This window comes from Paraglaciecola arctica BSs20135 (assembly GCF_000314995.1).
Classification (GTDB): Bacteria; Pseudomonadota; Gammaproteobacteria; order Enterobacterales; family Alteromonadaceae; genus Paraglaciecola; species Paraglaciecola arctica.
In genome coordinates, this window is the sequence record NZ_BAEO01000021.1 from 57,672 (window position 1) to 98,214 (window position 40,543).

Sequence of the window (40,543 nt, forward strand, 5' to 3'; positions counted from 1 at the left end):
GAGGATGGAGGCGCAGGAAGTCGAAGTGTAAATATAAGTGTGCGTGGGGTAAGTAATGTTGGTTTAGGTGAGGTAGTTACTGCGAATTCTATTGGGTTTTACATCGATGAGTTAAATGTAGGGAGTGTGTCTACAGGAACCATTAACCCTCAATTGCAGGATATGCAACGTATTGAAGTTTTGAGGGGACCACAAGGGACATATTTTGGACGTAACTCATTGGGTGGGGCACTCAACATCAGTACCAAATTACCCGATGAAGAATTATACGGAGAGGTTTCTGTCAACGCAGCAAGTTTTGGTACTTTAGGTGGTGAAGGTATTTTTAACCTACCTATATCCGATAAATTAATGATGCGCGCTGTGTATTCGTATAATGAATCGGATGGTGAAGTTGAAAATATAAACCCTGACGGATCTGATCTTGGATATGAACACACAAGCGGCCGTATAGCGCTAAGAGCACTACCAACTGATGAATTGACCATTGACCTGTCGGTAACTTATACAAATGAAGATGAAGGTGGAGATATAACAGTACCCACGGGAGTTATTAATTTAGATAGTCAAAGTATTTTTGGTTCTGATTTTAAGGCAATTGATGAGTTACCCTCTTACCCTCAAAATGATAGTAAGGTAAACCGTAATTTAGTTGAATTAAATGATAATGAGTTTTCGATTGTAAATTTAAGAGTCGCCTATGATTTTGATGGTTTTGAATTCAAATCTATCACAGGCCTTATTGATAGTTCGACTAGTCGAGCATTTGATCTAGATAGTACTAGTGTCGACGCTCTACGACGCTTTAATGAATATGAAGCGACCTCCTTTAGTCAAGAGCTACGTTTGCAAAGCACCGCTGTTCAAGAGTTTGATTGGACGGTAGGCCTGTTTTATGCTGAAGACGATATCGAGCAATTTAACTCAATTCAAGCGGGAGCTGATACTTCTTATACAAATCCGAATACTGGAGAAGTCATTGGGCTATTACCTCCAATTCCAGCTGGATTTCGAATTAATGAAAACAATCGAGTGTTTAAGACCGAAAGTATCGCGTTATTTGGTGAAACCGTTTGGCATATGAATGAGCAATGGGATCTCACTTTGGGGGCTCGTTATACTCAAGATGACGTTAAAAACGAAGCCTTTGATCGTTTTGCTTTTGAATCTCCAGTACTCGATAGTAAAGGTGATGTATCGTTCAATGATTTTTCACCTAAGGTTGTGGTGAAATATACGGCTAGTGACGACTTAAATATCTATGCATCTGTTTCTCAAGGTTATAAGTCTGGTGGTATAGACTTTTCTAATGATGGTAGCGAAGCTAGCAATTTTAAACCAGAGGAGTTATCCAGTTACGAAATTGGCTTCAAATCAAGCTTGCTTGATAGCCGCGTAAACCTGTCAGCGGCGCTGTTTTATTTAGATTGGACTAATTTACAAGTGCAATCTAATTTTTTAAGGGTCCCTGGTGATATTAGTTCAGCAGTAGAAAAAACCCTTAACGCAGCTGAAGTTTCAGCTACTGGTGTTGAGTTTGAATTAACGGCGTTACTTTCCGAAGGTTTAATCGCTAGTTTTAGCGGTGGTTATTTAAATTCAGAATTTGATAGTTTTGATAATGCAATAATCAAAGGAACTACTACTCCAGTTAGTTTGAGTGGTGAGTCTTTACCCAATACTCCTGAGCTAACCTTAAGTGGCTCTTTAGATTATACATACCCTGTTGGTGATTCTGGTATGGAAGGGTTCGTACGTGCAGAGTGGAACTATCGCGATGAATCAGCAAGTAACTTAGAAGCCGTTGCTTCAAATGCCGGTTTGTTAGATTTACCTGCATTTCCTTATCAGATTGATTCATACAATGTAGTTAATCTTCGTGTCGGATTGAGAAATGATAACTTTCGGATCAATGCTTATGTCGAAAATCTTTTTGACGAACAATATTATACCGGTACTGGAGATGGTTTTGGTTTGTCAGGCATACGTGTGAAACCACATAGCACTGTGCTTGGTGTCAAATTCACCTATATGATGTAACAGTAAAGATAATTAGATGAATTAGTCTCGAATTAATTTGAGACTTTCTCTTCAAAAAAAGAGTTATCCGTTTTGATAAAGTGCCAAACCTTTAAATCAAAATAACGTGGTAACTCTTATGTTGCATTCTAATAATCCCGCTTTTAATTACAAAGCGGGATTATTCCATTTAAGGGACGGTCAAAAATTCTTATCTAAGCGTTGTCGTTTAGTAACGCTCCCATTCCCATGTTCAACCCTAAAGGGGTAGATGGGTAAAATGGAGCTCTTCATAGTTGTCAACGAGCGCTATTACTTCAGCTGCCTGATACTGGACATTTGCGTTAATCAAGAAACATAGAGGTTGAAAAAGTGAATCTACATTGCGGGACTACATTAAAGAAGGTTTTTGTATGAGAGAGATAAATATCAGCATAATTGTCGTATTTGTTGTTTCGTTATTTCTGGTGTCGTGTGAAAACGATAGTAGTGTGACATCCAAAATTACGAGTGCAGTACCTCCTAATATTGTCATTATATTGGCAGATGATATGGGATTTGGAGATCTAAGCATAAATGGCTCAGGCAAAATTAAAACGCCAGCCATTGATCAACTCGCAAGAACTGGTTTCAATTTTACGCAGTTTTATGCCAGTGCGAATATTTGTTCACCTTCACGTGCTGGATTAATGACGGGTAGATATCCGATCCGTACCAGCCTTGGTTACAATGTTATCACCGCAGGCGACACTCATGGACTTCCGAAAACCGAAGATACTCTTGCTGAATTAGCTCTACGCGCTGATTATCGCACCATGTTGATTGGTAAATGGCATCTGGGCCGCTTTCCAGAACATGCACCGATGAAACATGGATTTGAAACGTTTTATGGTGTTCCACACAGCAATGACATGGCTAATTTTGCTCTTTACTCGGGCGATAATATTGTGGAGCAACCGGTTGAACAGTCGACCTTGACCCTGCGTTATACAGAAAAGTCAGTATCTTTTATTGATGCAAATGCGAAACATCCTTTTCTTCTATTTGTGTCACACACCATGCCGCATATTCCATTATATGCGTCCGAAGATTTTGCCGGAAAATCGGATGCCGGGGTTTATGGCGACGTAGTTGAAGAATTAGATTATAGCACTGGCAAGATTGTTGCGGCTTTGAAACGAAACGGGATATTCGACAATAGCATCATAATCATAACCAGCGATAATGGTCCCTTTTTTGAAGGGGCAACGGCAGGCCTTAAAGGTGGTAAGGGATCTACATATGAAGGCGCTTATCGTGTACCGTTGATCATCTCCTGGCCTGCTGGCATTGCCAATCCGGCGGTGACAGATGCGATTGCGATGAATATTGATATTTTGCCGACTATTGCCGAGGCTATTGAAAGTAAACCAGCAGCCAGTATAATTGATGGACGCAGCCTGTTGCCATTGCTGCGTGGAGCTGAGAAAAGCCCCCATGAATATCTCTATTATTTCAATAATGAAGATGTGGTTGGTATTCGTAATCAGCAGTGGAAATATCTGACCCACACCTATTACCGGCGCTCCATCGGAGCACTTGAGAAATTTGATCAACTCGATGGATTTAAAACATCCTACGACCTTCTATTTGCAGCAAATAATAGTGGCGGAGAAGAATATAGCATGGCGGCCCGTCAGCCAGAAATTGTGGCCCTATTGAAAGCCGAAATAAGTAGGGCAAGAGCGGAGTTCGATGTACATCGAACGCGGCCTAAAGATAAGACTTTTCCAGAATAGGAAGCTAGTCACTCACCTTTACGTTGGTAATTTAGCCGCGTATTGTAAATCTCGGGGGCTTGCCCCCGTGTTATCTGTCCCTCTTACTTTAGTCATTTTAGGGAGTCAGGTAATAAGCCCCAGTTCTGCGTTTGGTGCTTTAACTCAATGAATTAGTCCTGACTTCATTTGCTATTTCTGTTTGATATAGGGCGGTACTTTAAGTTAAAACCTTAAAATTAAAGTAATAATCATTCTTTATTACTTAACCTAAACTCTGGTTAAGACGTGCCGCTGCCCTAAAAGTAACTGTAACGAAAACAATATCTTAGATGGTTAGAATTGATTTACTAGGCATTAAACATATCCAGTGCTGCTTATCCAGAACTCGGGTTACTTAATAACGCATAAGCCATTTTGTTGTAAGGTGCGTCTAACCCTAATTTTTCACACCTATTTATGACTACTTTCACGATACTATCTAATTCCATTTCTCTACCTTGTTCTTTGTCCATTAGCATAGAGGTTTTGATAGGGGTGAAGGTTTTAATTAATTCGAACATCTCTGTAAGATCTTGTTGTGTTAAATTCACGCCGTCTGCTGCAGCGGCATTTACTGTTTCTTGCATCATGCAATAAACAATGCCTCCAAGCTTATCTTGGTTAGTTAACGCGAATGTATCTAGTCCAGTAAGTGCAGAAAGGGGATTCACCCCGTTATTAATTATTAGTTTTCGCCATAACTCTTTTTGAATGTCAGTACTTATTACATGAGGGATTTGTGCATGTTTCAAGGCCGCTGTAAACTGCTTGAGGACGGTATTTCGCGAGTCAGGGTGATGGCTAATGTTCGGCCAAATTCCGGCAATAATTTCAGCTTTTCCCGTCGATTTAATGACACCTGGTTTGACAACATGACTACCAATTCTGACCGCCAGTCCACCTATGACTCGTTGTTCTCCAATTAAACTAGAAAGTATGTTTTCATTATCGACACCATTTTGCAGTGATAAAACAAAAGTTGGATGTTCTTTAAGCCAACTTCCCATCTCTTCAACAAAATGGGACGTTGAATGAGATTTTAGGGTAAGAATAATTAAATCAAAATCATCAGGTCTAAATTTTTCTCTTATTTGTTTATGAGAATGAACATCAATGTTAGTTCTATAAGTGGTATTTTCATGCTCTAAGGTCAGCCCGTTTTTTTTGATGGCTGCTAAATGCTTGCCCCGAGCAGTGAATACGATTTGGTTACCAGATTGCAGTAATTTATATCCGTAATAACCGCCAATTCCACCTGAGCCAATGAATAGTATTTTCAATTCTATATAACCTAAAACTCAGATAAATTTAGAAACAGTTTTTGTAATGTAGCGTTCAGAGCTTCGACTTGTTCGCTAGAAAAATCAGCATAGATACTTTCAAAAAGTCTTTGGGAGTTTCCGATAACTTTGCTAATAGCTTGCTCTCCGCTATCTGTCAATTTAACCATAGATACTCTGCCATCTTTCTCACTAGTAGATATTTTCACATGTCCATCAGTTTGAAGTTTATATGTTGCTCTGGTGATCGTAGGCGTTTTTGCTACAGCATGGGTTGCAATATCACTCACGCTCAAAGTGCCCATTTCCCTTAAAATCATCAAGATGCGCCAAGCTGTAATATTGATACCACCTTTTTTAAGTGATTTTTCCATTCTTAATGAATAAGCGCTGGCTACCCTCATTAACCAGTAAAAAGGATATTGCTGGAATTCAAAATCATCCGATGCAGGTTTAAATTTATCAAGTCCGTCTGTGTTTTTCTTCATTTTCAATTCAATTTTTTAAAATTAGACTTTATATTTTACGTGATAAATCACATTAAGCACACTGCTATTTTTCGTGAGTATGCATTTATTTTTAAGAGTAACTAGCGTTATTTATTGAGTTTTCACTTAAATAATTAACTGCATAAATTGCGTGACTATTGATATGTAGCCCACTGAAGTTAGAGTGATTGGAATTGACTAGGTATTTGGTACTGTGATGGGTTCATCTACTGGCGGCTTATTCATTGAGTTAGGCTTTAATGTTCAACTAAATGATCTCATATTTTCAGTGCCTTATTGGACGTTTTCGAACTCACAATGGATTTGAAAATCCTATCATTAACGGTGCATCTTCTTTTCATCGCCTACAAATTGCCTAGGATAATTAAGTCGCAAAATTCATTTAACCTAGTTCACCCATTTTAGTAATAAATCAATAACACAACATTCACTTAACATTTTACTTGAAATGTAATGTAATTAACCTTAAGCTAATTACATCAATTTTAGCTAAATAGGCAAAGCGCATATATGACTGTGTTCACGGAGCAATTCGATATTGGGGAAAATGCTGATTTAGTTGCGGGTGTTAAAGACAACATCGACGTTGCTGGATTTGTTACCCAAGCTGGAAGTGAGTCGCTTTGCCATACTCCCATTGCTTTAAGTCATGCTGACGTCGTTACTACTGTGCTGGGATCGGGTGTAAAGCTAATAGGTAAGTTAAATATGCATGAACTTGCTTTTGGCATGACCGGAGTTAACGAATATTTGGGCACCCCTACAAATTATCTTTTTCCTGATTACATTACTGGCGGATCGTCAAGTGGTTGTGCAACTGCTGTAGCACAGGGGAAAGTTGATTTTAGTATCGGAACGGATACCGGAGGTTCAATAAGAGTCCCGGCAGCATGTTGTGGTGTGTTTGGTCTAAAACCTACATTTGGACGCTTAAGTCGTAGAGGTGTTTTACCTGCAGAGTCAAGTTTGGACTGCATTGGACCGCTTGCATTTTCAGCGGACAGATTGATTGATGCTATGTGTAGTATGGATAAAACGTTTAGTCCGATAAAGCCATTGGCAAACATCAAACTAGCTAGGGTGTCGGTTAATGCTGAAAGTGTTATTCAAATGCAGGTCGATAATGCACTGAAAAAAGAATTTTTGAAAGTCAGCCAGACCGATTTGCCAAGCTTTACAGCCGCATATGATATGGCACTAAAACTGATGAACTTTGAAATGTGGCAAGCATATGGGCATTTGGTTGGAACCGGTAAGCTCGGGCCTGATGTGGAAAATAGATTGCTTGGCGCACGAAATATAGACCCAAGTGTTGTTACTGAAGCTGAAGTAGTACGTAAAAGATTTAGCCAAGAAGTTGATTCAGCACTCAGAGGCGTCGATGCGCTTGTTTTACCAACACTTGCGGCATTCCCTCTTAAAAGAATAGAAGCACTTGCAGGTCAAAATGATCTGCATATTAGTTCATTAACCCGGCCTTTTAATTTGTCAGGCCATCCCGCAATCACAATCCCTATTCGCAATAATCTTGGTAAGCCTGTCGGTATGCAGTTAGTAGGCGCAAAGGGACGTGATGAAGTCATTTGTTACATCGCGAAGAAAATTAGTGATAACAATAAAATTTACGCGTAAGTGTTGGAGATAACCTATGTACAAAAATGCAGTCGATAAAGAACAGTGGGGTGGTGAGGTTAAATTCAACAGCTTACTTAGTGATATTAGAGCGCGTCGAGCTGAATTCGAAGAGCAACGCTACATTTCGCAAGACATTATTGAGAAATTCAAAGATATCGGAATTTACCGAGCTTTTGTGCCTGAAACTTTTGCTGGTGGTGGTAAAACACCGAGCGAATTTTTGAAAGCGATAGAAGCTATTTCCGCGGCCGACGGCTCTGCAGGTTGGGTCGCTAGTTTTGGCATGAATCCAGCCTATCTTGCGGCACTCCCTAAAGAAACTCTAGATAAGGTGTGGGGAGATTCACCTGATATCGTTTTTGCTGGTGGTGTCTTTCCTCCACAACATGCAGAAAAAGTTGAAGGGGGCTACATTGTTAACGGTCGTTGGCAGTGGGGGAGCGGTTGCATGGGTGCTTCACTGATAGGTGTCGGAATTATGCCCGGTGAAGGCTCAAAAGTGCCAAAAATGGCGGTATTGCCAGCAGATAAAGTAACGATAGAGCATACCTGGGAAGTGCATGGAATGGTGGGGACTGGAAGTTTTGATCTAGTCGTCGAAAATGTCTTTGTAGCTGAAGAGTGGACCTTTATCCGAGGTGGAACACCAACAGTAGAATCGCCATTTTTTAAATATCCATCGTTATCTTTTGCTTCACAAGTATTAGCTGTAACTGCACTGGGAATAGCGCGAGAAGCAATAGATGTTGTGGTTAATTCAGCTAAAGGCAGGAAATCCGTAACAGGAGCTCCTAACTTGGGCGAGCGTCACTACGCGCAAATTGAAATAGCAAAAGCAGAAGCAAAACTTCGTTCATCTCGAGCTTTCTTTTATGAAGCGACTGATGAGGTTTGGGAGGTCATTGTTCGTGGCGAAGAACCTACACCACATCAAGTCAGTATGCTCAGGTTGGCTACCACTAATGTCGCTAGAGAATGTGCAGAGGCTACTCGAATTGCCTATCAATTGTCTGGAATGCAAGGGGCTTATTTAGAGCATCCATTGTCTCGCTGTTTCCGCGATGCTCATTTAGTGACCCAACACGCCTTTATGGGGGAAGTAACGTACCAAAATGCGGGGGCTATGATGTTTGAGCATCTACCTTTCCCGGGTTATTTATAAACACTTTTAAACTTAATTGAGGAAAAATTATGACTAAATTAACAACTCACCGTGTGCTGTTTTGTATCGGTATCAATCAAAACTTTATGGATTCAACTAAAGAAGTCATGGGGGACGTTTGGCAAGCTTTTAGTGCCATGATGAAGGGCATTTCTGATCTACCAGACGTAAAAGTATTAGGCATTATGGACGATGATCGAATCATGGTTGGTCCTTCTGCTACAGCACCATGGACAGCTTATATTATGGCCGATGTTCCTGACATCGAAACGGTAATTGCAAGTTGTGACTTTTTCCGTTCAACCCCAGTTGGTGATGGAACTTATAGTTTATGGAAATACGCCAAAGTTGAAGCGCGTATAGGCCGTGAACTGGTTGTACCTAGTTAATTTAAGGACACTTAATATGACTTCATTACTTAATCTGGATTCACTACAGCAACGCCTGACAACGCTGGAAAATGAGAAGCGTGTCAGTGCGTGTATGAATAATTATATGAGTCTTTGTGACGATTTAGGACCGGGTTTTGAACTTGAAACTCTTATGCATCTGTTCACTGAAGATGCTGTTTGGGAAGGCAAAGGTAAACGTTATGGGAAAACATTTGGTCGCCATGTTGGGATCAACGCTATTGAAATGATGTTTGCCAAATACATTAAAGAGCCAGGTCACTTTTTTCTCAATGTGCATCTATTGGGTAATGAAGTCATAACAGTTGACGGTAATGAAGCAAAAGGCAGTTGGATGTTAATGCAACCGTCAGATTTTATTGATGGTAAGTCACAGCTAAGTTGCGCTCGGATTACTGCCAAATTCCGGTTGTCGGGTAGATTTTGTCAAATTAGCCACTTTAAAACAGAAAATAAGTTTAGCCGACCAATGAGTGCATCTTGGGATAACAGTGCGGCATTGCCGGTACCAAAATAGGATCTAGAATGAAAACTCAAATTAAAGTAAAAAATATTAACAGCACTTCAGACTTGGTACTAGATGACCGCGTGCATAAGTCACTTTATTCGGATGAAAAAATATTCGAGGAAGAGTTAGATAAAATCTTCAACAACACCTGGGTTTGGCTGGCTCATGAAAGTGAGCTACCAGAAGCTGGGTCGTATAAAACTGCAACCATCGGCCGAAACCCTGTGATTGTTGTGCGTGATCGTAAAAAGAATATTCATGTGATGCTCAATCGATGTCGACACCGCGGCGCCACTGTGTGTGAAGGGAAAACAGGTAAAACAAAAGCTTTTACATGCCCTTATCACGGTTGGGGATATGGTCTCGACGGGAGTTTGCGTGCTTTACCTAAGCCTGAAGAATATGAAAATATTCTCGATAAAGCTGAATTTGGTTTGATTAAGGTGCGAACTGAGTCTTACCAAGGAATGATTTTTGCCACTCTTAAAGATGATCTTGAACCTTTAGAAGATTTCTTGGGCGGCGCCAAAAAATGGATCGACTTGTTTATGAAACAAGGCGGTGGCTATCCGATTAAAACGTTGGGTGACCATAGGTTTAGATTCCCTGGCAATTGGAAAATACAGTTAGAAAACACCACAGATGCCTATCACTTTCCAATAATACATAAGTCTTTTATTTCCTCATTAGATGAAGAAGCTTCCGAAATATTTGATTTCTTAGATGGCGACGGTTTTGTTGAAGACTTAGGTAACGGTCACAGTGTCATGGTGATGATCCCTGAGCTTGTAGATTTAGACGAAAACTTAGATGAACCTATTCCGGAACGTTATGGCGATTTGGCTAAACAACTAGCGGATGAAGGCCATTCAGATCTTGAAGTCAGACGCCTTGTTCGAGCGGTTGGTGGTGGCGGTTTTAACTTGAACTTATTTCCAAACGTTGCTTGTTCGATGGCGTTCTTTCGTAACTTAGTACCTATTAGTGTTAATGAAACTGAGATCCATCATATAGCGTTGGGCGGCGATGGTGCCCCTGAAGCATTCAATCAAAAACGCATTCGTTTACACGAGCATTTTCAGGGCCCTATGGGTTTTGGTACGCCGGATGATGGTGAAGCATGGGAGCGCGTGCAGGCAGGATCTATGGCGGGAACTGACGGTTGGATTATGCTCCACCGTGGTATGTCAAAGCTGTCTACTTCAGCTGATGGCAATGTCCAAGGCGCCGTATGTTCCGAGACAGGTATGCGTGCAGCGTACCAGCAATATAAAAAGTTAATGTCTCAATCAAGTGAACAATAAGGAATTAGACAAATGAAACTAGATACTCAATTGCTAGCAGACGTGACCGCCTTTTTGAATATCGAAGCAGATATGCTTGATAACAAAGAGTATCACCAGTGGCTAGATCTGTGGCTTGAATCAGGTTTGTACATAGTCCCGGTTGACCATAATGCCACTGACTATGCAAATACGTTAAATGTAGCCTACGACAACAACAAAATGCGTTTGGCCCGTATTGAGCGATTAACCAGTGGTAATGCAGTCTCAACCCAGTTAAGCGAAAAAACGGTACGAACTATGTCGAGATTTCGCATTCTTGATGATGTTGACGGCTTAGTGCGCGTACGTTGTGCTTATTGTTTGTATGAAGACAATAAAAATGGTGTGCGCTGCTACCCAGCAAATTTACAGTTTAAGTTAGCACGTGATGGCGGCAGTTTTAAAATTGCAGAGAAAGTCGTCAAGGTCATGAAGTCTAGTCAATACCTGACTACCGTTAGTTATTTATTTTAGGTGCCAAGATGAAAACTACTAAATCAAAAGTGGCACTGGTTACTGGTGCAGCGCAAGGATTGGGTTATGTGATCTGTGGATCATTACTCAAAGCCGGCTATTCAGTAGTCGTCAGTGATATCAACTTCGCTAATGCGCAGCAAGCAGCTCAAGAACTTGATAAAAGTGGTAAAAAAGCAGTCAGTATCAAGCTTGACGTAATGAGCAAAGAAGATTTTTCTGCTGCGCTGGCCTTTACGGTTGAAACCTTTGGTCACTGTGACCTATTGGTCAACAACGCAGCTATGACACCAACCACCCCGCTGATGGAAATTTCTCCTGAAGAATTTAGCCAAGTATTGGATATTAATCTGCGAGGTAACTTTTTAGGTTGCCAAGTATTCGGTCAATATTTCGCAGATAACAATTTTGGTCGGATTGTTAACCTTGCATCTTTAGCTGGGCAAATGGGGGGGACTGCTTCGGGAGCACATTACGCATCCTCAAAGGCGGGCATCATGACATTGACCAAGATATTTGCCAGACAGTTCGCCGATGTTGGTGTAACCGTGAACGCTATTGCCCCAGGCCCGGTTGACGTGCCGTCTGTGCGGGAAAAAGTGCCTGCAGATAAGCTCGAACACATCATTAATAACGTGATACCCGTAAAGGCACTGAGTGATCCAACGTTCATCGGCTCTATGGTCGTAATGTTGGCCGCGGATGAAGCAAATACAGTGACAGGTGCTACTTGGGACATTAACGGCGGAATATACATGCGCTAAGCATGACGAGGAAATATTTATGAACGGTGAATTAATTGATGTAGTCATTAAATCTCGGAAGGAGCAAGGGGCAGGGATTGCAGTCATTGAATTGGTAGCCAAAGACGGTAAGCCATTACCTGATTTTTCAGCGGGTGCGCATATAGATGTGCATGTCGGTGATGACCTCATTCGTCAATATTCACTGTGTAACGATCCGGTCTCAAGTGATGTGTATAGGATTGGGGTGTTAAATGATCCTAAATCAAGAGGTGGTTCAATTAAAATACACACTGATTTTATCGAGCAGCAAACGGTAACTATTAGTGCCCCTCGCAACCATTTCCCCTTAGATGAAAATGCCAAGAAAAGCATTTTAGCTGGTGGTGGGATTGGTATTACCCCAATGATGGCAATGGCTTACAGACTATTGCGTGATGGCAAAGAATTTGAACTACATTACTGTACACGTACAAAAGGGGCGGGGGCATTTGAACAGGAACTAGTTACTGCTTTTGGTGAACGTGTGGTGTTTCATTATGACGATCAATCAAAGTCACAGTTGTTTTCTCCTGAAGTGACTTTCAGTCCAGTTGAAGCGGGTACACACATATACGTTTGTGGCCCTACAGGCTTCATGGATTGGGTCATAGATAGTGCAAAAAAAATGGGCTATCCATCAAATCAGGTTCATTTTGAATACTTCAGTGCTGACGTGGATACCTCCGGTGAAAGTTTTGAAGTGTACTGCGAACAAAGTGATATTACGGTCACAGTAGGCACCGATGACACTATCGCTAGGGCGTTAAAAAAAGCTGGAATAAAAGTCAATATGTCCTGTGAGGAAGGAGTCTGTGGAACCTGTATTACCGATGTACTTGAAGGTGAGCCAGATCACCGCGATCACTTTCTAACTGATGAAGAAAAAGCGGACAACGATCAGATTGCGCTGTGTTGTTCACGAGCGAAATGCAGCCGTTTAGTCATCGACCTGTAGTCTTTTTAAAAGAAAACACTATGAGCTATCACATCACTATCGACGGAGAACATTTTAACTGCCCAAAAGGACAGACCGTCCTGATAGCGATGAGAACGCTTGGAGTCGATTGTTTACCTGTAGGTTGTTGTGCCGGTGGTTGCGGGGTTTGCAAAGTAATAGTGCTCGAAGGTGACTATGCAACAAAAGTCATGAGTCGGGCAAAAGTGTCAATCGAAGATGAGGCAAAGGGGATCGCGTTAGCGTGTCGTATTTTACCCGAAAGCGACCTGACAATATGCCGAGTAAAAGATTAACAAAAAGAGAATAAGTTACAACATCTGGTCGCCTAGAGTGTTTAGCCGACCCTATCAATAAAAAGTAATTGGGAGAGATCAAATGCGTAAAGGTGTGATAAGACCAGGGCATATCCAACTTAGAGTGATGGATATGGAAGAAGCATTAAAACATTACCGAGATCTGATCGGTTTAATTGAAGTTAATCGTGACGATAAAGGACGTGTCTACTTAAAAGGGTGGACTGAAGTTGATAAGTACTCATTAGTCTTAGTTGAGTCAGATACCCCTGGTTTAGATTTTATCGGTTTTAAAGTATTAAATGATGATGTGCTCAATGGACTCAAAAACGACCTAATAGAATATGGTTGTGAAGTATCTGAATTCCCTGCTGGAGAACTTGATTCATGCGGACGTCGTGTTAGTTTTGTTGCACCGAGTGGGCATACCTTCGAATTATTTGCTGACAAAGAACAAACCGGAAAATGGGGGTTAGCAGATATTAACCCTGATCCTTGGCCGTTAAATTTAACAGGCATGAAGGCAGAGCGCTTTGATCACTGTTTATTAATGGGTCCAAATGTGCCAGCGACACAAGCATTATTTGAGCAAGTTCTCGGGTTTGGTTTATCTGAGCAAGTGGTAGCACCAGACAATACGGTAGTTGCTGCTTTTATGAGCTGTAGTTTGAAAGCTCATGATATCGCTTTTGTTGATTGTCCAGATCCTGGCAAGCTTCACCACGTATCTTTCCTACTGGAAACATGGCAAGACCTGCTCAAAGCAGCAGATTTGCTAACTATGACTGAAACCACTAAGGATGTTGGCCCAACCCGCCACGGTTTAACCAGTGGGCAAACGATCTATTTCTTTGACCCGTCAGGAAACCGTAACGAAGTATTTTGTGGCGGTGATTATTACTATCCAGATCATCCCCCTGTCACTTGGAAGGCTGAAGATTTGGGCAAAGCCATTTTTTACCACGAACTTTATATTCACCCGACTTACCTAGAAGTTTTAACTTAATTAATGGAGTTTTAAAGTGACTGAATTCAAACACTTTATTAATGGAGCCTATTGTGGCTCTGAGAGTGGCAAGACCTTCGAAAATCGTAATCCTGTAGACAATAGTCTGCTTGGTTTAGTGCATGAGGGTGGTAAATCTGAAATTAACGCTGCCGTTGCTGCCGCTAAAGCTGCGTTGACTGGACCTTGGGGGAAATTGACTCAAGCCAATCGTTTGGCTTTATTACATAAAGTTGCTGATCGAATCAATGAACGTTTTGAAGAGTTTCTTGTGGCCGAATGTTTGGATACGGGTAAACCTAGATCTTTAGCGTCACATATTGATATTCCTCGAGGTGCAGCAAATTTTAAAACCTTATCTGACACCTTAATCAATGAAGCGACTGAGTCTTTCAATATGGATACACCAGACGGAACGGGAGCTTTAAATTTTGGCTTTCGTAAACCCAAAGGTGTCATAGCAGTTATTTCCCCATGGAACTTGCCTCTTTTATTGATGACTTGGAAAGTAGGTCCCGCACTAGCGTGTGGTAATACTGTGGTCGTTAAGCCTTCAGAAGAAACACCCGCTACAACCACTTTACTTGGTGAGGTGATGAACGAATGTGGAGTTCCTCCAGGCGTATTCAATGTAGTACATGGTCTTGGCCCTAATTCAGCAGGAGAATATTTAACCCAACACCCTGATGTGGATGGTATTACCTTTACCGGTGAAACCCGCACAGGTGAAGCGATTATGCGCGCAGCATCAGTTGGTTTACGTAATATCTCGCTAGAATGTGGCGGCAAAAACCCCGCTATTGTTTTTGCTGACTGTGATATGGATAAAGCGATTGAAGGGACTATGCGTTCCGCTTTTGCCAATTGTGGACAAGTTTGCTTAGGCACTGAGCGTGTGTATGTGGAACGCCCCATTTTTGACGAATTTGTTAGTCGGCTTACTGATGCGGCAAAAGAACTCAAACTCGGTGTGCCTGAAGAAGATGGCGTGAATATGGGGCCGTTAGTCAGTTTAGAGCATAAAGACAAAGTCCTTAGTTATTACAAATTGGCCGTGGAAGAAGGTGCGAAAGTCCATCTTGGAGGCGGAGTACCTAAGATGGGCGGTGAGCTAGATCAAGGGGCTTGGGTTGAGCCAACAATATGGACTGGGTTGAGCGAAAACTCTCGAACGGTGAAAGAGGAAATTTTTGGTCCATGTTGCCATATTCAACCCTTTGATACTGAGCAAGAAGCGATTGATATGGCAAACGCAACTGTTTACGGCCTAGCTGCCGCGGTTTGGACTGAAACTACGGCCAAAGCAATCCGTGTCTCTCAGGAATTAGATGTTGGTATTGCTTGGGTTAACTCATGGTTTTTACGTGATTTACGCACAGCGTTTGGCGGAGCAAAACAATCAGGTATTGGTCGTGAAGGTGGAAATCATTCTCTCGAGTTTTATACCGAACTAAAAAACATCTGTATCAAAATGTAGGGAACAAATTATGAATGAAAAAATTATCAAACAATGCGGTGAACAGTTATATCAAGCCTTACGTTCGCGCCAGTGTATCAAGCCACTGACAGAAACTTATCCTGAAATGACGATAGATGACGCCTACAAGGTGTCTTTACATCTGAACGAGTTACGTCTTGCCGATGGTGAAAGAGTTATTGGTAAAAAAATTGGTGTTACCTCAAAAGCTGTGATGAACATGCTTAAAGTAGGGCAACCTGATTTTGGCTTTTTAACGGATAAAATGGTTTTTAGTGAAGGCGAAGAAGTGCCCATTAGTGGCCAGCTAATTCAGCCAAAAGCAGAGGGTGAAATTGCCTTTATTTTGAAGCAGGATTTATTAGGGCCGGGTATCACTGCCGCTGATGTATTAGCAGCGACAGACTTTGTTATGGCTGCCATTGAAGTGGTCGATTCTCGTATCGAAGATTGGAAAATAAAAATTCAAGATACGGTTGCAGATAACGCATCTTGCGGTGTGTTTGTGCTAGGCGATCGTGCTGTTAATCCTCGTGATGTGGACTTGTCTACATGCGGCATGGTGGTAGAAAAAAATGGTGCCATTATATCGACAGGCGCAGGTGCAGCGGCATTAAATAGCCCAGTAAATTGTGTGGTTTGGTTGGCTAATACTCTTGGCAGCTATGGTATTCCACTAAAAGCCGGCGAAGTTATTATGTCTGGCTCATTAGTACCTTTAGAGCCGATAAAAGCAGGTGATTCGATGCGCGTTTCTGTGGGTGGAATTGGTAGCGTTTCGGCACGCTTTGTTTAGCCGTGCTTTTTTAACCGCTTATAGGTGAATGAAACTATGAACAAAAAATTAAAAGCCGTCATTATTGGGCCTGGAAATATTGGTACCGACTTATTGATGAAGATGAAACGTTCCGACTGGATTGAACCCGTTTGGATGGTTGGAATTGACGAAACATCAGAAGGTTTAAAACGCGCTCGTGAAATGGGCATAAAAACCTGTTCGACTGGGGTTGATGGCATACTTGAACATATCATTGCAGATGATATTCGGATCGCTTTTGATGCAACTTCTGCTTATGTACATGCAGAAAATAGTCGTAAGTTAAATGAATTAGGTGTGATCATGATTGATCTCACGCCAGCGGCTATTGGGCCATTTTGTATTCCGCCAGTGAATTTGAAAGAGCATGCCGAAAAGTTAGAAATGAACGTAAATATGGTTACTTGTGGTGGACAGGCAACTATCCCTATGGTGGCAGCTGTATCCCAAGTGCAAGATGTTGAATACGGTGAAATTATTGCCACTGTTTCGTCTAAATCTGCTGGACCTGGTACCCGCAAAAATATTGATGAGTTTACCCGCACAACTGCTCGAGCAGTGGAACAAGTCGGCGGTGCAGACAAAGGTAAAGCCATTATTATCATTAATCCTGCTGAGCCTCCTTTAGTAATGCGCGACACAGTGCATTGTTTAACCAAAGACACTCCTGATGAAAAAGCGATCACCGAATCCATCTTAAACATGGCTAAAGAGGTGCAGAAGTATGTCCCTGGTTATCGGATTAAGAATGGTCCGGTGTTTGACGGTAATCGTGTTTCAGTCTTTTTAGAAGTCGAAGGGCTTGGAGATTTTCTACCTAAATATTCAGGTAACTTGGACATTATGACGGCGGCTGGATTACGAACGGCTGAAATGTTTGCGCAAGAAATAGCCTCTGGCAGTGTTCAACTGCCATCGCGCGCCTGAAAAGGAGAGTGACAAAAATGAATTTATCTGGAAAAAGCGTCATTTTACATGACATGAGTCTTAGAGATGGCATGCATGCCAAAAGACATCAAATAAGTATAGATGAGATGGTCACTATAGCTAAAGGCTTAGATCAGGCTGGTATTCCTCTTATTGAAGTAACCCACGGTGATGGACTCGGCGGGGCATCGGTGAACTATGGTTTCCCTGCTCATTCTGATGAAGAATATCTGAGCGCGGTAATACCACAACTGAAACAGGCAAAAGTGTCGGCATTGCTGATACCTGGGATAGCGACGGTTGACCATTTACGTATGGCTCACGATTTAGGTGTTTCTACCTTAAGGGTTGCTACACATTGCACTGAAGCCGATGTAGCTGAGCAGCACATTGGTTTGGCTCGTAAACTGAATATGGATACGGTCGGCTTTTTAATGATGGCGCATATGACGTCACCAGAGACCATCCTTGAGCAAGCTAAATTAATGGTTAGTTATGGGGCAAATTGTGTTTACTGCACTGACTCCGCTGGCTATATGTTGCCAACTGAAGTGAGCGAAAAAATTGGGTTATTACGCAGTGAATTGCCTAGCGAAATCGAAATCGGCTTTCATGGGCATCACAATATGGGTATGGCTATCGCTAATTCGTTAACTGCTATTGAAGCTGGTGCGTCACGTATAGATGGTTCGGTCGCTGGCTTAGGAGCCGGGGCAGGTAATACACCCTTGGAAGTATTCGTTGCAGTATTAGAACGTATGGGCGTGAAAAGTGGTGTCGATTTATTCAGCATAATGGACGTGGCGGAAGATCTCGTCGTACCTATGATGGATCATGCTATTCGAGTAGACCGGGACGCTTTAACCCTAGGTTATGCCGGTGTTTACAGTTCATTCTTATTATTCGCCCAACGTGCAGAGAAAAAATATGGCGTCTCAGCCAGAGATATTTTAGTTGAGCTTGGTCGACGGGGCACTGTTGGTGGTCAAGAAGACATGATTGAAGACGTAGCTTTAACCTTAAGCAAACAATTATCAGCAAATTAACGGGATTACAGAAATGGGCAATTTAACCAAAGAGCAAGTGAATAAACTTGCAGAACATTTAGAAAATGCCGAATTGCAGGCATATGAAGTGACTAAAATCACTGATGACTATCCCGACATGAGCTATGAAGACGCCTTTGATATTCAATGGGAAATTAGACGTCGAAAAGAAGCTCGCGGCAATAAAATTGTGGGCATGAAAATGGGGCTCACTTCGTGGGCAAAAATGAAACAAATGGGCGTGGAGAATCCCTGTTATGGGTTTCTTGCAGATTATTTCAGTGTGCCTGATGGCGGGGAAATAAAGTTTGATGAACTTATCCACCCAAAAATTGAAGCTGAACTAGCATTTGTTACCAAAAAGACACTTAAAGGACCAGGAGTGCATATTGCGGATGTTCTTGCCGCTACTGACTTTGTAATGCCTGCGGTTGAAGTGATTGACTCTCGTTATAAAGATTTTAAATTTGATTTGAAAAGTGTCATAGCCGACAACAGTTCATCTACTCGTTTTGTCACTGGTGGCCGCATGAAACCCGCGTCAGAGTTGGATTTGAAAAATCTAGGCGTAGTGATGGAAGTCAATGGTGAAGTGGTTGAAGTGGGAGCGGGGGCAGCGGTATTAGGCCATCCAGCTGCATCTGTGGCCATGTTGGCAAATATGCTTGGCGAACGAGGTGAAGAATTACCAGCTGGTTCATTTGTCATGATAGGTGCCATTACGGCAGCTGTACCTGTTAAAAAAGGCGACAACTTTACCGTTCGCTATCAGGATCTAGGCACATTATCAGGTAAATTTATTTAATTTTAGAACATACAAATTACGGAGCCAATTATGCCAATTATTAATGTCAATATGATGGAAGGGCGTACTTCTGAACAAAAAGAAGCACTAATTAAAGCGGTTGCTGAAGCCGTCATGACCTCCATTGGTGCACCAGAAGAGAACATTCGCGTGCTAATTACAGAGTTCCCAAAATCACATTGGGGTATAGGTACTTTGCCAGCGCACAAAGCTGGACGATAAATAACTAGTAGGACAATATCATGAGTAAAACTAAGTTTGATGTTAGAGACTTTAGAAGCGCCTTGGGACATTTTCCTACTGGTGTTACTGTTATCACTACACTTGACAAAAATGGTGAATCAATAGGGTGCACCGCAAGTAGCTTTAATAGTGTGTCTATGGATCCTCCTTTGCTGTTATGGAGTGTCGATAAAAATGCATATAGTGCGAAAATATTTGAACAGGCCGAATATTTTGCTATTAATGTACTCAGCGAAAATCAGGTTCCGACCTCAAATCGATTTGCTGGACGTGGTGAAGATAAATTCAAAGATGTCTCGTATACTGCAGGCTTAGGTGGTATTCCACTACTTGAAGGTTGTGGCGCGCAATTTGAGTGCAAAACCTGGAATGTTTATGAAGGTGGAGATCATCTAATTATTGTCGGTGAAGTAATGAATTATTCACACAATGATTCCAAGACACCTTTGGTTTTCTCTCGTGGTAGTTATGCGATTACGTCGCAACACCCTAACCTTAACTCAGACTCTCATGCAAATAGTGGCAGTGAGTTTTTAGATGACTTTCTATTATATCTACTAAATTCAACCATTTCCCAATATAGGAAAGAGTTGTATCCCATTCTGATAGACGGTTGCAACGTCACCCCAGAGCATTGGAGAGTATTAACTATTTTGCAAGAATCATCGACTATGGATTTTGATGAATTAAGTGAACTGGTGATGCAACCCCCTGAAGAATTAAAACAATCCCTCGCATTATTGAATGAGCTGAAAGTGATAGAATGTAGCGAAGCTACAATTAGACTCACTGCTAAAGGGGTTGCTCTTCAAGCTAAATTATTTACCATAGCTAAAGAGCACGAGGCGAGCCTTTTGAGTAAGCTTTCAACAGAAGAGATTAGTGCACTCAAACATGGTCTCAAGCGCATAGCTGGGATTCAATAAGGTCACACTAATTTAAGTTAGATTGGATTTGAGCTCGCCTTACTTATTTCAACTAGTATTGTTAGCTTAAGTTCAATTTGACTCTAACTTAGACAGGCATCAACAATAGCTGTTGTTTTAGCCGTTTCGCGATGGAACAATTGATTGTTTCAATATTTGCAAGTACACCAACATCTGTAATCCTCAATCTGTATTTGATATCAATGATAATAAAATATAGAAGCTTAGACTTTGAACGCTAACGCTCTTGACTCCATCTGACAGTCGACCATATGCCAATGCCTATCACTCCGGAGTCACACTATTTTTAGCAAGAGAAGTAAAAAGAATTTGAACCACAGAGGAAAAACGAGTGATTATTGGGTTAATAAGCTGACTTGACTGGCTCGAGAGTGCCTTAAGCGGATTTATGCCTAGTTAGTTGTCTCTTTCTAAGTACGTTCGTAGTTCCATTTTTAGTTGCTCATAATAAAATTGAACTAGGTGAGGATAATAAGTCGGGACATAATTGTAAGATTTATTACGCTTTATCTCTCGACTAATAGTGGCATGTGAACGATTCAGTAATCGAGCTACTTCGCGTATCGACTTCTTTTCGCAGTGATACCATTGAAATAGACGACAGCGTTCAAATCTAGATAGATGTGAATAATGAATACCCATAGTGCACCTCCGTAACTAATAGGTTAGTAAAGGTGGTGCACTTCTACCTTGAAGCTGGGGCTTGGTAAATACTTGGGTGGCTTGGTAAATACTCACCTCCAAACCAGCATAATAAAAGGAAAAACCATGAAAAAAGATGTTATCAGCACCATTAGAAGAAAAAATGTCAATTTTCCCTTCATTGCAATAAATATAAATTCCTATAGCATCAATCAAACCAATATTTAGATATGCGGCAATTGAAACCGTTCAACACAGGTTTATACGGCATTGAAAAGCACGCCGTACAGATACTAAATCCTTATATGCCTAGGTCTCCTATGGCAACCTCAACTATTTTTATAAATAAATGGAAGTTCATAATGAAAAAAACAATGATTATTTGCGTGGTTTTTTTACCTTTTTTAATGCAAGGCTGTACAACGTCAACATATGTTAAGTTACCCGAAAATAGCATTATGAAAATTAAACGAGGTCAAGAGGTTTCATATCAAGAAGGAAAGGTTACTCGAAGCCCTTTATCATGGTCTTCAGCAGCAGGTATACCTTATAAAATTGAAAAAGATGGTAAAGTAATAAAAGAAGGAAAAATGAGATCTAAATTTAGACCGGTATCAATTTTTTGGCCACCTGTTGGTATGGCTTATTGGCCAATGGGTTTTCGAACGAATTGTAATGATTTAACTATTGAATATCCTCATAAATGTAGCGAGAAAGTATTAAAAGAACTTAAACCTAAAAATTAATCATATTATTTTTAATACTTAATGGATTGTCTATTGCTGGTTAAGCATATACAAGTCATTCAATAGGACTAAATACAGCGGGCTGTTCGCTCAGCTCCATTTTAGCCCACCAAATTTAGCCTATTAATGAGGCTTTGAAGCTGTAGAGTTTCTCCAAAGAAGAACATGTTCATGTTCTTCTTATATTTTAAAAGTTGTTTGTTTTTTAATCTTGAGCCCATCTTTTAGCTGTGATCTAATAGATATTATGCCGCTAGAGATAATATCGCAAAAGCGCGCGCCGCCTATTCGAAGCGTTAGCTGCTACGCATATAATTATTTCCGCACTGTCGGGGAAATGTCGGGTTAAATTCGTAACCGACACCAACAAAAACAATGAATACTTGTGATTCTTAAGTACAGAGGTAAATTTAATGATTCTCAAAGAACTACGTATCAGCCGTCACTTTTCACAAGAACAGCTTGCTCAAATGTCAGGGTTAAATGTTAGGACAATTCAGCGAATTGAAAGTGGTAAAAATGCAAGTTTAGAGTCTCTTAAATGTCTTGCTTCTGTACTTGATATTGATGTATCAACCTTGAATCAGGAGAAATTTATGATAGATAAAAATTCAGACAACTGGAAAAAATTACCTTTTTTATTAAAAATTTGGTTTATGTTTAATTTTCTGCAAACTCGACCGAGTAGAGATTCTGCTCATCGAGTTGAAGTCATTGGACATATAAGTGGTTTTAGTTTTTGTTGTTTAGGCTTTATAAGTGAAGCCGCGCTTACAGGTGGTTTACTCATGCTTACTACTGCCCATTTATACCATTGGCTGAAACTGCAAGGGGATAAATATGGTATTTGGTACGATCATGTATCGCCCCAAAGCAGCTAACAAGAAATAAAACAAGGACAAAAAACAGTTGGCTTTTGGTTCTTCGTCGCTCATTCCCTCCAGTCAGGTGTAATTTAGATCTATTGACCAGAGCATTTATCTTTTCAGCGAAGCGACAATTTTCTTTCACTATACCCAGTGTGGTGAGAAGCTTTTGTCTTTTGCTAGTATTTATTTACTAGCTACTATTTTGGTCCAAAGGCGACTGTATGGCTTGGTCGAAATCTAGTTTGAAAACCATCAGATTGAGTTAGGGCTAATTCAATTAAAAGTATGATCTCACTAACTATCCATTTTTATGCCTATGAATATAGATTTCACTGGGTTAGTGAAACGTGAAACTAATGCGAAGAAAAGTGGCTACCTTATTTGAGAGATGAGTATGAGTGCTATTGTGTATTTAATTGTTGAAATCGCAAAGGCCAATGGTTTGATTCTCTATATTAAGATCTCCTACCTGCAATAGCCATTTTAGCCAGCCGAGCCTTGTAATAAGGAGCTACAGCCATGAAATTTTTAGCTAGATTTGAGTGCCTTCACGGGCTTATAGAAACGAACAGTAAATGAAATACTCAGTAGAGTATTACGAGCAAATAGGTCCAGTGCAATAAAACCAGCTAAGCTTGATTATTCAGTTGCGCTTAGCTGGTTGGAAAACAAAAGCTAATATTTGTTAACGAATTTTAAGGCCCCATGCGAGAATTGCCGCTATCAGTAGTGGTACCGAAAATATTAAAAAATTTAATTGCATACTAAAGCCAGATGCTATGAATACCCCCCCGACATATGGACCAATTACCGCCCCAAACCGTCCTAGTCCAAGAGCCCAACCTATACCTGTTGCTCTTACCTCAGTAGGATAGAGTTTGGCTGATGTTGAATATAACCCGACGTATGCCCCTTGCAAGAAAAATCCAATCACAAACAACAATAGAAACAAATTGAGGTATTCGAATAACACGCCAAATAACAGCAAAAGAGAGCCTGCTACGGTAAGAAAAATCCCGACTAGTTTTGTTAGTCCAAAATTTGCGGCAAACCAACCTAATAAAAGAGTTCCAACAACCCCACCACCGTTCAAGGCAACGGCTGACAGCACTCCCGATGATTCACTTAGACCTGAATTAATAACGAGCTTTGGAAGCCAGCTCATCAGAAAATACATCGACACGAATACCAATAAAAACGTCAACCACAGTCGTATTGTTTTTGCGCGCAATGGCGGCGCTAAAAGACTCATTACGCTGGCCTTTGGTAATATATTTGTCGATTTAACTGGGAATGAAGAAACTTGCTGCTTATTCATTTTGCGTAACAAAGCGTTTGTCTTTAATAATGCATTGTCTGTTCCTATAGTGCGCAGAAATTGCAAAGATTCAGGAACGAGGAAATACACAACAACCGTCATGATTGAGGTTATGATCCCCAATCCTATGAAAACTCCTTCCCATCCATAAACTGGCAATGTAGGCACAACAATAATGCCACCTAATGTGGCTCCTAAAGGAAACCCAGATGCTACTATAGCCACACCAAAACTGCGGTATTTCGTAGGCGTGTATTCGGTTGTGAGTGCTGTGATGTTTGCCAACATACTGCCCACACCTAAGCCGGTAATAGTGCGTAATATAATGAGTTCCCATAACGTCGAAACAAACCCTGTGAGGGTCATAGAAATGCCAATGACGAGCACACTGATTATCAGCATTTTACGTCGCCCAATCTTATCGGCGATTGGCGCAATAAACATTGCCCCAAGCATCATACCCGCTAAGGTGACGCTAAAAATAACCCCTAAGTTTGTTGCATCAATATTTAATTCAGTACTTATACGCTGAGCAGTAAACGACATGGAGGTGATATCAAATCCATCTAAGATCATTAACAAAAACGAAATAAAGACGACTCTGATTTGTGTAGCGGATAATCGCCCCTTATCTAGGATTAGTTCGAAGTCCTCAGAAGGGGAGGGGGGGGCTGTGTTGTGAGGTGAATTCACCATAATGGAGACCTTTTACTGAATGACTGAAAAGTGACGCTTATTTAATATCGCTAAATAAGCGTCACACTAAAACAAGCAATGTCTAATTAGTAAAAGTTGTACCTAAATGATACATACCACTGACGACCTCGTTCTCTAACAACTTCAGTAATGCCCACGTTTGCTTGATACCCTGAGGTGATATAACGTTCATCAGTGGCATTTTTGATACCAACATCTACTTTGTAGATGTCGTCGGGAGAGGTCCATGCAGCAGTCAGATCCCACAAGGTTAATTCTGGGGTCACTATCCCAGGGGTGTTTTCTGGATTGTTAAAATATTCTGTTTGATAATTGCCGCTCACTCTTGCGGTAATCAGTGAGCCATCCTCAAAGTCGAAATCCCGTGCTAAACTGAGGCTTCCAGACCACTCGGGCACATGATCGAACTTATTATCAGTAGTGATGGTCGCCACTAAAGGCGGCTCTACATTAATACTGGTATATTTAGCATCTGTATATCCAACCGCGGCTTCAATAAACCAATAGTCAGCAAATGATAACTTTGATTCTAGTTCGAAACCGGATATCTCCGCGTTACCAACATTCGACTCAAACAGGCCAACAAAACCAGGCACTTCGGTTCTTACTTGAATATCGGTATACTCCATAAAGAAACCCGCACCATTAACAGTGAAAGGCCTGTTGTTACTGTCATACTTGAAGCCTAATTCATATGCTTCAACAAACTCAGGACCAAATGACGGGACCGTTTCCAAAGGTGGAAATATACGTTGTACGTAGCCACCTGAACGAAAGCCCTCTGAATATGTTGAATAAATCATCCATTCGTTATTGGCTTTGTAGGCCAAATTTACCATAGGTGTCGTTTCTTGGGCATCTTGCTTATTTAAGCCAAGTGGCAAAATTTGAGTGCCCCCTGGTATTCCTATATTGCTGCTTACCACTACTTGCACGGGGTCAAAAGTTTTTTCTTCATCGGTATATCTTAATCCTACCGTCAATTCCAATTTTTCAGTAAAACTGTAGGTACCTTGTGCATATAAGGCGGCGCTGGTAGTGGTAAAATCATTGTCACTATCAAAAGTAGCAATCGCAAATTCTAAAATGTTGTTGTTATTACCTTTTTCATCAAAGTAATACAGACCGGCGATCCACTTGAATTTTTCATCTGCAGTCGTGCCAAATAGCTGCAGTTCTTGGGAGAATTGCGAAGAGCTAAATAAGTCATAAAAATGAACAACGGTTAATGGGGAACCATCAGAATCCTTTGCAAACTCAGCATCTAAGTCACGATAAGCCGTGATTGATTTAAGCTGTAATGAGTCATTGATGTCCCAATCGATCCTTAAGTTAGCTCCCCAAGCATCTGTTTTAGAAAACCTTTGGGCTGTGCCTAAGTTTTCTCCTTCTTTAACAAATTGGTTGTTATAACAAAGGGGATTAGTGGAGGTAATGCCACTAGGATAGGCACATGTATCTGCATTGGTCACATTGTTGTAAAAACCTGCGAATGCTCCCTCTACTAGGGCACCAGAATCTGTCAATTCAAACGCTGGACCATTCTCATCTTCCGTACTGTAATCTAAGGTTAAATTAACCTCAAGGTCGTCTGAAGCCTCCCATAAAAGTCCACCTCGAAAAGCAAGTTTATCGTCATCGCCTAAATCACCACCCGTTGGACGCTTTACATACCCATCTTGAGTGCCTTTTAGTACTGAAAAGTTTCCATAAAGACCATCAGTAATTCCGCCATTTATCGATACTTTCAATTTAGCGAGTGAGTCGGTGCCTATGGTTCCGTCGACATAGGCTTCAAAGTCTTCTGTGGGTTTTTTACTGTAAAGCGCCATAGCGCCGCCCACGTTGTTTCGCCCGAACAAGGTGCCTTGTGGGCCGCGCAGCACTTCAATCCTATCGACATCTAACAAATCGACTGTCGCACCAACGGTTCTAGCGATATACACACCATCAATGTAAAAACCTACACCATTATCAATTGTGCCTAAAAAATCCCGTTGACCCACACCACGAATATAAACGCTGGCTACAGATGATGAACCACCAGTTCCTGGATTATTTTGATAGTTTAAATTGGGAGTAATGGCACCTACTTCGGAGATGTTTTCAATGCCTCTGGCTTCAAGACCATCGCCAGAAAATGCGGTAACAGATAAAGGTGCGTCTTGTAGATTTTCCTCTCGCTTTCTTGCGGTTACCTGAATGGTTTCCATCATCGCGCCTACGCCAGATTTATTATCTTTTTGAGCCGCTGCAATTTCTGCAGTCTGCTCTTCTACTTCACTTTGTTGAGCGTTTGCAGACAGGACGCTAAGGGTAGATATAACCGCCGCGGACGAAAATAATGTTCTAGAAATTATATTCAGCTTATTTCCGTTTTTTATGCGTGGTTTTGTCTTCATGTTTCACATCCTGTTTGTTGTTATAAGTTTGTTGTGGAAATGTTTTATATGATATATTACGTTACAAGTCAAGTTACTGGTCAAGTAAATGAGTTGCTAAAGTAAACATCAAAACTAGCGGGATAAGAGACCCTAATGGTGGGTTGTCGGGATCGTATTGATGAACACTAGATATTCTTGTTAACGCTACTGGTAAGAACAAGACGAACGAACAATTGTTGGAATTTAGGTTACCCATCATCCTTTAGATGAAGAACTAAAATCTATACACGCACCTTAAGGGAAACATTGTGAACTATTCATTTGGAAGAACACTCACCTCGCTAACAAGCCTATCTTTTGGGGTAATTCTTGTAGCACTAATAGCCGGTTGTCAAAAAATAGAGAAGACTGCAGCTAACATACCTTTTCCCGTTCAATATCAAGGTATCAGTGATCAGCGGTTAGTTAATGCAGCAAATGAGCCGCATAACTGGCTTTCTCATGGCCGGACCTACAAAGAGCAACGTTACAGCCCACTCAAACAAATTAGTCTTGAAAACGTTGATCAATTAGGTCTTTCTTGGGCCTTCGATCTTGAAGGCACTCGTGGACTTGAAGCCACTCCTATTGTTGTGGATGGCATCATGTACTTTACTGGTACTTGGAGTCGGGTTTATGCTCTCAATGCACTTACCGGCGAATTATTATGGAAATATGATCCTAAAGTTCCTCCTGAATGGGCAGTGCACTTATGTTGTGATGTGGTCAATCGCGGCGTGGCTGTTTGGGGTAATCAAGTTTATTTGGGTACCCTTGATGGGCGTTTATTAGCAATTAATGCTAAAAATGGCGCATTGGTTTGGGAAGTCAAAACAACCCCTGATGATATGCCCTATTCCATTACTGGCGCGCCCCGTGTCGTTAAAGGAAATGTGATCATAGGTAATGGAGGCGGTGAGTTTGGCGTTCGCGGGTATGTATCAGCATATGATGCAAAAAGCGGCCAACAAAAATGGCGCTTTTTCACCGTACCTGGCGATCCTGCAAAACCATTCGAAGATCCAATTTTAGAAATGGCAGCTAAAACCTGGAAAGGGGAATGGTGGAAATTAGGCGGTGGCGGTACGGTTTGGGATTCGATGTCATACGACCCAGAATTAGACTTACTCTACATTGGCGTCGGTAACGGTTCGCCATGGAATCAACAAGTTCGAAGCCCTGGTGGTGGAGACAATTTATTTTTGTCGTCTATTGTTGCTGTGAAACCGGATACCGGTAAATATGTATGGCATTACCAAACAACACCCGGTGAAAGCTGGGATTACACTGCAGCCCAGCAAATGGTTTTAGCGGAATTAGAAATTGAGGGCAAAACACGCAAAGTGATTATGCAAGCCCCCAAGAATGGTTTTTTCTATGTTCTTGACAGAGAAACGGGGGAATTCATATCAGGTAAACCTTTTGTAAAAGTCAGCTGGGCAACACATATTGACAATGAAACAGGTCGCCCCGCTGTGGTAGAAGGTGCACGCTACTTACATAAAAATTTCATGGGTTTTCCTAGCCCGTTTGGCGGACATAATTGGCACTCCATGAGTTTTAATCCAGATACTGGGCTTGTGTATATCCCAGCGATGGATTTACCTTTTAATTTTCAGCATGACGAAAAGTTTGAAGCGCATCCCTTGGGTGTCAATATTGGTATTGATGGTGTGGCTGCGGGTATGCCAGAAGATGTCAATGTGCGTAAAGCGATCAAAGCTATGTTAAAAGGCCACCTACTTGCGTGGGATCCAATTAAACAGCAAGCAGCATGGTCTGTAACGCATAAAACAGCATGGAATGGTGGCACACTAACCACAGCAGGTAGTCTAGTTTTTCAAGGAAATGGTGAGGGTAAATTTATTGCTTACGATGCCCAAAATGGTCAACAGGTCTGGTCGTTTGATGCTCAAACTGGCATCGTAGCAGCGCCTGTCTCCTATTCTGTCAATAATGAGCAATATGTAGCAATTTTAGCTGGTTGGGGCGGTATCATGCCTTTGTTATTGGGTGAAGCAGTGGAAGAGTCCGCCGCAAACAATACCAATAGATTGCTGGTATTTAGAATTGGCGGCGATAAACAATTAACTAAGCTTAATATTATACCGCGCAGTTTAAATCCACCACCGAATATAGCTCCCTTAGAAGATATTAACTATGGCAGGGAGTTGTATCAAAAGTATTGTTTTAACTGCCATGGAGATACGGCTGTGGCTGGAGGTGTCTTGCCGGATTTACGCAATAGCCCTTTCATTACCAATGCAGATCTTTGGCAAAATGTTGTGTTAGGTGGAGCGCTCTCTGCTAAAGGAATGGTGTCTTTTAAACCTGTATTGAGTGACAAGGATGCAGAAGATATTAGAAGTTATGTGATTAAGCGTGCCCATGATCAATGGCAAGAGCGCCAATCCAAGTAACTCATGTAAAAATGCGTTATTTTGAAGTATTTTAAAAACGCTTTTTCGTGCCTAAGTTTATGTCCTAATGCATGACATAACTAGGCTCACTAATCAAATCGTTGACATAGAAGTTTCCAGATGAATATAAAGTTATCCGTAGTAGATCAAACCCCAGTTCATGGATCTCACAGTAAAAAAGCAGCGCCTCAATTGACTGTTGAATTAGCCAAACTTTGTGATGAATTGAATTATCATAGGTTTTGGGTGGCAGAGCATCATGACAGTGTACACTTTGCAAACCCTTGCCCTGAAATATTGATGGCTCATTTAGCTAGCATTACTCAACGTATTAAAATAGGCAGTGGTGGGGTGATGTTGTCGCATTACAGTCCGTTAAAAGTAGCAGAATGTTTTGCAATGATGGCATCCCTTTTTCCTGACCGTATTGATTTAGGTGTTGGTCGTGCCCCCGGTGGTACAGGGCTTACTTCAGCAGCTTTAGCTTTTCCTAATGCGCCCTCTAATGGACAGTTTTATGCAGAACAGGCCAAGTTATTAGAAAATTTTATACATGGAAGTTTTGAAAAAGACCATCCTTTTAGTGCTATTCATGTCATGCCAGATATGAGTAACACACCAGAATTATGGATGTTAGGGTCGAGTGGAGGAAGTGCTAAGTTGGCGGGCCAGTTGGGATATCATTTAGCCTTAGCTCGATTTATCGCTCCAGAAAGCTGCCATCCTATTATTTTTGAAGAGCATAAGAAAGCATGGCAACAAGCTGATCACGAGCGTGAGTTACAACAAATACTCGCAATCGCATGTATTTGTGCTGAAACCGAAGAAGAAGCAAAACTACGTGCTGGAACAGCTGTTTACCGCAAGTTTGCAACTCAGATAGGTAAGAATGAAGATTTTTTAACGCCTGAACAAGTGCGTGATCGCTACAAAACACTGCCTATTTCCCAGCAGTCTATGTATGACCATATTGAAGCCAGTTACACCATCGGAACTCCAGAGCAATGTTGGGCTGAAATGGAGTCGTTCGCCGATGATTTTAAAACTAATGAAATCTCACTTATTACTGTTACTCACAGTCAAGAGGACCGTTTGGAAAGCTATCGATTACTGGCGGAAAAACTGTAATAAAAACATAAAACTTGTGTTGAAAATTTAGGTTATTAAAGTTCATTCCTACTAATAATGGGCTTTAAGGCCAACGCTAACTTGTTAATAACCAACATCAAAGGCAAGGTTTGTTGCCATTTATTCTATTGTGATAAGTGTATGTTAATTTTACAGACACTCTCAAAGAGTAGCGTTTTTTATTCTCGTGATTTTTTGTCTATTACATACCACAGCAGATAACAGAGCGCTGATGAGGTAAAAGCCATTGCAATCATAATTGCCATGATCTGTGGTGTGTAAGGCGTAAAACCACCAATTATAATGGCAGTAATTCCCCCCATACCTAAGCTAAAAGCACCAAAAAAAGCCGAAAGTGTGCCTATTCTTTTAGGTAAATATTGTAAGCCTAGGGCCACATAATTGGGCCGTATAGCGCCGCAGGGCAATAGGCAAAACCACAGTGCTGCAACTATATAGGTTAATTTTTCTGGGCTGTAATGAGCCAAATACAACAATACTGAACTGCTGATCGCGGCGATGCTCAAACCGCCCATGATTATAGAATGGGTGCCAACTTTGCCTACATAATGTTTGCTTAACCACGACCCAGTTAAGATACCGCTGCCCATTAAAGAAAATAACAGGCCATAGTGTTGGGGGCTAAGTCCATAGTATTGACTAAAGATCAGGGCTGAACCGGTCACAAAGGTCAGTAGAGCAATCGCAGCCGAAAACTCAGCAATTAATAACAACATAACGTATTTGTTTAAACAGCATTCCAGATAACCCTTAAAAATATTAAACGGGTGTATGCTTTGACGCTTTGCTTTGGGGTGGCTTTCCTTAATGCAGATATGCGCGGAAACTATACAAATTAACCCGTAGACCGCTAAAGTATAAAAAGTGGCTGGCCATGGCCCAAAAATAAGTATTAAACCGCCTATACTGGGCGCAATTAATGGCGCGATTTGGATGACGCTCATTACCCCCGCGAGGGCCTTGGCGGTTTCTGTACCTTGGGTGCAATCACGGATGATCGCGCGGGAAGTCACCGCAGCGGCACAGCCACCCAGAGCTTGTAGTAGGCGATTAAAAATAAGAAAGTCTATATCGGTACTAAGCGCGCACAATAAGCTGGAGGCAGTATAAATATATAAACCAGCGAGCAATACCGGGCGTCTGCCAAGGCTGTCAGAGAGTGGCCCAAAAAATAATTGACCAAACCCATAACCTAAAAAGAAAATACCCAAAGTTAACTGCACTTGTTCTTGCTTGGCATTTAAAGACTCGGCCATGCTGGCAGTAGCAGGTAAATATATATCGGTAGAAATCGCTGCTAGAGCTGATAAGGCGCCAAGTAGCATTATTAAACCAAAAGAAATTCCATTGAGTGTGGCGTTGTTTGTTACTTGAGGCATGACAGCATTTAATATCCGTTGTTGTCTGAGCTTATAAATCGATTAGATAAATGGTAGGGGCGCTACTTAATTAGTGGGTTGTATACCGATAAAGCTGACACCTTTTGCAATATAAATTTTGGCTGAGTCCTCATCGGCTGGTCTTACACTGTAGGGGGGCCCGGTGCTGATGATAGTTTTAATTCTGGCTACCGGCTTACTTGAGCGAACAAGTAAGCCGGTTTGTCTGGCGTGTCGTCGAGCCTAACTTAACTGAGCATGTATGCTAACAAGTGGGTAAAGTATTTTTTACTTTATTGGACAGATCCAATTTGTTCAAAATACTCAGCCACATCCCGCATTTGCTGTTCATTCAACTCATTAGCAATTACGTTCATTAACATCGACTCCCTTTTTTTGCTGCTATAGTCTTTTAATTGCTGAAAGATATAGCCTTTATTTTGTCCCGCTAGATTTGGCCAAGTGTCATTTACGGTTTTACCATTTTTTCCGTGACATGAAAGGCAAGCTGAACGCACATTTTCACCCGCTTTATTGATTGCTGAAGCCTCAGCTTTGACAAAGGGTAGGGATGAGTAATGTTTAGCAATCGCCGTGAGTTCTTTATCTGAAAGGTTTGTAAGTTGATTTTCCATCAGTATATTTTGGCGCGAACCGCTTTTAAATGCGTTTAGCTGAGCTAACAGATATCCTGGTTTTTGACCTGCTAAACTTGGCCAGTCGTTGTTGGTTGCCATACCATTTTCACCATGACAGGCACCACAGCTGTTGGTTAGGGCTACAATTTTATCGTCAGCAAAAGATGGTGCTGCAGCAACAAGCATATTTACGGCAATCAATATAGTCAGAGACACTTTTTTTAAGTTGAGGTTCATAGTTATTAATTCTCAAGAATTGTTTAATTATTAGATGTTATTGCTGCTCTAAGGCTGATATTTGTTCGAGTAACTTAGCTCTATGCTCGACAACTTCCATTAAGGGGTTTTGTCTTAGTTCACCTATTTCTTGTTCGGTATAAGGTATAAAGTCATCTGGAACACTACTCTCACCGAAGTTAGGTATCATCCAATTCAATAGCTCGGCAAGTTGTTTGTTGTCCAGGGCACTGTTCGCTGAGCCTGGGACTCTAACCAAATATTCGCGACCTTCTGGTAGTTTTAAAAAGTGTCCTACAAAGCCAATCATATTAGGCACATCTTTGCCCCCGCGGCCATCACCGACGTGGCAGCCTTGGCACAACATTTGATAATTAAACAGCGCTCTTTTCTCATTAATTGTTTCACTGGCATAAGAGAGTGAAGCTGTTAGACAAGTTAGTAAGAGCAGGTATCTAAGCATTGATATCATTATTATTTACTTCTCAAATGCAATGCCAACCACTATAGCAGTAGAGCAGTGGTATACGGAGCTACTTGCACCCAAACACCAATTTACATCATTAGATTTGTCAGAACGATATAAAGGTCTGTCACCTTCGTCTCTTTGGCATAAGCAAGAATTGCATTGAGTTTTACCACAGCAATCATTATAAGAAATGACGTAGTTTCGACCATCTACAGGATTAGTGCATGTACCAATCCAAGTGATGGGTGACATTTCAGTACCTGGAGGGCAAGAATTGGTTGAGCCTCCACAACATGCGCATAAAAAACCATCCACAGCGCAATAACGCCAATAATCACAGCTACCCTCATCGCCAAATTCTTTAGGCATACTCGGGCCTTCAGATGCTCTAGCTACAGGTAATAGAGGGATTGAGCTTGCTCCCACCAGTGCAGCACCAAGCCCTTTCAGTAGACCGCGTCGTCCACTTGTTTGAGCCAAACTGCGCGCTTTTTTCTCAAATAATTGGTCTAAAAATTTCATCTACTTAACCTCTACGAATTTTTCTTCATTGTGTTGGTCTTTTTGCATATACGCTTGAATGGATGCGACATTGCGCTCCTTAGCCTCAAATAAACTATCTAAATGTTCTCTTGAATTAATAATGCCCATTGAAGCAATTTTTCCCATCTCATCTATTACTACCCCATAAGGTAACTTCGCCACGCCATAAGATTTACCTAAAAGTTCAGAAACGATGTAAGGGTATTCGGATAATTCGTACTGCTTAACAAATCCTGCATGATCTTGCTGTTTACCATCACTGGCTAATATCAGATCAATCCAAGATTGTTCTGCTTTGGCGGCAGATTTAAGGGCAGGTAACAAGGTCTTGCAGACAGGGCAATCTGGAGAAACAAAAAACAACAGTTGGGATTTATTATTCTTAGACTTGCCACCTACATCAACAAGGGTTGAAGCTAATGATTGTAGAGCAAGATTTGGTGCGACCGCGCCTACTTCTATGGTTTGATTGATTGCCAACGCGCCTGCAGGTGCAACCCGTTCAAATAAAACACCCACTTGTCGAGTTAATGCGTATATTACAATCGATTGTAGGATAACAATAATCCACAATGCACTATTTGAAACAGTGATAAAGTCCATTAATAAGCCCTCAGAATAGAAATTTTTTGCGCGTTAACAATTAAGTTCTCAACGCAGGAATAAGTTAGGATCATGAAGCCGCTTGCCATTAAAACGGCAAACCACAGCTGGGGTGGAAATCCCGCTCCGGGAAGTGTGCAGTTCAGTGTTAATACAATCAGAACCCCATTTCTAATAATTAGGGGCCAACTTATTTTAAGTTGGGAGTTTGCGCCGCTACATCCGCAACTCATGTCTCGTTTTCCTTGAATAAGCTGCACAGTCATACCAATTAAATACACACTTAATAGTAATACTGAAAGGATTGCAGCCTGTGATCGGGTGGCCTCAAATAGGATGGTAAAGGCCAGAGTCATCTCAACAACACCAAGAAAGTAGCACAGAGCAATGGCGATATTTTTATTGCGCAAGCCATAATCGCTAAATAATTGTTGGTAGTAATTGCGATTATCAACTTGTAGTTTATGAATAGATGCATTGACAAATAGCCACATTAAAAATAAGGCCATAACGTCAGATGTAAAGTTAAGCAGGTCCATTAGTAAGCCTTAAATAGGACTATTGGTGTAACATTGCCAAAGTCGCTCAGTGTTCTGATAAATTTCCCCGTTATGGGATCTATTATATCGAGGTTCATTTCTCCATTTGTGACTACAACTAACGGTTTTTTACCTCTTGTTACGGCAACCGACACAGCCCAGTTTGGCGCATCAAATTTTGCAATTCGAGTTCTACTTTTAACATCAAACACCCAAATTTGATTGCCTCCATGAGTTTGCGAACCATCAAAACCTGCTTCGTTCATTATAATATACAACAAGCCTTGTTCGTCAGAATCCGATAATGTCATGCCCCCAGGGCGCCAACCTGCAGTGCGCTCTTCTTCGCTAATGAGACTCCATTTACCTTTGTATTGTGCGACTTCGTTTGATAAATCAATCTCATGCATTTCACCTGCAAAACTAGGAAAGTAGCCAATTCCATCTATATAAGAAGGCCGCTCAAATATTGGTGTTTTGTCGGTATCAAAAAATGGCGCCACTCGATGTTGAGAAGCTTTTTTGCCATTATTGTCTAAGACTGTGGTTAACAAACTGCCATTACTACAGATCGACGTAATACTACGCTCACCTGTAGGAAATGGTAATACACACCCAGGTGTTCCAATAGTATCGACCACTTCACGTGAATCTAAGTCAAAAACAGTAAAGGAAGCGGCTGGACTAAAGTTAGCAATATATAAAAACTTTTCGTCAGCCGAGAGTGTCATGGAGTCACGTCTAGGAAGGGCAGTTAAACGTGTGTGTGTAAGTACTATTTCTTTGATCGGTGACAAGGTTACTTTGTCGTAAATCACCAAAAGGTCTATTCTTGGCCCTCGGCTCCCGCGCTCATGAAAGGATTCGAGAATATAGAATTCAGGGCGTGTTTTTGAGTTAGCAAAATTCCCAACTAAATTCTTATCTGCTGTGCCTTTTATCAATTTAGATTGCTTGGGCTCAGCAACATCTAGAATGATCATTTTTCCGCCAAACTGGCTTTGAAAGCTCACTTCATCTACAAACATCCAACTTTCCGGATATTTTGCCGGTAAGACTTCTATTTTACCGGTTTTTTCTATCGGCAACGGAGGTAATGACGGGTCTGGCTTTATATTCACAGTATTTGAATCTACTGTTTCAAGTTGAGCCAGACTTTTAACGCCGTCAGTTGCAACAGGTGTTGCCGTGCACCCTAAAAGAAGAAGGGAAGCGGCAACACTAGTAAGCATTAACCTTGGATTATTAATTTTCGTGAGCATAATGACTATCCTATCGGCGACTTGTTTTGATCGTTTGAACGGAAGTATATTCCTCCAGTCCGAGCAATCCAAATTCAACCCCAATTCCTGATTGTTTAACGCCACCGAACGGGGCATCGGGTTGAACCGCACCGTGTTCATTTATCCATACTGAACCTGTTTCTAACTTACTCGCTAGAGTGGTCGCTAAGGCAATATCTGACGACCAAATTGAACCGCCTAGGCCGCATTCATTTTTGTTGGCTATGGCTATTACATCATCTACATTAGAATATTTAATGACGGGCAGAACAGGACCAAATTGCTCTTCGTCAACTAAGCGAGTGCCATCTGAAATATCCGCAATGATTGTAGGAGGGAAGAAGTATCCGTCACCTTCGCGTACTTGACCGCCAACCAATAGAGTACCGCCGTTAGCGAGGGCGTCATTAGTAAGCTCTATGACTTTGTCCAACTGGGCTTTATTTTGCAACGGACCAATTTCAACACCCTCGTCTAAGCCATTACCTACGACAACTTCTTTCGCTATTTTGACCAGGGCTGCACAGACATCCGCGTAAATAGATTCATGGACATATAAACGTTTCAAACAAGCACAAGTTTGACCATTATTATGAAAACACGATAAGAATAGTTCATTTGCTATTTTTTCAACATCGACATCAGGTAAAACTATGCCTGCATCATTTCCACCTAACTCTAAGGTTAAACGCTTCAAGTTGGTGGAAGCTAAACTCATAATCTGCTTACCCGTAGCAGTTGATCCAGTAAACACTATTTTATTAATGTCGGGATGAGAAGATATCGCGTTTCCGACATCGGCGTTGCCAGTGATTACGTTTAGAACGCCTGGAGGTAAAATAGTGTTCGCTAGCTCAACAAAGCGAATAGTCGCTAGAGGAGTATACGGCGAGGGTTTTACGATGACAGTATTGCCCGTGCGTAGAGCAGGCATAATGTGCCATATTGCTATCAGTAGTGGCCAATTCCATGGTGTGATTGAGGCGACAACACCTAAAGGTTTCCGGTGTACTTCAATTTTTGCTTCGTCATTATCTTGTATTATTTTTGAGGGAAGTGAAAAGCTAGTGGTTGCTTGTGTCCATGCAATTGAACCTCCAACTTCCATACCTGACCCAATACCATTAAAACCATTGAGTGGTTTCCCATTTTCCTGAGTGATTAATTGCATCATCTCAGGCATGTTTTGTTCTAGTAATGCAGCTATTGCTAACATTTTTTCTATTCTGCTTTCCTCAGATGATTGACTCCACTGAGGAAATGCTTTTCTAGCCGCTTTCACAGCAAGGTCAACGTCTGCTGGAGAGCCTAGTGCGCACTCAGCAAAAGGTTTGCCTAATGCGGGGTTTATAACTTTAAAAGTTTTTTCCGACGATACTTTTTGGCCATCAATCAACATAGTAAACTGTTGCATTTTTCTACCTCTGAAATTTAGTATTTAAATTTGGGTTATTAGTAATAATTATACTGAATATTGATGCCCATCCATCTTGGTCTTGCGTAGAACTCTTGGATGTAGCCTGCATTCTGGGTAAAGTCGAAGGAATACACTCTATATTCTTCATCTGTTATGTTTTTAGCAAAAGCAGACACCTTCCAAGCGTCGTTTATCTGGTAACCAACGCGGGCATTAAATACTGTGTAAGATTCCTCTGTTGACACTTCACTATTGGTAATGTCAAAAAATTGCTCGCCTTGATGGTTGAAATCAAGTTGCACGGATATCGAGTCGGTAGCGTAGTATCTAATAATGCCGTTAACTGCGTATTTTGGTGCAAGAACCATTTCTCGATCTTTTACCGTACCTACTCCCCGAACAATTACACTATCAATCTCTGTGTCGAGTAAACTCGCACCTAATTTAATATCCCATTTGTCACCAGGTACCCAAGTAACTTCTGTTTCAAGGCCCTTAAGTTTCGCATCTGAATTGTTTATAAATTGACTCAATCCAGCGAATGTTAATGCTTGATAGTTTTCATAATCGTAATAGAAAACGCTTGTGTTTACTCGTACATCTCCACTCGCTAAGGTGGTTTTTATGCCAGCTTCGTAACTGGTAAGTTCCTCTGATTCAAAAGGGACGTCTTCTTCTGTCACACCATCGGTGTAATCGAGAAATCCACCGTTGAAACCGCCACTCTTAAAGCCATTAGCGATATTAAAAAATACTAATGTATCTTCGTTTACCTTGTAATCAAGGCCAATTTGACCAGAAACATTACTATCATCTAATGATGTAAGGTCTGCAGAAGCCGGATTTTGATTGGTAAAATCAAAATAATAATCTGAACCGGGATAGCTTGCATCACCCACTAAGCCACATACATCGCCGGCAGGGATAAGGCATGAGTTAACTACAGCATCAGGGTTGCTGGTTGCAAGGTTTTGGTATTGCATGTTGCGTTCTTCTGAGGTGTAACGTAGGCCAACTGTTAATGTCAGACTGTCACTCAATGATTTTTCAATTTGCCCAAATAAGCCATAAGACTCAGTGTCTTGATCGTAGTCGATGTCGTAATTTACAAAAGGCACAAGTTCTGTACCAAAGGTACCTTCTGGTGCACCTGTGAGTGAGTCAATAATTTGCCCTGGATAGTTAATATCTAAATCTAGTCTTCCGGTCACCTCATTTTCGAAGTAATAAGCCCCTACAATCCACTCAAAGGAGTCGGCCGAACCACTTACTCTAAACTCTTGGCTAAATTGTTCGTTTTTCGAATAAAATTCTGGGATTAAGGCGCTAAATGGACCCATGTCAGCATCTTCTTGATGCTTTTTTTCGACATTTTCAATGGCTGATATCGAAGTAAATGTAAAATTTGGTTGCTCCCAGTTTAACTTCAATGATGCACCATCAGAATCAATTTTTAACAAGCCTTGTCGATTATATTCGCCTGCGAAATTATCGCCATCGTTATCAGAATAACCAAAAAAATCCGTATTTGAGCTGCCAAAACCATTACTCGAGGCGACATGTTGATATTGAGGGCCATTGGTATCTGATTTACCACCATGCACGTTTACCAATGCAGAAAAGTCATCTGTAACATCAAAGTTCAATTGTAATCTGTATGCTTTACTATTGGCTTCATTTGCATCAGTACCTATTCTATTTTCAACATAACCATCGTGGTTATTTGTAGCGATCGATAATCGACCTTGAATGGAATCGGTCAAACTGCCGCCTATTGCCGCTTCTGTCTTAATTTGGTTATATTCAGCTAGAGTTAAATCAAGCAGGATTTCAGTATCTTCGGTAGGAGCACTAGAAATAAAGTGTACTAAGCCTCCAGTAGCATTGCGGCCATATAGCGTGCCTTGAGGACCACGTAGCACTTCTACACGCTCTAAATCAAATAACTGAAAGGTTAGGCCTGGCATCGCTGATTGATAAATTTCATCACGATAAACGGCAATTGGTCCTTCGTTATTATCATTAAAATCATTAAGGCCCACGCCACGTAGAGATATTGAAGGGTTGTTACCTTCACCAACAGGGGTTCCAATATTGAGTCCGGGAGTTTGAGCCGCAATATCCACACTGTCAGTCATATTAAGTTCTCTTAGTGCATCACCGGAAAAGGCAGTAACTGAGACACTAACATCTTGTAAATCTTGTGATTTCTTTTTTGCCGTAACTTGAATTTTTTCAAAAACCCTGTTTTCTTGTGCGTAAGAAACTGAAGAAGTTCCTAACGTTAAAGAAGTAAATACAGCGAATGCTAGTTTATTGTGTCTCATATTTTAGTACCTTTTTAATTATTAAAATTCTTTATGCCTAAACTGTAAAAACTCATATTTGGAAAGTAAAAGTGTGAATGTATAAACATATTAACAAGATGCAATACTACGATCATTCACTTTAACTTTTACTTGATAAATCACGTATTTACATAATGTACACAAATGCTCTGTTGCTTGTCAAAGGTTTTATAATTAATTTACATTAGAAAGAACAATCAAATTACAATTATTAAATCCGCCTAAGCTAGGAATGAAATTTATATAAGTTGTTGATAAATAACTAATATATAAGTGTTGGTTGCAGCGGGACGCTTAATATACTCATTATCGAGTGAATGTTGTTTTGTCTCATCGAGACATAATATGCTGCTGGTTTATGATTATTTTGCTTGTGAT

At 41.1% G+C, this 40,543-nt stretch carries 37 protein-coding genes (1 of these 37 running past the window's edge); 23 read left to right on the forward strand and 14 right to left on the reverse strand.

Annotated features, from left to right (window positions below; genetic code table 11):
• Together GARC_RS08170 and GARC_RS08175 are read left to right on the forward strand one after the other, a co-directional pair.
• Positions 1-2,040, forward strand: the 3' portion of a protein-coding gene (locus GARC_RS08170; RefSeq protein WP_007618728.1) for a TonB-dependent receptor. The gene continues 294 nt to the left of window position 1, outside the view; 2,040 of the gene's 2,334 nt are visible here — the last part of the coding sequence; the start codon falls outside the window, past its left edge; it ends in the stop codon at positions 2,038-2,040.
• A gap of 392 nt (positions 2,041-2,432) precedes the next feature.
• On the forward strand, positions 2,433-3,797 hold the full coding sequence (locus tag GARC_RS08175) for a sulfatase family protein (protein ID WP_007618729.1): 1,365 nt from the start codon (positions 2,433-2,435) through the stop codon (positions 3,795-3,797).
• 356 nt (positions 3,798-4,153) lie between these two features.
• On the opposite strand, the gene GARC_RS08180 is transcribed toward GARC_RS08175, so the two are convergent.
• Both GARC_RS08180 and GARC_RS08185 read right to left on the reverse strand, forming a co-directional pair.
• The gene (locus GARC_RS08180) at positions 4,154-5,098 is read right to left on the reverse strand and encodes a ketopantoate reductase family protein (RefSeq protein ID WP_007618730.1); all 945 of its coding nucleotides are present in this window, start codon (positions 5,096-5,098) and stop codon (positions 4,154-4,156) included.
• An 11-nt stretch (positions 5,099-5,109) separates the two neighbouring features.
• Complete coding sequence (locus tag GARC_RS08185; RefSeq protein WP_007618731.1) at positions 5,110-5,586, reverse strand: MarR family winged helix-turn-helix transcriptional regulator; 477 nt, start codon at positions 5,584-5,586, stop codon at positions 5,110-5,112.
• Positions 5,587-6,117: 531 nt separating this feature from the next.
• Here GARC_RS08185 and GARC_RS08190 point away from each other — a divergent pair.
• From GARC_RS08190 to GARC_RS08270, 17 genes are all read left to right on the forward strand, one after another.
• Positions 6,118-7,239: an amidase gene (locus GARC_RS08190; protein ID WP_007618740.1), complete on the forward strand. Its 1,122-nt coding sequence runs from the start codon at positions 6,118-6,120 to the stop codon at positions 7,237-7,239.
• Between the two features lie 16 nt (positions 7,240-7,255).
• On the forward strand, positions 7,256-8,404 hold the full coding sequence (locus GARC_RS08195; RefSeq protein ID WP_007618741.1) for an acyl-CoA dehydrogenase family protein: 1,149 nt from the start codon (positions 7,256-7,258) through the stop codon (positions 8,402-8,404).
• A gap of 29 nt (positions 8,405-8,433) precedes the next feature.
• Positions 8,434-8,793, forward strand: coding sequence for a hypothetical protein (locus tag GARC_RS08200; protein ID WP_007618742.1), 360 nt, complete (start codon positions 8,434-8,436; stop codon positions 8,791-8,793).
• 16 nt (positions 8,794-8,809) lie between these two features.
• Positions 8,810-9,331 carry a nuclear transport factor 2 family protein gene (locus GARC_RS08205; protein ID WP_007618743.1) on the forward strand — a complete coding sequence of 174 codons (522 nt, stop codon included), beginning with the start codon at positions 8,810-8,812 and terminating at the stop codon, positions 9,329-9,331.
• 8 nt (positions 9,332-9,339) lie between these two features.
• The gene (locus GARC_RS08210; RefSeq protein WP_007618745.1) at positions 9,340-10,626 is read left to right on the forward strand and encodes an aromatic ring-hydroxylating oxygenase subunit alpha; all 1,287 of its coding nucleotides are present in this window, start codon (positions 9,340-9,342) and stop codon (positions 10,624-10,626) included.
• 12 nt (positions 10,627-10,638) lie between these two features.
• A complete protein-coding gene (locus GARC_RS08215; RefSeq protein ID WP_007618746.1) occupies positions 10,639-11,121 on the forward strand; it encodes an aromatic-ring-hydroxylating dioxygenase subunit beta in 483 nt (160 codons plus the stop codon).
• 8 nt (positions 11,122-11,129) lie between these two features.
• On the forward strand, positions 11,130-11,885 hold the full coding sequence (locus GARC_RS08220) for an SDR family NAD(P)-dependent oxidoreductase (RefSeq protein WP_007618748.1): 756 nt from the start codon (positions 11,130-11,132) through the stop codon (positions 11,883-11,885).
• 19 nt (positions 11,886-11,904) lie between these two features.
• Positions 11,905-12,861, forward strand: a complete 957-nt coding sequence (locus tag GARC_RS08225; protein WP_007618750.1) for a PDR/VanB family oxidoreductase — start codon at positions 11,905-11,907, stop codon at positions 12,859-12,861.
• A complete protein-coding gene (locus tag GARC_RS08230) occupies positions 12,834-13,157 on the forward strand; it encodes a 2Fe-2S iron-sulfur cluster binding domain-containing protein (protein ID WP_226989083.1) in 324 nt (107 codons plus the stop codon). Before GARC_RS08225 ends, GARC_RS08230 begins: the two co-directional genes overlap by 28 nt.
• Before the next feature lie 82 nt (positions 13,158-13,239).
• The gene (locus GARC_RS08235) at positions 13,240-14,163 is read left to right on the forward strand and encodes a catechol 2,3-dioxygenase (RefSeq protein WP_007618754.1); all 924 of its coding nucleotides are present in this window, start codon (positions 13,240-13,242) and stop codon (positions 14,161-14,163) included.
• Between the two features lie 16 nt (positions 14,164-14,179).
• Positions 14,180-15,640, forward strand: a complete 1,461-nt coding sequence (locus tag GARC_RS08240; RefSeq protein ID WP_007618756.1) for a 2-hydroxymuconic semialdehyde dehydrogenase — start codon at positions 14,180-14,182, stop codon at positions 15,638-15,640.
• Positions 15,641-15,650: 10 nt separating this feature from the next.
• Complete coding sequence (gene dmpE / locus GARC_RS08245; RefSeq protein WP_007618758.1) at positions 15,651-16,436, forward strand: 2-oxopent-4-enoate hydratase; 786 nt, start codon at positions 15,651-15,653, stop codon at positions 16,434-16,436.
• Positions 16,437-16,472: 36 nt separating this feature from the next.
• Positions 16,473-17,384 (forward strand): acetaldehyde dehydrogenase (acetylating), encoded by a 912-nt coding sequence (locus GARC_RS08250; protein ID WP_007618759.1) that lies wholly within the window; start codon positions 16,473-16,475, stop codon positions 17,382-17,384.
• A gap of 17 nt (positions 17,385-17,401) precedes the next feature.
• The gene (gene dmpG, locus GARC_RS08255; protein ID WP_007618761.1) at positions 17,402-18,430 is read left to right on the forward strand and encodes a 4-hydroxy-2-oxovalerate aldolase; all 1,029 of its coding nucleotides are present in this window, start codon (positions 17,402-17,404) and stop codon (positions 18,428-18,430) included.
• Positions 18,431-18,443: 13 nt separating this feature from the next.
• On the forward strand, positions 18,444-19,235 hold the full coding sequence (gene dmpH / locus GARC_RS08260) for a 2-oxo-3-hexenedioate decarboxylase (protein WP_007618763.1): 792 nt from the start codon (positions 18,444-18,446) through the stop codon (positions 19,233-19,235).
• A gap of 30 nt (positions 19,236-19,265) precedes the next feature.
• On the forward strand, positions 19,266-19,457 hold the full coding sequence (locus GARC_RS08265; protein ID WP_007618765.1) for a 2-hydroxymuconate tautomerase: 192 nt from the start codon (positions 19,266-19,268) through the stop codon (positions 19,455-19,457).
• A gap of 20 nt (positions 19,458-19,477) precedes the next feature.
• Positions 19,478-20,404, forward strand: a complete 927-nt coding sequence (locus GARC_RS08270; protein WP_007618773.1) for a flavin reductase — start codon at positions 19,478-19,480, stop codon at positions 20,402-20,404.
• Positions 20,405-20,821: 417 nt separating this feature from the next.
• Here GARC_RS08270 and GARC_RS27695 read toward each other — a convergent pair whose 3' ends face one another.
• Positions 20,822-21,067 carry a helix-turn-helix domain-containing protein gene (locus GARC_RS27695; RefSeq protein WP_081587525.1) on the reverse strand — a complete coding sequence of 82 codons (246 nt, stop codon included), beginning with the start codon at positions 21,065-21,067 and terminating at the stop codon, positions 20,822-20,824.
• A gap of 362 nt (positions 21,068-21,429) precedes the next feature.
• Here GARC_RS27695 and GARC_RS08280 point away from each other — a divergent pair, with 362 nt between their 5' ends.
• Positions 21,430-21,813, forward strand: coding sequence for a hypothetical protein (locus GARC_RS08280; protein WP_007618775.1), 384 nt, complete (start codon positions 21,430-21,432; stop codon positions 21,811-21,813).
• A gap of 413 nt (positions 21,814-22,226) precedes the next feature.
• Positions 22,227-22,694 (forward strand): helix-turn-helix domain-containing protein, encoded by a 468-nt coding sequence (locus GARC_RS08285; RefSeq protein WP_007618776.1) that lies wholly within the window; start codon positions 22,227-22,229, stop codon positions 22,692-22,694.
• A gap of 673 nt (positions 22,695-23,367) precedes the next feature.
• Here GARC_RS08285 and GARC_RS08290 read toward each other — a convergent pair.
• Both GARC_RS08290 and GARC_RS08295 read right to left on the reverse strand, forming a co-directional pair.
• Positions 23,368-24,696, reverse strand: coding sequence for an MFS transporter (locus tag GARC_RS08290; protein ID WP_007618777.1), 1,329 nt, complete (start codon positions 24,694-24,696; stop codon positions 23,368-23,370).
• An 86-nt stretch (positions 24,697-24,782) separates the two neighbouring features.
• Positions 24,783-27,119 (reverse strand): TonB-dependent receptor, encoded by a 2,337-nt coding sequence (locus GARC_RS08295; RefSeq protein ID WP_007618778.1) that lies wholly within the window; start codon positions 27,117-27,119, stop codon positions 24,783-24,785.
• 290 nt (positions 27,120-27,409) lie between these two features.
• On the opposite strand from GARC_RS08295, the gene GARC_RS08300 reads away from it, so the two are divergent.
• Both GARC_RS08300 and GARC_RS08305 read left to right on the forward strand, forming a co-directional pair.
• The gene (locus GARC_RS08300) at positions 27,410-29,560 is read left to right on the forward strand and encodes a PQQ-dependent dehydrogenase, methanol/ethanol family (protein ID WP_007618785.1); all 2,151 of its coding nucleotides are present in this window, start codon (positions 27,410-27,412) and stop codon (positions 29,558-29,560) included.
• A gap of 120 nt (positions 29,561-29,680) precedes the next feature.
• Entirely contained in the window at positions 29,681-30,688 is a 1,008-nt protein-coding gene (locus GARC_RS08305; RefSeq protein ID WP_007618787.1) for an MsnO8 family LLM class oxidoreductase, read from the forward strand.
• Positions 30,689-30,867: 179 nt separating this feature from the next.
• Here GARC_RS08305 and GARC_RS08310 read toward each other — a convergent pair whose 3' ends face one another.
• The 9 genes from GARC_RS08310 to GARC_RS08350 form a co-directional block, all read right to left on the reverse strand.
• Entirely contained in the window at positions 30,868-32,088 is a 1,221-nt protein-coding gene (locus tag GARC_RS08310; RefSeq protein WP_007618788.1) for a multidrug effflux MFS transporter, read from the reverse strand.
• 293 nt (positions 32,089-32,381) lie between these two features.
• On the reverse strand, positions 32,382-32,963 hold the full coding sequence (locus GARC_RS08315) for a c-type cytochrome (protein ID WP_007618789.1): 582 nt from the start codon (positions 32,961-32,963) through the stop codon (positions 32,382-32,384).
• A 37-nt stretch (positions 32,964-33,000) separates the two neighbouring features.
• Positions 33,001-33,435, reverse strand: a complete 435-nt coding sequence (locus tag GARC_RS08320) for a cytochrome c, class I (RefSeq protein WP_161603929.1) — start codon at positions 33,433-33,435, stop codon at positions 33,001-33,003.
• Positions 33,436-33,441: 6 nt separating this feature from the next.
• Positions 33,442-33,954 carry a methylamine dehydrogenase light chain gene (locus tag GARC_RS08325; RefSeq protein ID WP_007618791.1) on the reverse strand — a complete coding sequence of 171 codons (513 nt, stop codon included), beginning with the start codon at positions 33,952-33,954 and terminating at the stop codon, positions 33,442-33,444.
• A complete protein-coding gene (locus GARC_RS08330; protein WP_007618792.1) occupies positions 33,955-34,578 on the reverse strand; it encodes a redoxin domain-containing protein in 624 nt (207 codons plus the stop codon). It lies immediately after the preceding gene.
• Positions 34,578-35,117, reverse strand: a complete 540-nt coding sequence (locus tag GARC_RS25895) for a MauE/DoxX family redox-associated membrane protein (protein ID WP_007618793.1) — start codon at positions 35,115-35,117, stop codon at positions 34,578-34,580. Before GARC_RS25895 ends, GARC_RS08330 begins: the two co-directional genes overlap by 1 nt.
• Positions 35,117-36,379: an amine dehydrogenase large subunit gene (locus GARC_RS08340; protein WP_007618795.1), complete on the reverse strand. Its 1,263-nt coding sequence runs from the start codon at positions 36,377-36,379 to the stop codon at positions 35,117-35,119. Before GARC_RS08340 ends, GARC_RS25895 begins: the two co-directional genes overlap by 1 nt.
• Before the next feature lie 10 nt (positions 36,380-36,389).
• Positions 36,390-37,814: an aldehyde dehydrogenase family protein gene (locus tag GARC_RS08345; RefSeq protein ID WP_007618811.1), complete on the reverse strand. Its 1,425-nt coding sequence runs from the start codon at positions 37,812-37,814 to the stop codon at positions 36,390-36,392.
• 38 nt (positions 37,815-37,852) lie between these two features.
• On the reverse strand, positions 37,853-40,144 hold the full coding sequence (locus tag GARC_RS08350; RefSeq protein WP_007618813.1) for a TonB-dependent receptor: 2,292 nt from the start codon (positions 40,142-40,144) through the stop codon (positions 37,853-37,855).
• Positions 40,145-40,543 lie beyond the last annotated feature (399 nt).

Excerpts from the sequence above, each read along its gene's own strand:
- GARC_RS08175 (WP_007618729.1), top strand. The coding sequence starts at position 2,433 with ATGAGAGAGATAAATATCAGCATAATTGTCGTATTTGTTGTTTCGTTA.
- GARC_RS08185 (WP_007618731.1), bottom strand. The coding sequence starts at position 5,586 with ATGAAGAAAAACACAGACGGACTTGATAAATTTAAACCTGCATCGGAT.
- GARC_RS08190 (WP_007618740.1), top strand. The coding sequence starts at position 6,118 with ATGACTGTGTTCACGGAGCAATTCGATATTGGGGAAAATGCTGATTTA.
- GARC_RS08195 (WP_007618741.1), top strand. The coding sequence starts at position 7,256 with ATGTACAAAAATGCAGTCGATAAAGAACAGTGGGGTGGTGAGGTTAAA.
- GARC_RS08200 (WP_007618742.1), top strand. The coding sequence starts at position 8,434 with ATGACTAAATTAACAACTCACCGTGTGCTGTTTTGTATCGGTATCAAT.
- GARC_RS08205 (WP_007618743.1), top strand. The coding sequence starts at position 8,810 with ATGACTTCATTACTTAATCTGGATTCACTACAGCAACGCCTGACAACG.
- GARC_RS08210 (WP_007618745.1), top strand. The coding sequence starts at position 9,340 with ATGAAAACTCAAATTAAAGTAAAAAATATTAACAGCACTTCAGACTTG.
- GARC_RS08215 (WP_007618746.1), top strand. The coding sequence starts at position 10,639 with ATGAAACTAGATACTCAATTGCTAGCAGACGTGACCGCCTTTTTGAAT.
- GARC_RS08220 (WP_007618748.1), top strand. The coding sequence starts at position 11,130 with ATGAAAACTACTAAATCAAAAGTGGCACTGGTTACTGGTGCAGCGCAA.
- GARC_RS08225 (WP_007618750.1), top strand. The coding sequence starts at position 11,905 with ATGAACGGTGAATTAATTGATGTAGTCATTAAATCTCGGAAGGAGCAA.
- GARC_RS08230 (WP_226989083.1), top strand. The coding sequence starts at position 12,834 with ATGCAGCCGTTTAGTCATCGACCTGTAGTCTTTTTAAAAGAAAACACT.
- GARC_RS08235 (WP_007618754.1), top strand. The coding sequence starts at position 13,240 with ATGCGTAAAGGTGTGATAAGACCAGGGCATATCCAACTTAGAGTGATG.
- dmpE (WP_007618758.1), top strand. The coding sequence starts at position 15,651 with ATGAATGAAAAAATTATCAAACAATGCGGTGAACAGTTATATCAAGCC.
- GARC_RS08250 (WP_007618759.1), top strand. The coding sequence starts at position 16,473 with ATGAACAAAAAATTAAAAGCCGTCATTATTGGGCCTGGAAATATTGGT.
- dmpG (WP_007618761.1), top strand. The coding sequence starts at position 17,402 with ATGAATTTATCTGGAAAAAGCGTCATTTTACATGACATGAGTCTTAGA.
- dmpH (WP_007618763.1), top strand. The coding sequence starts at position 18,444 with ATGGGCAATTTAACCAAAGAGCAAGTGAATAAACTTGCAGAACATTTA.
- GARC_RS08265 (WP_007618765.1), top strand. The coding sequence starts at position 19,266 with ATGCCAATTATTAATGTCAATATGATGGAAGGGCGTACTTCTGAACAA.
- GARC_RS08270 (WP_007618773.1), top strand. The coding sequence starts at position 19,478 with ATGAGTAAAACTAAGTTTGATGTTAGAGACTTTAGAAGCGCCTTGGGA.
- GARC_RS27695 (WP_081587525.1), bottom strand. The coding sequence starts at position 21,067 with ATGGGTATTCATTATTCACATCTATCTAGATTTGAACGCTGTCGTCTA.
- GARC_RS08280 (WP_007618775.1), top strand. The coding sequence starts at position 21,430 with ATGAAAAAAACAATGATTATTTGCGTGGTTTTTTTACCTTTTTTAATG.
- GARC_RS08285 (WP_007618776.1), top strand. The coding sequence starts at position 22,227 with ATGATTCTCAAAGAACTACGTATCAGCCGTCACTTTTCACAAGAACAG.
- GARC_RS08290 (WP_007618777.1), bottom strand. The coding sequence starts at position 24,696 with ATGGTGAATTCACCTCACAACACAGCCCCCCCCTCCCCTTCTGAGGAC.
- GARC_RS08295 (WP_007618778.1), bottom strand. The coding sequence starts at position 27,119 with ATGAAGACAAAACCACGCATAAAAAACGGAAATAAGCTGAATATAATT.
- GARC_RS08305 (WP_007618787.1), top strand. The coding sequence starts at position 29,681 with ATGAATATAAAGTTATCCGTAGTAGATCAAACCCCAGTTCATGGATCT.
- GARC_RS08310 (WP_007618788.1), bottom strand. The coding sequence starts at position 32,088 with ATGCCTCAAGTAACAAACAACGCCACACTCAATGGAATTTCTTTTGGT.
- GARC_RS08315 (WP_007618789.1), bottom strand. The coding sequence starts at position 32,963 with ATGAACCTCAACTTAAAAAAAGTGTCTCTGACTATATTGATTGCCGTA.
- GARC_RS08320 (WP_161603929.1), bottom strand. The coding sequence starts at position 33,435 with ATGATATCAATGCTTAGATACCTGCTCTTACTAACTTGTCTAACAGCT.
- GARC_RS08325 (WP_007618791.1), bottom strand. The coding sequence starts at position 33,954 with ATGAAATTTTTAGACCAATTATTTGAGAAAAAAGCGCGCAGTTTGGCT.
- GARC_RS08330 (WP_007618792.1), bottom strand. The coding sequence starts at position 34,578 with ATGGACTTTATCACTGTTTCAAATAGTGCATTGTGGATTATTGTTATC.
- GARC_RS25895 (WP_007618793.1), bottom strand. The coding sequence starts at position 35,117 with ATGGACCTGCTTAACTTTACATCTGACGTTATGGCCTTATTTTTAATG.
- GARC_RS08340 (WP_007618795.1), bottom strand. The coding sequence starts at position 36,379 with ATGCTCACGAAAATTAATAATCCAAGGTTAATGCTTACTAGTGTTGCC.
- GARC_RS08345 (WP_007618811.1), bottom strand. The coding sequence starts at position 37,814 with ATGCAACAGTTTACTATGTTGATTGATGGCCAAAAAGTATCGTCGGAA.
- GARC_RS08350 (WP_007618813.1), bottom strand. The coding sequence starts at position 40,144 with ATGAGACACAATAAACTAGCATTCGCTGTATTTACTTCTTTAACGTTA.